This is a genomic window from Lacticaseibacillus chiayiensis (assembly GCF_004123795.1).
Lineage (GTDB): Bacteria > Bacillota > Bacilli > Lactobacillales > Lactobacillaceae > Lacticaseibacillus > Lacticaseibacillus chiayiensis.
On the sequence record NZ_MSSM01000031.1, the window covers coordinates 1 to 57,671 of the forward strand.

Below are 57,671 nucleotides of genomic sequence, written 5' to 3' on the forward strand. Positions count from 1 at the left end.
CTGAGCTTGCTGCATTGGAATAACTGCTTGCTGCACTATCGTCACCGGACTGGGCAGCACTAGATGCAGCACTGGCGGCACTGCTTGCGATACTTGCAGCACTGCTTGCCATTGAGGCAGCGCTAGAAGCGATGCTTGCTTGATGGTTTGCATCACTTGCAGCAGACGAAGCAATCGACGACTCACTTCTTGCCTGACTCGCCGCACTGCTTGCGACACTTGCGGCACTAGATGCCGTACTTGCATCAGACTGGATCCCACTATCATTTGGATACTCGGAAGCAGCTGATGACGCGTTGCTAGCTTGACTTGCGGCGTTACTTGCCTGACTCGTTGCATCACTGGCGCTGGAACTTGCTTGTGACGCATAAGAGTCAGCCTCGCTGGCGCTGGAACTTGCATTGCTTGCGTAGTCTGAAGCTGTCGACGATGCATGACTCGCCTGACTAGCACTAGAACTAGCACCGCTGGCACTAGAACTAGCGCCACTAGCATCGGACTTCGCTGCTGCCGCACTTGACGCTGCACTTGCTGCACTGCTTGCAGCAACAGTGGCATCACTGGCAGCTTGATCATAACCGGCTGCAGCCTTAGCAGCATCTGATGCAATAGCGGCATCTGATGCGGCAGCACTTGCGGCTGCCTTAGCTTGGCTTTCAGCCTGCTTGGCGCTGCTTGCCGCTGCACTAGCAGCATTGGAGTAACTTGCAGCTGCCTGACTGTCACCAGCCTTGGCAGCACTCATGGCTTCATCGGCACTACTGTTGGCAGCCTTGGCGGCAGCACTGGCTACGGCATCCGCTTGATCGGCTGTCTTAGCCTGCTCGCTGGCATCACTCGCAGCAGCCGCACCCGAAAGGGCGGCACTATGTGCCATGCTTGCATTACTATCTGCCTTCGCAGCTTCACTGGCAGCTGCACTTGCATATGACTGGATTGCGCTATCGCTTGGATACTCGGTGGCAGCTGATGCAGCTGTGCTTGCATAATGATGAGCCGTGCTTGCTTGACCGGCAGCGTCACTGGCGCTGGAACTTGCCTGTGATGCAAACTCACCGGCTTCACTAGCACTCGAATTTGCGGCACTCGCATAGTTCGAAGTAGCAGTCGAAGCAATATCAGCCTCGCTCGCACTAGAACTAGCGCCACTACCATCACTATTGACTGCCGCCTTAATCTTATTCAAATCAACAAGTGCCTGACTGCTTGCAGCTGATGCAACAGCCGCTTGTGTTGTAGCTTCACTCTGAGCTGCAGTAGCAGCAACAGCTGCACTACTTGCAACTGCCGCATCGCTTACGGCTACTTTTGCAGCTGTTTGAGCATCCGACAACGAATTGTTCATCTGACTAGCAGCAGATGCAGCAGCGGATGAAGCCGTTGCATAACCTGCCGAATCATTAACGGCAGAAGCAGCATTTGCTTCTGCTGAATATGAATCATACGCGGCGGCAGCAGAACTTGCTAAGGCATCATCACTAGCCACAGCAGCAGCCGCAGACGATGCTTCACTGGCGGCGCTGGCTGCAGCACTAGCAGCGGCAGCGGCTGCGGTCGAATTTTTACCTGCAGCAACTTCAGCGTCAGATGCTAAGCTCGCCTGCTTCTGGGCGTCACTTGCCAGCGACTGAATCGTTGCATTGGAAGCTTGGCTCTTGGCAATCTCAGCCGCCTCACTCGCATAACTTGCTGCAGCACTTGCGGCACTACTGGTCGCAGTCTCCTGCGAACTGGTGCCAGCAGCGGCATTGTTCGTGACCTTTGAACTATCAGCAGCACTCGCAGCTTGCTTTGGCGTTTCAGCATCATTGACAATCACTGTCGCGCTCTTGATGATAAACGCGTCGCTAGAAACAACCTTAAATGAAGTGTTCGGACTTAAGGTGACACCAGCAGGCAACTTGTAGCTCCAGTTGCCATTAGCATCTGCTTGAACAAGATACTTAGTCGTATCATACGGATCTGCAGTCAATGTGCCTTCAGGGATTCCCTTAATCCCGACAATAGTGACATAACCACCTGCACCGGTTTTACCTGAAATGACTGTGCTTTCGTTAGTCACTGGGTCAACAGTTACAAAATTATCCGATGCTGTGACAAATTGTAAGCTGCTATCTGTCTCGAAGTCATTAGCAAGAGCCTCACCTGAACTCTCAGCTGCTGCTGTCAATCCCTGAACAACCGCAGTCTTTGATGAGGAACCTTGTCCCCTTAGTTGATAGGAAACGGACTTATATGGTCCAAATGGTTCCTTACCATCATTGGGAATAATCTTGACATATTGAGCCGTTAATGTGCCGCTTCCGGTAACATCAAACAAGCTGGAAGCAGCATTCGTGTTATTGGTAATCTGGAAAAGAACAGACTTCGGCATATAAATGTTGATGTTTGAATTGTTGCCAATATCCAATATATGCGCGATGCCCGTGCCACCGTCAATTGATAAATTGACCGTTGCGTCCTGTGCAAAGCTCAACTGGGCACTATTCAGTGTGTGAATAGCATCAGTCGAAGTTGCACCAGCATCTGTTATCTTAACGGTCAGTGTACTACCGCTTGCAACATAAAAACCCGCGTTGTCAGAAATATAGATGACACCATAACCAGGCATTGGTCGCCCCGTTTGGTTAATGGTCATGGATGAGCCTTCATTGAGGTTAACGTGACTATTGCCGACAATTCTAACGGGAATGTTACCAGCAGCACCGGTTATATTAACAACTGCATCTTTATCAACTGTCAAACTACCGTTGTTGATATAAATCGGTGAGAATAAATCTTTTTGAAGGCCATTACTATTAAGAGTAACCTTTGACCCCTGCTTAAATTCGACAGAACCACCGTCTGTATAAATCAATGCGTTGAATCCGTCTTCATCGCCGCCAACTGCCTGAGTTCTCGTCAGATCGACAGTCGCACCCTTGTCAACAATAAACGAGCCGCCAAAGTGAACCTGAACGGGCGTCCCGGTATAAGTAGTGCCCTTGTATGTGGCGCCTTCCTCAACTTCCATGTAGCTAACTTCAAAGTTTTGCTGGTTACCACCAGCTTGTGTTTGTTGAGTGGTATTGTCAAACGGCGAAATATAGCTTTGCACCGAGTTAACGGTTGTGTTCCCCTTGATGTAAACCTTCGTCGTTCTACCATACATTAACTGGGCACCAGTATAAGTTACATGGTTGAAGGTCACCGAATGATCAAAACCGGAGCTAGGTAAAACTCCCATGATCGTAATCGGACCCCAATAACTGTAACCGTACATGGTCAAATCATTGATTGTAAGGCTTTCGTTTTGGTTGGCATTGGCATCCTCCTCATACCAGTGCCTTCGAAAATCGATTACATGATTGTTGCCGTTAATCACTAGGTTCGGGCGATAAGCATATGTTTGTCGATAGCCTGGTAAATCATCAACGAAATTAGCCTGAACATTAATCTCGCTGATAGCTGAGTTCGCCATGGCCGCACTAAATTCAGAAGCTGTGCTGACATCGGCACTGCTACTCGTATCGGTAGCCTTGGCAGCCATCAGTGCACGCCGTTGAGCGTTTGTCGCATTGGCGTTGCTTGTGCTGGCACTTGAGGCACTGGCTGCGCTACTTGCAGCACTGGCACTTGAGGCGCTAGCGATGCTTTTCGATGCGTTCTCGCTTGAGACATTAGCAACACTCTTGGTCGCGCTGGTGCTTGAGGCATTAGCAGCATTCTTAGCTGCGCTTGCTAAACTAACACTGCTACTATTTTGATTGACACTGTCCTTGTTATCACTGAGAGCACTACTGCCTTGGCTCGTGCTTGCTACGCTACCACTGGCTTGGCTCGTATTAGTATCACTCTTGCTGGCCTGACTGGCGCTAGAGGTACCATTGCTGTTCTTGTTGGCAACAGCACCGCTCACCTTACTTTGGCCGGCGTCGGTTGTCTTACTTTGTGTCTCTGTGGCAGCGCTTGATTGATTCAGGCCGCTTGCGCTATTTTGGCCGCTACTGGCCCCCGATGAAGGTGCTTTGGTATACATAGGATTACTGGTTGTTTCAGTGTCAGCTTTTACTTCATTGGTTTCGAAGACTGTTCCTAATCCGATGCCAACGAAGAACAGTGGCGCGACCAACCACTTTTTCTTCGACTTGAACATCTTGAATCGTTTCTTCTCCATCAAAACATTCGTTCTCTTTACTTTTTTCATACTCAAAATCCTCTCCAAAAAATGAGCAACAGGACAAAAAAACTAAGCCTGTTCAGTTTTTTGCTCATACACACTCCTCAAAGCATTCCCCAAGTGGCATCATCTCCCTTCCTGGAGGAGTTGACTGCAACTGTCTTAGCATTAGCCGAAAGCTCGAACGCTCACAAAATACACGCAAAAAAAGCGATTATAATCACCCCTTTTAAAGGCAGTCAAAATTCTATATACTAGCAAGTCAACACTCCAAGCGACTGCTTCTGTATAAATATTTTAATACAATAACATTAATCTCATTTGTACATTACCATTATCAGCAAAAATATTAAAATCGCAATGTCAGGAAAGCGGTTCCATTATTTTGCTTTTTAAATTGTCATGGAGATTTTCCGTTGTTATTCAACAGTACGCAACGTATGTTCACAAACAAAGACGCCATTGCAATAAAATCACAATGGCGTCTTCTGTCAATATAAAAAAGTTTCTTCGTTCAATCTGGCACGGCAGCAATGACTATCCAGCACACACTTGAACCCCGTCACTGGCGCAGTGCCCGCGTAACAGTTTGTTCATTAACAAACGTAAATAGTCCTAAGTCGCCAAGCTCCCGGCCGTAACCGGAATTCTTGACGCCGCCAAATGGCAATTCGGCATTGTAACTCTGACTTTGGTTAGCGCCGACCATCCCTGTTTCAATCTGCGCGGCAACATCTGCGGCGTGATTGGTATCGCCGGCAAAGACTGCACCACCAAGCCCATAAGGCACATCATTGGCAAGCTCAATGGCTTCCTTTTCAGAGTGTACCTTGTAGACACACGCTACTGGTCCAAATAATTCGGTCCGGTAAGCAGGGTTTCCCTTGTCAATGTCCGTCAAAATTGTCGGCTGGAAGAATGCGCCTGGCAAATCAACTGGCGTATTGCCATAAACAACCTTGGCTCCGTGTTCGATCGCTGTATCAACCTGACCTTGAAGCTTTTCCTTGGCCTTCTGACTGTTCAATGGACCAACATCAACGGATGGATCGCTTGGATCGCCGATTTTGACATTTTCAAAACCTTTCTTCAAGCCGGCAACAAAGTCGTCATAGTACTTATCCAGCACAATAAACCGCTTGGAGCTGGTGCAAACCTGCCCACAGTTCATCAGACGGCTCTTGACTGCTTCTGGAATAACGCTGTTCAAATCCGCGCCGTCCAAAACCAGAAAGGCATCCATGCCGCCTAATTCCATCAACGATTTCTTTAAGTACTTACCTGCTAATGCCGCAACGTGCGAACCCGCGCCCTCAGAACCCGTCAGACAAACGCCGGCAACCCGGGGATCCTTGATAAAGGTTTCGGTATCATCATGACCGATTAAGGCAATCTGGAAAGCACCTTTGTCCGCACCGCCTGCCAGCACGGCCTTTTCAAATTCGAGGCCGCTGGCTGGCACGTTGCTGGCCGGTTTGATGATGACGGCATTGCCAACCATGAAGTTTGGCGCAAAAACGCGCATCAACTGATAGTACGGAAAATTCCATGGTTCAACACCAAACACAATGCCAGTAGCAACGTGATTCGTCACTGCAGCGCCAGCCGTGCTGTCAATCGGCTGCGGCTTCAACAGTGCCGGTGCCCGATCAGCATACATGTCCGCAATTTCAGCACAAAGTTCGACTTCGCCTAAAGCCTCTTCCGTGCGTTTGCCCATTTCTTTTGTGATAATCGCAGCCATCTCATCTGCATTATCCCGGAAATAAGCGGCAACCGCGTGTAGCGTTGCGGCGCGCGTTGCCGGATCAAGATTACGTTGTTCTTTGTAAAACGCATGCCCGGTTGTCAACATTTCGCCGATTTGCGCAGGTGTTGTGTTCGCATAAGTCTTTTCTAAAGTGTTAGTATTCGGATCAACGGTTTGATAAGCCATTTTTGTAAACGCTCCCTTCGTGTCCTTACTTAATCATAGCGTATTCTCCCGATAGATGCCAACTATGCACCGTTCGCGCAGACGGCAAAATTGGCAAATTTCCTGCAGCTCAGTGGCCTGCGCTGACTTTAATTTAACGCAAAAGAAAAAGACCCGCCAGTTTCAGCGAGTCTCAAAACAATCATTACTTTAGAAGTCAGTTGGGTTAACCTTGATACCAGGCGCCATGGTGGACGTCAGCGTCAGGCTCTTGATGTAAACACCCTTCGTACTTGCTGGGCGTGCCTTCAAAACGATATCGTTCATGGCTTTGAAGTTTTCAAGCAACTTGTCAGCATCGAAGCTCTTCTTGCCGATTGGGGCATGGATGATGCCAGCCTTGTCAACACGATAAGCAACCTGGCCGGCTTTGATATCATTGACAGCTTTGGCGGTGTCCATGGTAACGGTGCCGGTTTTCGGGTTAGGCATCAAGCCTTTCGGGCCAAGAACACGGCCCAAACGACCAACCTGAGCCATCATCGGTGGTGTTGCAACCGCAACATCAAAATCCAACCAGCCGTCTTGAATCTTTTGCACCAAATCTTCGGCGCCAACAATGTCAGCACCGGCATCTTCGGCAGCCTTGGCTTGGTCGCCTTGGGCAAAAACGATGACCTTCGACGTCTTACCGGTTCCGTTTGGCAGCACAACGGCGCCACGGATCTGTTGGTCGGCCTGCTTTGGGTCAACGTTTAAACGATAGGCAACTTCAACGGTTTCGTCGAACTTGGCATAGTCGATTTTCTTCAGCAGATTAACCGCTTCTTCAGGGGTGTACTGCTTGTTTGAATCAACCGCTTTAGCAGCCTCTAAATACTTTTTACCTTTTTTAGCCATTCTGGGTTTTCCTCCTTGCAAATGTGGTCACTGGGAGATCAGTTTTCTCCCTTCCACCTGATTACCTCAGTTTTCACTGAGAATCCGAACAGTGCGTCTTAGCCTTCGACTTCGAAGCCCATCGAACGTGCCGTTCCTTCAACCATGCGCATAGCCGCTTCAACATCGGCAGCGTTAAGGTCTTGCATCTTTGTTTCGGCGATTTCCTTGACCTGAGCCTTGGTTACTTTAGCAACCTTCTTGGTATTCGGTTCGCCGGAACCATGTTCAACACCAGCAGCTTTCTTCAAAAGAACGGCAGCCGGCGGGGTCTTGGTTACGAAATCGAATGAACGATCTTCATAAACCGTAATCACAACCGGGATAATCATGCCGGCCTGATCAGCCGTACGTGCATTGAAATCCTTGGTGAACCCCATAATGTTGATACCGGCTTGCCCAAGTGCAGGGCCAACCGGAGGAGCTGGGGTTGCTTTCCCAGCAGGAATTTGGAGTTTGACAATGTTTGCTACTTTTTTAGCCACGAGACATACCTCCTTAAGTCCGTGATGTGGTTATGATGGCCAGAAGTTTTGGCCTCCCACGCGTATGCAGAAAACATACCTAGATAGCGTAGCACGCTGTTGCGCAAAAGGCAAGAGCGTGAGCTGGCGCGGTTAGAAGTCGGAGTGTAAGTGGCCTCAGGCGTGATGGCTCGGGTTTGGCCATTGCGCCTGAGGTCCTTACACGCAGGCTTCTGCGCCAGGGAACGCGTTTCAGAAAAAGTTTCACACTACGTCTTGAACTCATTCCGACAAGCAACACCATGTTCACAACCACGGCCAGCCACTTTTTAAATACATCCGCTTAACGCACTCAACAACCACCAGGTAAGCCAACACGATACACGCTGCCCCCGGCCAATAGCTAAGCGGCAAAACAGCAAAGTCAAACGCGCGATGCAGCGGCGACAGGATGAGAAACAAACCGATCAAAAGCGCCAACATCCTCGACAGAATGACCACCGCTGATGCCGGAGCCTGCCAAAACGGTGTCACACGCGTCCGCAAAACGTGAACGACTAATGATTGGGTGAACAAGCCGACAACAAACCAACCCGCCTGAAAAACATGCTGGGCCGGCAAGCTGGCCGCATGCGCGCCGATCCCAAGCCCAAACCACAAGAATAAGAAGGTTGTGATGTCAAAAAGCGAACTTAACGGCCCAAATGTCAACGTATACCGCAACAATCCCTTGGCGCGCCACGGGGTCGGCTTAGCCAGTGTTGCGTCATCCACATTGTCCCAGGGAATGGTCATTTGCGACGTATCATAAATCAGATTTTGAACCAGCAGCTGAATCGCCAGCATGGGCAGGAACGGTAGAAAAATGCTTGCAACCAAAACCGAAAAAGCATTCCCAAAGTTCGAGGCGATCGTCATTTTAATATACTTCATGGCGTTGGCATAAACGCGCCGGCCTTCTAAAATGCCATCTTCAAGCACCAGCAGACTTTTTTCTAGCAAAATAATGCCGCTTGCATCTTTCGTCACATCAGCAGCCGTATCCACACTGATGCTGACGTCGGCCTCGCGAAGTGCGGCTGTGTCGTTGATGCCATCACCCATGTACCCAACCGTATGTCCGGCAGCCCGCATGGTTCTAATAATCCGCGCTTTTTGCAGCGGGCTGAGCTTCACGAACAGATCAGTCGACTCAACGGCCTGCTGTAATGCCTGGTCGTCCATGGCTTCGACATCGTTTCCTGTCACAACGAGTTGATTGGCAATGCCCACTTCTTCGGCAACATGTTGCGTAATAATGGCGTTATCGCCGGTCAAAACTTTCACACGGACGCCGTGGTTCCGCAGTAAACCAATTGCTTCTTTGGCATCCGGTTTGGCTGGATCCAGAAAGCCTAGAAAACCGGCGATCACCATGTGCTGTTCGTCAGCGGTCGTATAAATTTCTTGTTGATGCACATCCTGCCGGTAAGCCACCACAATCATCCGCATCCCCTGACCGCTCATGGCCGCATTTGTACGTTGAAGTTGCTTGAGCCGCTCCGGGGTAATCGGCAGCACCTTGCCATGCAGCTCGACCCGATCACACACCGCCAGCATTTCCTCGAACGCCCCTTTGGTAATCATCCACTGATGGTCCTCATTGGCAACAACCACCGTCAGTCGCCGGCGCTCAAAATCAAACGGAATTTCATCGATTTTGTTTAATCCCGCGGGCAAGTCCGCCAAAATTGCCTCGTGCTCATGCGCGTAATTCACCACAGCCGTATCCATCAGGTTATGCCATCCGGTTTGATAATTGGCATTCATATACGCCATCCGCAACACCGCCGGATCAGTGGTTCCAGTTGCGTCAACATACCGCATCACGACCACGCGATCTTCGGTAATCGTCCCAGTTTTGTCAGTAAAAAGCGTATCGATGGCACCCAGATTTTGGATCGCATGTAGCCGTTTCACAATTACCTTGTGCTTCGACATGGCGAGTGCACCTTTTGCCAGATTGCTGTTGACAATCATCGGCAGCATTTCCGGGGTCAACCCCACCGCGACCGCAATCGCAAAAAAGAATGCCTGTGACCAGTCATGCTTGGTGATGCCATTGATCACGAACACCACCGGCACCAACACCAGCATCATGCTGATCAACACCCGGCTAATGGCCCGCATCCCTTGTTCAAAACTTGTCAGCGCGGCTTTATGGTTGATTTGATTAGCCATATCGCCAAAATAAGTGGCATCCCCGGTTTTTAAAATGACCGCGGTACCAGAACCGGAAATCACGTCAGTTCCCATAAAGACTAAATTCGGCGCATCAAAAAGCGTCTGCCCGGTTTCTAAAGTTGTCTTACCCGCTGTCTTTTCCACCGGCATCGCTTCACCGGTAAAGGACGACTGGTTGACGAACAAATCGTGCGTCGCAATCAAATAGGCGTCGGCCGGAATCATATCACCAGTCGCCAATTGGACAATATCGCCGGGTACGACTTCATCCATCGGCCGCTCCTGTGTCTGTCCATCACGCGTCACCGCGGTTGTATTGGCAATCAAGGCAGCCAGCGCGTGGCTTTCTTTTTGCGACCGATACTCCTGCCAAAAGTGAATCGAAACAGAGAGCGTGATCATCAGCCCCATCATTCTGGCACCGTCATAGTCCGCCGTCATGATAGAGACAATGCATAATAAAAGCAGCACCCAGACAAATGGCTCATTAAATGCTGCAAACAAAATTAAATACCACGGCCGCGGATGTTGGGTCACGACGGTGTTGAATCCCGTTTCTTCTAGGCGCTGGGCTGCCTCGGGAGACGTCAACCCTGATTCACGAGTCTTCAGTGCCGCTAGTGCCTCCTCTGGCTGCTGCTGGCTATAATGCATCAACGCCGCCGTTTTTTCTTGGGTGGAAGCACTATGTCTTGTTATGGTTTTCTTGAACATCATCTCTTGTTATATAAAATGTGGAAGCATGCCGCCTTGGCATCAATAAACGTTTATATGTTTCCTTTCTTGACTGAGTGGCTGCCTTCATTAAGCCTCGTGATGACGCAAGGCCGGCCAGCGGACAGATGGTTTCCAAGAAACATTTGTCCGCTTGTCATGACTACATTTTGCTATTTTCACGATGTTAACCACATGAGCACCTTCCACTTAATTATTGCGTTCATGTCTTCGTGGATGCTTCATCACTATTAGCTTGTTCCATAAGCCGCTTGTTCTCACTGCTTTCTGTATGCCTGGCAAAAAATCATGAATCATTGTAGGCAATTAGCTTTACCCAAAGAATAACTTGACAGTAAGATGGTTGTCAAAGATAACTAAAGTAGCAATGTTGTCAGGAAGACCTTATTGGAGGAAAAATTAATGATTTCTTCAGCATTAGCCCAAGCTGCCGCTATTCGTGCCGGTGCCATTACCAGCGCCGACTTAATCGATGCGGCGGCCGATAAAATTGCCAGGCTCAATCCCAAGCTGAATGCCATCACATGGACAAGGTTTGCAGCTGCCAAACACGAAGCGGCTCAGCTGAAAGATACCGGCCAACCATTCTTTGGGGTGCCATTGGTCTTGAAGGGCCTAGGTCAAAACTTTGCCGGCGCCCCTGCCACAGCCGGCAGTCAGCTATTCAAAAATGCCAAAGCACGCAGCACCAACAACTTTGTCAAGGCCTTACAGTCGCTGGGTTTTGTGATCATCGGCCAAAGTAATGTGCCAGAATTCGGCTTTAAAAATATCACCGATGCTGCCATTTATGGTCCGGCTCGGAATCCGTGGAATCCGGACTATTCGCCAGGCGGCTCTTCCGGCGGCGCGGCGGCGTTGGTCGCTGCTGGCATCAGCCTGCTTGCTGCTGGATCTGACGGTGGCGGTTCGATTCGGATTCCCGCTTCTTTTTCCGGCTTAATCGGCTTAAAACCTACCCGTGGTCGTGTGCCGACCGGGCCGGGTGAGTGGCGCGGGTGGCAAGGCGCTTCCATTAACTTCGCCTTGACCCGCACCATGGCTGACACCGAAGCTTTGTTACGTGGACTCGCAACGACTCAATTAGCCGCACCGTTTATCGCCCCGCCGCTGCATCTCGAAAATGTTAATGGAACGCGGCCGTTGAAAATCGCCTACACCACGCAATCGCCTGTTGGTACACCGGTTAGCGCCACAGCAGTCAAGGCAGTCGCGTTAGCCGTGGATGCTTTACGCGCGGCTGGCCACACTGTTGTTGAAGCTCAGCCGGATGTTGATGGTACGGCGCTGATGCAGGCCTATTATTTGATGAACGGCGGCGAAACCGCGGCCATGTTCCAAGCTTATACCGAACAAACCGGTCACGCCGTCACTTCCGAAGACGTCGAACTCGTCACGTGGGCCATTTATCAAGCCGGATTGCACACCACAGCCGCTGACTATAGCCGTTCGTTGGGTGTCTGGGATCGGGCCGCTGAAGCTTACAGTCATTTCCACAACAGCTATGATCTGCTGCTAACGCCAACGACAGCCAAAACGGCGCCGCGCATTGATGCCGAGTTACAATCGCCTGCCATCGTCGACAAAATGCAACATGCTGCTGAGCTAGCGCCGAATGAGCAAAAACAGCTCGTCTGGGACTTGTTTGAGCCTAGCCTCGCATACTCGCCCTTCACCCAACAAGCCAACTTAACCGGTGCCCCAGCCATTAGCCTACCCACTGCTATATCACCGGACGGTCTACCACTGGGCATTCAGTTCGTGGCTGCTAAGGGTCGCGAGGACCAGTTACTGCGGCTTGGCTATTGGTTCGAGCAGCATCATTTGCTGCAAATGTATCCGTTAAGCGAATCAGAAGACAGTGCACCCGCTGAATAAGTCGCTTTCAGTCACAGGGATGCCCAAATGAAACGAATGCGATCAGAACATAATTTCCAAACGTAAGAAAAAAGTGAGCAATATTCCGGAAGTGTGGGAATGTTGCTCACTTTTGTTTCGTCATGGATAATTTATCAAAATTCTTAAAACTGTAGTGCCAAGGCGAAGCAATCGGAGGCCGGAGGAGGCTCAGCCGTGCAAACAACACAGCGACCGTTTTTTGTCGCTGATGTTGTTAGGCGACTTTGAGACAGCGGTTTTCTGGCTCAAAGCGCCGTCTCCGCTCTAGCTTCGCGTCGCCAGCCCCCTCTGGCCGGAGATTGCGGGGTTTGGCACGACAAGGAAGGAAACAGTTTCACTTACTTTTAACCTCATCAACCCCAGCCTTAAAGTTCACATAACGAGCCAGCGCAAAAAGGTAATCGGACAACCGATTGCTGTACTGCAAAACCACATCGGAGACAGATTTGTCGTCCACCGCCAGCTGATCCAACGACCGCTCCGCCCGCCGTGCCACCGCACGCCCGTACTGCAACGCTGCCGCCAGCGGATGGCCGCCGGGTAACACAAAAGCGGTGATGCGCGGCACTTGCACCATCATGTCATCAATCGCATCTTCCAATGTCTTGACATGTGCTTCGGTAATGGTGTGATGTCGCGGCACCGCAACGTCGGCCAGTAACTCATAAAGTTCCCGCTGCCGATCTTCCAGTGCCTGCGCAAGCCAAGTAAAGCCCGGTGTGGCATTTGCTTGCGAAGCGACGTAGCCAAGCCATGAATCAAGCTCGTCCAAATCACCCAGCGCGATAATCTGCGGATCATATTTCGGCACTTTCTTACCATTAATCTGTTTCGTGGCACCATGATCGCCGACTTTTGTGTAAAGCTTCATGACTAGTCCTCTTTTCCGTAAGCGGGTTACCCGTGATTAAACCGCTGCAACCCTTGCTGCAACACCAGCAATACAATCGGGTAAAAGACCAGATTACCCAGCGCGTGATAAGTATCAAACAACAAACCACTGATATAATACGCCCAAAAGCCCAGTCCATTCAAACTGCCGATGATGGCCATACCCAGACTGACGACGAACCCGTAAAGGTAGCCAAGCAACCCAGCCAAGCCCATTTGCAGCCAAAGGACACGGCGAACCATCGGCAACACCAACACAACCATTTGCAATACCAATAGGCACACCATATAGGCAGCAATCTGCGGCAAGGTCCATAAACCGAATCCTAAAACAAGGTTAGAGACCACCAACGTGCTGACGGTCAAACTCAAACCCCAGCGCATACCAAGCAGCAAGGTGACTACCATCAAAATATCCGTTACCGGCTGGACGTTGGGAATCGGCACCTTCACGATCCGCAACACTGTACACAACGCCGTCAATAGACCAAGCAAAGCCACCGCCCGAACAGGCGATGGCTTTTTGGTTGACGCTGGCAACTTCATTTGGTCACACTCAAGTCAAAAACAACTTTATCATGGTTTTTAACCGGTTGCGTTGTCGCGCCCTTCTTCGCCATCTTACCGTTAATGGTGTATAGCCAGTACGTTTTCTTCGCAACATTTTGCTTCTTGCCGGCAATCTCAGTGATGAACCCTTTCGAAGCCTTAACCGACCAACCTTTTTTCAGACCGGTCATCACCACGGATTTTTTCGGCTGGGTAATCTTCTTTTTAGCAAAAGCTTTGCCATTTTGCTTCAGCTGATAAGTAACCACAATTTGATTCGGCTTGCTGCTGGATTTGGCAGCGCTACTCGAACTGTTGCTGCATCCAGCTAACACAAACATTGCTGCAAAAAAGACAACTAGTGAACGTAAAGCTTTCTTCAACATAACCTTCAACATCCTCCGCATTTTTTACTTAATCGGGCAAGCGCCGCCAGCACAATCCGTCTGGTCAACCAATTCCAGATCCTTTTGATCATGATTGGCATTTTGGGCGGCAAAAACAGCCGCAACCGATCCGTGAATCTTGTCACACTTTTGCTTATAGGTGTCAGCATCAATCGGCTCTTTTGGCGCCTGCTTGAAGCCTGAGCCAACGTACGGCAACATAGATGTTGACTTAATCACGTGCCGATATTGCGACAACAAGCCCGCAATCTGGTCAGCTTCTTCCGGTTGGAAAGTGACTGTGCAGCTGACTGCATTATCCGACCAGTACGTCTGCAAAAATGCCTGTGTTGCAATCTGTTCGGCAATCGAAACCGTTCCAGCTGAAGCAAACGCCGGATCATCGGCATGGGCCGCGCGAATCGGAAACTCGACGACCATCGTGTTCTTGGTGTAAACATCCGGTTCAATATGATAACCGCACGCTTTCAGGGCAGGCAGTAACGGGTCGTTCGCCTGGAAACGAATGCGCTGAATCAGATAGCCGGCATAATGGAAATGCATGCCTTCTGAAACACCTGCCAACTTAGCGACCGTTCCGGATGGCTTAACAGTAGTGTGTTTGCGGGAAGGCTCACAACCCAATGCATTGGAATAAGCTTGATCTGCATCGACAACCGCGTGATACAGGCCGTCCACCGCTTGCTTGATTTCAGGATTATAAATCGGTTTCTCCAGCATTTTGCCGGTGTGCGGATCCACAACCGGTTCAAATCCGGAAACGACGCGATGACCGAAATCATCCAGGAACCAATCCTGAATCCCGGACATCGAAATGCCGATGCGGCGATTCTTGCTAATAATATCACGCGAAACCTGCCAGTCATAATTGCTGAAGGTTACTCGCTTAGCATAGCGCGTTGCCAGTGTAAAGGCCTGCTTTAACTTCCAGCCTTGTTGCACGGCAACGACAGGGAAAAGTTCAAACAAGTTGCACGGTTCGCCATTTGCCAGAGAAATTTCGCCACACGGATTCGTGCCTTCAACATCCGGATCGTTGGCGGCATTTTCACCATCGGCAATTCGGCCAAATCGCCGCGACAAGTCGAGGTTCACAATGCCAGGTTCGCCGTTTTTGGCAATAGCCGTGGCAATCGGCGCATAAGCTTCAAATTGCGTATCAATGGCCACACTGTTATTAGAAGCCCAGCGGTGATGGTAAAGCTGCTTTTGATCCTGCTTCATCGTGATGAACGCGTCATCATCGGACGAGCCTAACGACATTTCCGCAGAACGACGCACGTTACCGGCTACCACGGTCTTGCCGATCAAGTTGCCGATATCAGTGGCATCGACCGCGGTCAAGCGCTGGCCAACCCGAGCATTCAACACCTTGTTGATATCCAGCAACATCTCGACTAATGGCATTGGACCGGAAGCTGTGCCGCCAAAGCCATGAATCCGGGCGCCTTTTGGCCGGATCCGACTGATATCCAGTACCAGCTTAGTCTGCCCACTGGGATTGGTCGTGGCAAAATGATGATCAATCACCTTGGCATTGGCTAAAACCCAGCCTTCACGGGTATCAGGTAAAACATAGCGGTCATTGTGCTCGGCCGCATGTGCCTGTTCCCAAGCTTCCCGGTCAACTGCACCCATTTTCAGCGACTCCGCATAGCTCGCACTGCTGCGATCAATCACTATGGTCAGATCAACGGCGTGTGCGACCGGCGGCAATTTAGCGATGTTGTCTTTGGTAACCGAAAAACCAACGCCACCGCCTTTCATCAATTCGTCAAACATAAATGAATACGGCATCGAGACAGCAGGCTGGTTAGCCGGAAAATCAGTCGGCACGATATGCGAATCCCCATAAGGCTGCGGACGAATGGCAATAAACCAGCAGTTATTCAAGGCATCGCCATTACGCTTTTGATAATCCGTGCCGGAAATCCACAGATTGCGGCCAGATGGCGTGCCGGCCAGTCCGTAAATAAGCTTGAAAAGATTCCGTGCCTCTTTTTGCAGCTCGTCCACAACTTCTGGATCGGGATTGGCTGTATGTAACCGCGGATCAAGGTTAATATTCCCCTCAACCACTCGTTTAACGGTTTCGTCCCAATTCTCGGTACGTTGTTGATCCGGCAACCACCGGGCATAGGTCCGCTTATAGGTGACCCACCCCAGTTCACCCCAGTGTGGTTTAATTTCTTTCTTGACCTCGGCAATAAAATCAGGTGCCAAGGTGATCGGTTTCATCATAACTTGCATAGCTGTCCCTCCCGTATACAAGATATGGTATAGCCAAACGAATCGAATATCAAGATATAGATCAATCAATAACAAATTGTTAATGTTGGCAACTACCCGTTCGACGCGGCATGCCCGGCCTTAAAAAATTAATGGCCGAATTAAAAATCGCCAGCGCAGGAAACCGCTGGCGATATCTATTCTATTTGAGAATTAAAAGACCGGTCCGACATACGGGCGCACTAACACATGGTCCAAATCAAGACTTTTAAGCTCGGTCAAATCGTTAACAAAGCAGGTAATCGACCCTGCCAGCATCAAATTCATTTTCATTTTGCCAAGCTGAAGCGCCACGATTGGTATGTGGTGAGCATAGGCATACCCGATCTCAAAAGCCGTTCCCGGATCGGGGTTCTCACCGACATAATCCAGAATAGCAACCAAAACTGTTGACCGATGTAACCCCTGAATATCTTCACCAAACACCTGCCGTTGCCAGCCTGACGAGTTCGGCGTTAACCCGGCCTTGTTCGTGTCATCGCGCGGTGAAAAAATAGCGGTGACTGATTCATTTGCATGCAAAGCTGTCAAGACTTGATCGAGCCGTTCAATCTGAGCAGAATCAAAAAACGGTGCAGCCAAATAAACTTCTGCCATAATAATTCCTCCTGTGAGCATTCATCGGCGCGTTATGGTGAAGCAGCTTCTATATACAAGGCTTCAACTCAGCAACACCTAAAAGTCGCGTTGACGCTGCCATAAATACTCGGCAATGTCATGATCCACCAACCGATTCTCGTGCAGTAAACTATGGGCTGCCCGCGGTCCACGAATCACAACCTCGGTATAATCTTTGATGCGATCCTTCACCAAATAACGCACAGCAAAACTGCTGCTAACAGCGACTTCACCATCATGACGGCCGCCAAGCATCAAATCACCGGCAATGTTCAACCACCGCAAATCAGACGGCAAGTTGGCAATCGAACGTTGAAGATATTGATAAATCGGCGCTGTATGCTCTGGTCCTTGGCGAGTCAACGGCCAGTTAAGAATCGGTGAACGCCGCGCAATTTCCACATCATTCATCGGTGCGGCAATCGTCACCAGATTAGCCACGGGAACAGCAGGTTGGCTCACTAAATACAGTGCCGCCGTCACCCCGCCCATCGAATGCGCAACCAGATTAACATGGGTAAACGACTGTTGCTCCTGCAAAGCGGCGATGACATGTTGCAAACCTCGCAACTGGGCAGCGGGCCGCACCGTTTTGTCCGTATACAAGACCTGAACAGCAGCGTGGTGGTTTAGATTCAACTGTCCGCGCAAATGAACACTGCTATCCGGCGCGACAATGGCCACGACATCTTTGCTCAAGCCATAACGCCGCTGCATCCGCCATAACATATGGCCAAAAGAGTACCGTGTACCCAGATGCCCCGGAATAAACAGCGTTGGCGTCGGATCCATCACGAGCGGCACCGGCGCATAGCCAGTCCGAGCCAATAGAAAATAGTCCGTCATTACGCCCACAACGACCATCACGCCCAGCGTCACGAAAATCCAGAACCAGCCGCTCATAAGCGTTACCTACAGTTTGTCGACTTGATCAAAGTCCAATTCCGCAGTGACTTCACGATCGAACATTTCTGTCACAACCTTCAACTTCATCTTATCTTTATCAACCGCAGTCACCTTACCATGCATCCCGGTAAAAGCACCGTCGATAATCGTCACTGGCTCGCCCACATCAAACTCAACATTTTGATGGCGCGTGCTCATCCCCATCGAATGCAAGACACTGGCTACTTCTTCAGGCAGCAATGGCGCTGGTTTTGAACCGGCACCATGAGAACCGACAAACCCTGTAACGCCAGGCGTATTCCGGACCACAAACCAAGACTGATCCGTCATCACCATTTCAACCAACACATAGCCAGGAAAAGTTTTCTTCATCTCGACTTTGTCCTTGCCATTCTTTTTTTCGTGTTCCTCTTCTTCAGGAACGACCACCCGAAAAATGTAATCATCCATATTCATACTGGTCGTTCGCTGTTCAAGGTTCGTCTTCACCTTATTTTCATAACCGGAATAAGTGTGCAACACGTACCAATGTTTCTCTGCTGACGTTACTGTTTCAGCCATAACGAGTCTCCTTTTAGTGTTTTGAGTCAAAATAAAAAACCGTCATCGAAGGCGGTTTTGCGCTGCTCATAGTATAGCAAAGATAAAGCGGTTTGTCAGGCCTTAATACAAGAACGCCTGAAAAATCATGTTAATGACCCAATCAACCACCGCAAAATAAATGGCAAAGATAATGGAGGTCATGATGACGGTAAACGTATCACGGCGTGTCTGTTTCGCAGTCGGCCACGTAACAGCCTTCATTTCCGTAAAAACACTTTTGATAAATTTCATCAGCCCACTCCTTCCATTATTACTTCGTTTCTTGATGAACCGTTACCCGGCCACAATGCTTACAAAATTTTCTTAAAGTCAACCGTTCCGTTCGCTTCGGGTTCTCGGGAACAAAATAATTCCGTTGCCCGCAAACCGAACAAGCCAAAGCAACTTTCTTTACTGACATCTTGTTCCCTCCAGTCACGTCCAATATGTTACCAAGATTGTCCATGAATAGCAAGCGTCAGAAAACAAAGGTAAACATTGTCACCTTAAGTGTCATTAATATTTAGTTACTTAAGCATCTGAAAGCTTTTTAAAAAAGTATTCCCAACCACAACGTCACCAACAATGCTCCACCAAAGCTTAAAAGCGAACGAATGGTGTAGATAAAAGTTTTGTCCTTACTAGGCGAAGCAGTAAAGGTCCGTGTGTTGTTAAGCACCAGCGGCCATGTCGCTAGTACCAACAAACTCCAAATCGGCAAGAGTTTGGTGACGATGCCGAGTAATAAGCCGACAAAGGTGGCAAACGGAATTAGCCGGTACCAACGCAAGGCGCGCTGTTTCCCAAGGTAATAGGGCAATGTGTAGCGCTCGTTTTTCACGTCTTGTTCCAGATCGGCGATGTTGTCAGCAAACATAACTGCCGCGTTCAGGATGACAATCGGGAGAACGGCGATGAATAGCTGCAACAACCAGCCTAAGTTCAGTGAAAACGCAAACGTGCGGCGGCCCAAGACGAGATCTAAGGGTTGCGGTACCTGCATGTTGATCAATACGGCAATCGTGAATGTACCGAAGCCCTCGACTATTCCGGCCAGCAATTCGCCAAGTGGGAGCCGGGATAATGGAATCGGGCCAAACGTATATAGAATGGCGATTCCAACGCCAATTGCACCGATGACCAAAAGGCTGAGATTCGTGCGCATCACAAGAATCAGGCCAAGAACGACACTCACTAATAGCATCAGAATCGTCAACGACAACATCCCCAAAGGAGAAAGATGCTCTCGACCGATAATATTTTGTTGTTGCTGATAACTATGGTCCTTGGCTTTGAAGTAGTCTTGCACATTGTTAAAACCGGTGACAAACAAAGCGATGGCGAGCTGGGCCAAGCCATAAAGCAGGCTGTTGACCCAGGAGAATTGTTGAAAAGCCCATGCAGCGTAACTAATGCCTAGCGCATACGGGAGCATGCTCGCTGCTTTTGCCGGTAAACGAATAAATTCAAGAAAAAGCGGCCATGTTAGGTGTTTATAAGGTTGCGTCATAACAAGACCCCCATTCCCAAGCCGAGGGTTAATAAACCATTTTCCAAAACCAGGTTCACAACAGCAGTGTGGAACGTTCGTGGCTTGCTTGGGTCGCGAATAAAGCGATGGACGTTGCGAATAACCAGCGGCCACGCTAACTCAATCAGCAATGCCCAGCTCGGCAAGGCGCCAAACACAACTGCTAACAATACCGCGATGAAACCGATATAGGCTAACAAAGCGTAAACCCGCGGTGCCCACCAGTGACCTAGGTACATTGGCAATGTATGCCGGTGATTCCGCTCATCTTCCTCCAAGTCAGCCATGTTGTTGGCTAGCATGACGTTAGCAATGGTGGCCATTGGCGTGATGCAAGTCAAGCCTAAAGCAATGATGGCAATAAAATCCCCGTGTAAGACAATCGTCGGCCATCCCCACTCCAAAGCGATCAATTTCCCGGGGACAATATTAATATAAGTAGCAATCACCGGAATGCCCAATCCCATTACGACACCGGAAAAAATTTCCCCCAATGGCAACCGCGACAATGGCAACGGTCCCCAAGTATATAAGATGCCGATTGCAAAACAGGCCATTCCCATCAGCAACACAAGCCAGTCAGTTCGCATAACCAAAATAATCCCAAGCAGTGAGGCGCCTGCCAACATGCCGAAAATGATTCGGCTGACTAACTTCGGATTTAACTGTTTCCGGCCAATCACATTAACGGCTTGCTGATAATGTTCATCTTTGGCTTTGCGATAATCCATTAAGTTGTTCAGCGCGGTGGTCATCATGTCAAAAAGTAACATCGCCACCAGGAATATACCCGTGTTCACAGCATTAAAGCCGTGAAAGTAACTCACCGCAAATAACGTACCAATCGCAAACGGCAAAATACTTGCCAGCTTCGTGCGAATTTCCACCAATTCCAAGAAAATCGGCAGCGTCATCGACTTCCCCCTTTAAACGCGTTCGCCAGCCCAGAAACCGGCTGATTCACGCTCTTATTTTTTAGCCACGTTTGCCAGCGTGTATCCGGAATGCTTGAACAGTTTAAAGCTGTCTTTCAATCCCGAGCTGACGTAAACCCTTTTGTCTTTGGTAACAAAAATGGCATCGGCATATTTCAGCTTTTCGATGTATGTCATCCCATCAACTAGCCCCTTGTCAAATGTCGCAGTTGACAAGGCATCGCCGTCAACACTTTTGTTGGTAACGATTGAAACACCCATTAGTTCATTGTCAAATGGGTAACCGGTTTTGGGATTCATAAGGTGCATATAAACTTTACCATTAACTTTGAGGTAACGCTCGTAGATTCCGGAAGTTACAACTGTTCTGTTACTGGCAGGCAAGGTACCAATGGCCGTTCCCCGAGGCTTTTTCGGATCCTGAATGCCGACATTCCAATCTTTTTTTGCATCTTTAGGGCTCTTACCCATAACAAAGATATTGCCGCCTAAATCGATAATCGCCGTGGTGACATGTTGTTTCTTCAATGTCTTAACGACTTCATCGGTAATGAACCCCTTTGCGATACCGCCGAGATCAATGGCCATGCCTTTTTTCTTCAGGTAAACAGTCTGTTGCTTCTTATTAAGAACAACATCTCGATAATGTACTAGCGGCAGCTTGGCATCAATTTCGCTTTGGGCCGGTTTGCGGGCATCGGCAAAACCAATATGCCACAGACTGGTGATTGGCCCAATCGCCAAATCAAACGAGCCATTAGAATTCTCGCTGTAATGCTTGGCCGCCGCAATCACACGATAAACACTCGGCGTCACGTGAACCGGCTTAATCCCGGCATTTTGGTTAATCTTATCAACTTCCGACCCTTTTTGATTAACCGTCAGCTGATCGGCTAGCTGTTGAACCCGGGAAAAAGCAGCATCTAACGCCCCTTGCTTGCCCTTGTCGTAAATCTTAACCGTGACAACCGTTCCCATCAGAAACTGAGTATCCGAATAAGGGTCGCCTTCGACCAACGTGCGCTTTGCTGCAGGCTTGCCGGAACAAGCAGTCGTTACCAATGCCAGCAGCATCAGCAAAACGACGACAACTCTTTTCTTCATTTATGCTCCTCCAAAAGTGAGCGTTCACCGGCGCGACGAGGAATCGGCGAACACGTTATGTTGATCGTAAACCAACGCAATCAACCACAGCGTCATTATACGGAGTTTTGTAGGCATAAGAAAAGAACCTGCTCAGAAAAGGTGTTCCGAACAAGTCCTTACTTAAGCTACTAGACTGACCATCAGTCCAACCGCTTCGATCGTGAAACCAACAAATTAGTTGTTGTAAACAATGTTGTCAACTTCGATCTTGTTCGTGTTGCCATTTTGTGCAGCATTGACCAGTTGATCAGCATATAAGATGAAGGTATCGGAACTGTGGGTCGCACCAGAAACTACATCAACCTTGGCTGGTGACTGTTTGGCAACCAACGACTTATTCAGTTCCGGAATGTATTCCTTCGGGCCGACTTTATTGACTTTCTTCATATTAGCTTCGTACTTGGTGTCAAGTGTCTTGGACTTGCCATCTTTATTGATGTTGTCATAGTTACTCTGCGTAATCTTGCCGTCCTTGACGGTGATGGAGAAGACAACCCGATAACCATTGAAGTAATTCTTTTCTTCAAGTGTATAGGTACCATCTTTCATCTTGCCAGTATTATTCACTTCAATCGGCTTGGTGTCACCAGCTTGGGCAGCCTGAATCAATTGTTGTGCATAGTTCTTGAAGGTCAGGCTGGAATCAGTCGCACCTGAGATTACATCAATTGCCCCAACGTTTGTCCCGTTTTTCTGGAACGACTTGTTCAACTCAGGAATATACTCTTTTGGCCCAACCTTGACCTTGGCCTTCATTGCTTTTTCATAGGCAGCGTCCTTAGTCTTGGATTTGCCATTCTTGTCAACGTAGTCATACTTAGTAGAAGTAATCTTTCCGTCTTTGACTGTCATGGCCATTTCAACTTTATAGCCATGATCATAGCCGGTTTCATTCAGCTTGTAAGTACCATCCTTTAGCGGACCGCCGGCAACTTGCTTTTGGGCTGATGACTTCTTCACTACTTTGCTGCTGGAGGCCTTACTGCTGGACGAATTTTTGCTGCTTGAACTACTGCTGCATGCACTTAAGACCAAAGTGGACAGTGCAACAACGGCTGCCCCCGTCACAACTTTATTTAACTTCATGACATTTACCCCTTTTGCAGTTCATTACTGCGATATTGTGTTCTCGATCACATATTTAGTTTAGCCAGTCAAATCGAAAAAATCAACCAAACCAGGGCATTATAAGCGCTTTCTCATTTTCCAAGGAGTGTCATTAAAACGTATTTTTGTGTCTTTTTACACAAAAACGTCCGGATTTGGAAAAAGAGAGCGCTAACGTTAGACATTAAGCGAAATTAAAGGCTATAATGACTTGGATACATACTTCACAAAAGTATGGATATTGCAAATGGTAAGGAGTGTTATGCATGGCGAAAACCAATATCGTCGTGGTTGGCGCGGGGTTTGCCGGGGTTTATGCGACAAAGCACCTGGCCAAGCATTACAAACGCAACAAAGACGTGACGATCACGCTGATCGATCGCCACTCGTACTTCACTTATGTCACCGAACTGCACGAAATCGCAGCGGATCGTGTTCCGGAAGATGCGATTCAATACGATTTGCAGCGGCTATTCAATCGACGTAAGAACGTCAAAATTGTCACCGATAACGTGACAGGGATTGACCGCGATAAGAAGGAAGTGGTTACGGAAAACGGCCGCTTCCCTTACGATTACGTGATCTTGGGGATCGGATCACAACCAAATGATTTCGGAACACCAGGCGTTGCCGAACATGGTTTCACTTTGGGTAAGTGGGAAGACGCGATTCGGCTAAAGCGCCACATTGAAGACGTTGTGCGGCGTGGTTCCGAAGAACACGATCCGGCTAAACGCAAGGCTCTTTTGTCAATTGTCATTGTTGGTTCCGGTTTTACCGGTACCGAAACGATCGGCGAGCTGCGCGACTGGCGCGATACCCTCGCCAAACAGTACAAGCTAGATCCGAACGAAATCCAGTTTAGCTTGATGGAAATGGCACCGACGATCATGAATATGCTGGATCGTTCAGACGCGAACAAAGCCGAACGTTACATGGAAAAACGCGGCATCAAGGTTATGAAGAACACCGGGGTTGTCGGTGTTCATGAAGACCATGTCGATCTGAAAGACGGTTCCACTTTTCCAACCTGCACGCTGGTTTGGACAGCCGGTGTCAAAGCAACGGATCAAGCGAAAGATTTCGGCTTGAAACAGGGACGTGCTGGCCGTATCTTGGTTAAGAACAATATGGAATCGCAAGACGATCCAAGTATTTACGTCGTTGGTGATGTGTCACTAGTGGATGAAGACGGCACTGGCCGCGGTCAACCGCAAATCGTTCAAGGCGCCGAAGCAACCGCGCATACTGCCTTGACGAATATTGAAGCCAAGCTGGAAAACAAGGAACAAATTGAATATAAAGCCAACTATTCCGGCTTCATGGTCAGCTTGGGTTCCAAATATGGTGTTGCCAACATTATGGGCTGGCTGCATCTTTCCGGTTTCTTTGCGATGTTGATGAAACATTTAGTCAACATGCTCTACTTTATCCAGATCTATTCCGGTTATTATTTATTCGAATACTTCATGCACGAATTCTTCCGGACCCGCAACGAGCGCAATATGTTCCGCGGCCATCTTTCCCGTCAAGGCAACGTACTATGGACAGTGCCCGCCCGCCTCACATTAGGCGCGATGTGGCTGATTGATTGCTGGCCAAAGATTCAAGGCAAGGAGTCATGGTTCATTGATAAGCTGCGCCTGCCATTTAGTTGGCTGCAGCCAGCTGCGACCAGTGGTGCTTCTGCCGCCGGTGCCGATGCTACAAGTGCTGCTTCCGGTGCTGCAGCCGGTGCAGCGAAGGCTACCAAGACGGTCTTTTCACTTTCCTATCAGTATGGGAATGATCCGATGATGGTCTTTGACAAGATGCCGAACTGGTATTACAGCATTACCAAGACGTTGATCCCTAACCAGCAGGTGGCGTTCTTCATGCAAAAAGCGATGACGATCATGGAAATTCTGATCGGCCTTGCCTTGGTCGCAGGCCTCTTCACTTGGTTAACTTCCGCAGCAACGATTGCCTTTGTCGGTGTGTTCTGCCTAAGTGGCATGTTCTACTGGGTCAACATTTGGATGATTCCGATGGCCTTTGCCTGCATGAACGGCTCCGGCCGCGCGTTCGGGCTTGATAAATGGGTTGTCCCTTATCTCCAGAAAGTCTTTGGCAAATGGCGTTATGGAACACCGCGATCACTTTACGGCACCGATGCACTCAAATAATTGTCACGATAACGCGTTTAACGACGCAGGAGACTCTGGGTGGATTTTGCCTAGAGTCTTTTTTCAAGAGCGGGAAGTTGCTGCGACCATGTTCTGTGGCGTGCAGTGCTCCCCGTCCTTCACGTTCACGTCTATCTTTTAATGGATGGACGCGAACACATGATTTTTGTTAGATTGGAGCTTGACCATGAAACCGCCGAATACTTTTAAACGCTATCTTAAAATGATTCGCCCTTTTGACTGGATCATTGTCGGCGGTCTGTTTCTTGCGGCCTTCATCCCCTACCTGATCTTTGGTATCCAGGAAAATCAGCAGCAACAAGATGCCTCGCAGCGCGTTTTAACGGCCGTGGTGACCCATGATGGCCACGAGGTTTATCGGAAAAGGCTGACCGGCCACACTGGCACCAGCCAGTTCACTTATCGGGCAAAAGATGGCGACTGGAACAAAATCGAAGTTCAAGGCGCCGGCGTTGCGATTACCGAAGCTAACTGCCAGGATCAGGTTTGCGTTCGCCGTGGCCGAATTACCAAACCCGGACAAACCATTGTCTGCCTGCCGCACAAGTTGTTGATTGAAATCAAATCCAACAAAGGCGGCACTAACAACACGGGAGGCATGGTGACCGAATGAGCATTTATAAAGCCGACCGCACCCGCCAATATATTTATATTGCGTTACTCTGTGCCCAAGGCGTCATCATCGGGCTGCTTGAACGCATGATTCCCTTCCCGTTTGCGTTTGCGCCCGGTGCCAAACTAGGCTTAGCCAACCTTATCACCATCATCTCACTGTTCACAATGTCCATTTCAGATAGCTTCGTCTTGCTGTGGCTGCGGCTTTTGCTCACCACCTTGCTGGGCGGCACCCTGTCCACGTTTCTATACAGCGGAGCAGGCGCGCTTTTGTCGTGGTTGGGGATGCTGCTCATCAAACAACTAGGTGAGAAACGCGTCAGCATGATCGGGATCTCGGCTGCTGGCGGCATTTTGCACAATGTCGGCCAGTTACTGGTCGCATCGTTGATCGCCCAAAGCTGGACCGTGATGCTCTACCTGCCGATCCTGGCGTTTATGGGCATTCTCGCCGGCATCGCAGTCGGCATTGCGGCTAATTTCCTTTTTGAACACATTGATATCTTACGTCGCCTGCGCTACGACCGAAGCAAGCGACGTAAAAAAGGAGGATGTTAACAGCACTCAAATATGACGAACCATATGGAATTAGGCGGTACAACATGGACAGAATAATTAAGTGGAAGCTGTCCGTGTGTTCAAACCAAGTTAACTAGCGAAATGTATTGACAAGAGCCTGAATCGGTACTGTATGATGGTTCTTACCAAAGTTCCGCTAGCTAGCCTTGGGTTGAATGGCTTACTCTGAGCTTCCTCTCAAGTGGCGTTTAACCAGCTAATTGAGAGGAGGTGACAACTTTTGATTAAAATGCATAAGATTAAACTCTATCCCAATGCAACCATGCGGCGTGAACTGGAGCGGTTGTTTAACTATCGCCGGTTTTGCTGGAATCAAGCCCTCGAAACTTGGAATGCCATGTACGATGCGTCCCTAGTGATGGCCGATAAAACGTTGCGTCCTAATGAACGCAAGTGCGGGACGAACTGGTCTGGAACAAAGCCGATTGGCAGTACGAACAGTCAGCCCGAGTTTTGCAGCTTGCTGTAAAGGATCTAGGTAAGGCATGGAAGAACTACTTCAATCCAAAGATGCCAGATCACGATAAGCCCAACTGGAAATCTAAGAAACGATCCCGCAAAACTTTCAAGACGGATCGGGCACAACTTGTGAATGGCAAGTTACGTTTAGATAAACCTCATGGTGCTGGTGCCTGGTATGACATCAAACTGGCTGAGCAACCGCGCTGGCAAGGTCAGCTTAAACAGGTATGTGTCGTTCAAGACGCTGACGGTTACTATGCCTCCTTTTCAATTGAGGTTCAGGCTTCCGTTGAAAAGCGACCAGTTCTAACTGTCACTGGGGTTGATGCCAATATCGGCAAGTTTGACTATCAAACGTCAACCGGCTATGCCACTCAACCCACCTTGCCTGAACGTCTGCCACCACTTTACGCCCGCATTGCTCATTATCAGCGCCAATTAGCCCGCAAACGGAAAGTAAATCCCAAGCATTTTAACTCCGCGGCTTATCGCACAACGAGAACCAAGTTGAAGCGTCAATACCAACGAGTTGAACGGATTCAAACGGATTTGCTGCAAAAGTTTACGACGATGCTCGTCACTGATTATGACCTAATTGGGATTGAGGATCTGGATAATCGCCACATGCGCATGAATAAACGTCTCGCCAAGAACCTGCATCGATCACTGTTTGGCAAGTTTAAAGTGATCATGCAGTACAAGGCTGACTGGTATGGGAATACGTTAGTGCTGGCGGATCGGTTTTACCCTAGTACTCAGCGTTGTTCACGATGCGGTTATGTGAAAACCGCGGATGAACGCATCACGCTGAGTGGCAACTTGAAACATCGTACGGGTCACGATGACTATCATTGTTATCAATGTGGCGTGAAGTTGCGGCGAGACGAAAATGCCGTTGAAAATCTTGTGGCTTATGCGAAATCGAAGGTTACGGGGTAGGCTATACCCTTAAAGTTCAGGAGGCGGTCACTGTCATGCTGAATTATTTCAGAGTGGGAATACCGTTGTTGACGGGACTAAATGAAATGTAAGATTGTCAATCAAGAAAGGAAATATATAAAACCTTTATTGGTGTCAAAGAGACATTCTTCCACGTTTTATATAGCAGCGACACCATGAAAATTCATCCCATGTGGCATGAATACCCGACGTTGGCGCCTGAACTATCTTCAGCACTAACGTTAATTGAAAAACAGATTACCACCAACAATACGCCCGTGGCTGAAGCTATCCTGGAGATGATCAACGGCGGCGGCAAACTGTTGCGCCCCGCCTACTGTCTGCTCTTTTCGCGTTTTCAGGACACGGATCGGGAAAAAATGATCGCCTTGGCAGCTGCCATTGAGACTCTGCACACGGCGACACTCATTCACGATGACATCATCGACAAGTCCCCCACCCGCCGCAATCAAGTCACGATTCAAAAGCAATTTGGTCCGGACACCGCGGTTTATGCCGGCGACTATCTCTTTGTCGTCTGCTTCAAACTGCTGGCACATTACGCCTCCAGCCTCCGCAGTATTCAACAGGATAGCGGCAGCATGGAGAAAATCCTCAAAGGCGAACTGGATCAAATGGCCACCCGCTACCAAACTGACATCACCATCGACGATTACCTCAAACAGGTATCCGGCAAAACCGGCCAGCTTTTCGCTTTAAGCTGCTTCGTCGGTGCTTACGAAAGCGGCAGCAGCACCAACTTCGCCAAAACCGCTGAAAAAATCGGCATGGACATCGGCATTGCCTTTCAATTGCTCGATGACATCCTCGACTACACGAGCAGTGGCGACACCCTTGGTAAACCAGTCTGCGAGGACGTCCGCAGCGGTGTCTATTCCGCTCCGTTGATTCTAGCTATGCAGCGCGATCGCCAAGCCTTTTTGCCGTTGCTTGCAAAAAAAGAGCAAATCACCGATGCGGAAATGGACAAGCTCCGTGAGTTGGTGATCCAACACGAAGGCGTCAAGCAAGCCTATGCCATGGCGCGGCAACATACCGATCAGGCCATCGCCGGTTTAAAGAAGTTGCCTGCTGGGTCGGCGCGGGATGATTTGATTCGGTTGACGGGGAGTTTGTTGATGCGGAAGGCTTAGGCATGTTTAACTAAATGTAAGAACAGAAGACCCACAGCGCTTGCTCGCCCGCCAATTGGCAGACGAGGAAACGCTGTGGGTTTTGGTTTGAAGCTTTGATCAACCTACTAGTAACGATTGTAACCTGATAGAACGATAGTCAATTGGTAACGCAAAGGCAGGCTATCAGATGGGATTTCGTTCAGCTAGCTAAGCTTAAGCGACTAACAGCTTTTTTCATGGGACCATATAAGGCCACAGACCTAAGATTTGACCGATGCCGGTTATGATACAAAGGATTGCAAGGCAAATAAGATTGAGCCTTCGTTGTTTGATCATCCCCGGACGCCCGCGGTGCTTTAACCACGCTGCGTCAACCATTCCGAGAATTGTAAACACGACCACCATAATTAAGGTGAAAAGTACAATTCTAGCGGGTAAGGGTAAACTCACTAGCCTGCAACCGCATCAGACACAGCTTGCTTCACTAAACATCCCAAGCCGCCCATAACTGCACCGCCACCAGTCCACCACGTTATGAGACCACATCCTACTCCTGCCGCAGCAGCTTTGCCCCAATCAATTCCCTTACCACCCGTAATCTTTGATAAGCTTTCATTCGAGCACTTTTCAAATGTTTTCATACTTTTCTCCTTTCCTAGTGGCCTAGTGAAAGTCCAACTAAACATGCAATGCCCCCGGCAGTAATACCTAAAGTACCGCCCGCAACACCCCCGGCAAGGGCACCAACCCCCGCAAAGGGACCTGTTACAACGGTTGCTGATCCACCAGCAGCAGCTCCAGTCTGTGCGCCAGAGATAGTAGTGCCTGCGATCGTTGCAAGACAATCTCCGGTACCATATCCGCCTTGGACTTGTGACATTTCTTGCTTCTTAAGATTTTGTAAATTATCCATAAGATTTTCTTCTTTTCGACTGACAAAGTATAACAAAACAAGAAACTGTAGATCAAAGTTCTCTTTAATCAGGATGCTAGCTTCCCTGTAATTAAAATACTACGAAAAATCCTGAAACGAACAAACAAAAGATTAACGTTGTATATTCGCTGTAAAACGCACGTTATTCAATTGTGGGGCTTATTTTTATGCCAATGTAATGATGAAAGAATCGAAGTCCTAGTACTTGTGAGCACATCTTAGCATATATCATCAAAGCCGTTTGCGCTTACAGCATAAAGGAGTTGACCATCATAGACATTTAAAAAAGTATGAACTTATATAATTAAGGCAATTCTAAATATGCCACGTATAAGTCGGCTGTCTTATTACGATAGCAGGTAAATACTATTAAAAAAATAATAAGTTCTTTCCCATCAGCACAAAAGTCCTCGGCCATGCCACCTTCACTCTTATTTTGGCATCAGTGTTGGCCTTTCTATACCTGGTCGTTTATTTACCATGTTTTTTACCAACGATGAAATCAACCTCAACCGAGTCGTTTCAAATCTTATCATTATCAACAGAGCTTAACATCACACAATCTGACTTAGCAAATATACTGTTTGCCTTTACTGCTCCGATTCTCGAGTGAGAACCTTGGGAACTAATTTGGATAGCCATTTCAAGCGTTTTAAAGACACACGTACCACTCTGATTACTCAGAATAAACGACGAAAACTTCAATACAACACAACTTTAAAAAAGGCAATAACAGTGAAACTTAGGGGACATGGTTAACAGTCAGGCAAGTCTTATTGGACATGTCTTGTTTAGATCAATGCTCTAGTGGCACCTTTTATCAAACCTATATCACAAATGATGATTATCTCGAACAAGTTCCTGAAAAAACAGTCATCTTTTCACTTTGAACTGCTTTGCTGTTGCGTGCTCATGAGTCGATCCCACGATGATGATCAAAATCATAGTGGTTCGCATGCATCAGTATCCCCACCAACTCTTAAATTCAGTTTGAGCTCGTCGCATCTAAAATAGTCACAATCACCTTGTCTTTTTGTATTCGAAGTAGCACAGTTATGACAAGGCTTTTGAACTTCACGATAAGACGGGAATGTGATCATAATGACTAAAATTGCTGTTTTCTCAGATATTCACGGTAATTTAAATGCGCTACAAGCCGCTTATGCAGATGCTAATTCACTTGGAGCAGAACACTATTGGTTTCTGGGCGATCTTCTTGGCCCCGGTCCAGACGTTCAATCTGTTTGGGAAAAGTTGGCAGCGATCAATCCTAGCATAAGAATCAGGGGCAATTGGGAAGATTTCTTGATCCAAGCATTGGTAGGAGAAGGGCATTTATCACCAGCGCAGCAAGCAGTTGAAAAGTATGTCTTAGATGGCCTTGATAATCCGCAACAAGTTTGCGAAATATTTTCCAAATGGCCGCTTCACCAAGAGGTAACCATCAATGGGGTACATATCGGTCTTTCTCATCATCTCGTTAATAACAACAACGGTGATACATTATCGGTACGCGCAGACAATACCGCTTTAAGCACACTGTTCACTGGTTCGCGACAACAACTTGATGTGGCTGTTTATGCACATATTCACCATCCCTTGCTGCGCTACGTTGATTTGAGCATGCCTCTTCAAACTGATAAATTGTTCGACTATCAAAAGGCTGATGAACGGCTAGTCCTAAACCCTGCTTCAATCGGACTTCCATTTGACAAACCGACACGTCGATACAAAGAAAAACGCGCTGAATATCTTTTACTTGAGATAACTGACGCTGGCACCATCAATCCAGTGTTCAGAAGAGTTCCCTACAACCTCTCTCAAGAATTTCAACGTACATGTGAATGGCATCTTCGCAGAGCGCCAATTACATCAATGGATTCAGTGCCTAGCATTGGCACACCGGCTGCTCCAGTACTTTTTTGGGTTTAATACCTATCAAACCAAGATGCCATTCGAGCCGTTTATGTTAGCGTCCAAAACAATCGCAATCAAGCGGTTGCTTTTTTGTTTGTTAAAGCAATAAACAATGTCGTATTTTTAATTAAATTAACCATAAAGGTTAAATTACTTAAGTTTATTTTCGATTTTTCGCGATAAATTTTTGAACAATATAGTTGACGCTCCGTTGAAACCGCTTTACCATAAACTCACGAATTCGAATTCTAGATGTCTGTCACCTAGTTTTTAATGTGGAAGATAAGCACAATGCCAAAAAATAAAGAGCATTTAACGATCGGCAAAAAAATTGTCAATTACGTTATTTTCCCTCTTACGTTGGCAATTGCTGTCGGTCTAACAACACCTGGGTCATTTATCTTTCAGGCCTTCAACAACGAAGCGTCTGATACTGTCCAAGCTGCATCATACCCTACACCGGCTAAACGAGACATCACCCCATACGGTTTGGGTAACGATACCGTTTACGTTTATTACTCGGCCGCTCAAATGGGTGCTGTCAAAGCCGCATCAAACACACAGGCAAATGCCCGCACCGCTTTTGCCACAGTATTTGGAGCGCTTAATAAATACGCTGGTGTTTTGGCAGCCACGGCATTGATCAAAACAAACACACAGTTTAGTAACTTTCGCGATGCCATTAACGCTGCCATCTCTCGGAAAAAAGGACTGCAAATTCAATACAACACGACTTTTGACAATGGTAACAACAGTGCCACGTGGGGTGAAAAATTTACAGTTCAATAGTCCTCTGTTCAGAGTATCCCAATATTCTCTCTAGAAGCCACTTCTTTCGCAAGTAGCGATGTGAGTTGAATTGCCGAATTAGCGAGTACTTGCAGATTCAACCTAAGACAACCGGCCAAGAAAACTGGTTGTCTTTTTGAGTTGGCGGTAATGCTACACAGACACCCTATTTTTTGCTTGCTATCTAAAACTGCACAAATCAAGTGAACACACTATACCCGTATACTGATGCGTTTGTAAATTAGACTCATTGATTGTTCGAGCGACTAACGATGGAAAGTCAGCCTGAACTCGTCTGCCAACGAAAGCGGTTCAATTCTGTAAGAAATGTTATTCGCCATAAGCTCCAAAACAAATGACCGTTGCGCTGCATCATCCATCTTTTTGAGATCAATTAGAGCCTGACCCTGAAAAACATCTAAAACAGCATCCGCATGAAGCTTTGATAGTAGACTTGGTGCTGCATGCATTTTTAAAAAGTTATCCCGGCGCTCATGCATATTTAAATCCTGGGCAATCTTCCCTTCTCGGAGAAAAAGTACACGATCGGCGAGACTCTGCAAGTTATCGAGTAAATGCGAAACCATGATCACTAGTTTGCCGCTGTCTCGCAGTTCCTGAATTTGACCAGATATCAGGGCAACGTTTTCCGGGTCGAGGCCGTTCATGGCTTCATCAAGCAACATGATTGGTGTATCCGAAGCAACCACCATAGCAAAGCACAGTCGTTGTTCCATGCCAAGCGAATAAGTATCGACTCTTTGCGAAATATAGGTGCCCATCTTTAAGATATTGACCAGCTTGGTAATCTCAACCTGGCTTTGCCACATGTTTTTGTACAACTTCAAATGCTCATATCCGCTTAGTTCGCCAAAAAGCTCATTTTCAAGCGGAAACGCACAGATTCTTTGATGGATTTCTTTTATTCTGCGATTGCTTTCATACCGGAGCCCATCGATTTCCACAAAGCCATGATCAGGTTTTAGATTGTTCATGATCACATTTAGAAGCGTGGTTTTCCCAGTCCCATTAGGTGCAACAAGCCCAACGACTTCTTTTTGATCTAAATCGAGGCTCACGTCATTTAAGACATGCTTCTTATTTGGAAAAGACAATTCAACATCTTTTAGCTTAATCATGATATGACAACTCCATCTTTCTTCTACCGTGTTGATGTGCCAGACAGTATATGGCAATTTCGACTGTCATTAAAAGAACCGCAAACAGCATGAGTCCGAGCCCAAAAGTCATTTTCGTCGTCTCATACCTGAAATTCTGAAAACCAACAATAAGCTGCCCGATATTGAAGTAACTTGGCAGTAAGTATAGTGTCCAACTCTTTATCGACACCAGCCCGGGTAAGAAGTAAAAGCGTTCGCTAACAAGTAAAAACATCATTATGGCAAGGCTGGCAAATTCGCTTTTTAAAAGCATCTGCAATAGAATCTGAAGACGAATAATGACCCACATGGCTAACAGCGTAAGAGCAAAGGCTTCCAACAAAAACTGTCCAAGTGAAACAGTTGTAAAAGAAATGCCTTCGTATACGGCTATGGGTAATGCGAAACTCCCTAAGCCGAATCTCAAAATGTTAAACGGTAGCAAAATCACTAAAAACAAGAACAATAATCCCCCACTCATTAGTAAAGCTGACAAGGATTTAACATTAATCTTTTCCCATGAAGTAAGGGGCAGGTTTTTTAATACGGACTGCTTTTGCCTATCTCTTGTTACCAGGTCAGTGCTAATGATCGCAGTCACAATCAGCAATGCCATTGCCAAACCATAAAAGAAGGCACGCTCAAGCTTTTGTAAGGCTGTTTGTTGATTAATAACCGCGGCACTTATTTTGCTGTTCGCCATGTGCGTATATTTGCTCAACTGGGTTCGCGCCTCTAAATTCCAGTAATGGCCGTTTCGATTTTGATTACCTGATCCCGCATCTCGCATTACATTTGGATCACTGTAATACTGTAAGGGATAACTAATCCACGGCTGGCCTTGAAGAGCCAGACGATCGGTTAGCAAGAGTTCGCTATTCATAGACTCCGCAACTTGCTTATATCTTCCTTTCTTAGCAGCCGTTAGTTGCGCACGCTCACTTGCGATGAACTGGGGAACGTATTTGCCTGCATTAGCAATTGTCGGGTAGTTAGGAAATGCTGGTTTAAATGTCTTCATGAACTTTTCGTTTTTTAACAGTTTGTCGGTTGTTTCCTGTCTTGAAAAGTTTTCTAAAGGCCCATGTGTCGGCAGGTATTGATAGCAAAACCAAAAACTCCAAACCAAAAAGATTAAACAAACGCCCCAATTCTTCTTGCCAAGGAAGTTCTGTTTGAGTTGAAAAGCTAAGTATGACTTATTCCTACTCATTTCTCGCACTCCCTTGCCTTGAAAGTATCAACCAAATTGCCAACGTCCAGATCAGTAACACACCGATGCCTGTCAGCCATCCAATAGGCAAATGGTTGTTCAGCAAAAATCGTCCTGAATAGATATTCATCACATTTAGATAAGGTATTGGCGTCAAATAAAGGAAAGACGGAAGACTACGACTAAACGTTACCAAAACCAATATCGTTGCGATAGAAAGAACCGTCGCATAAAAGTTGCCAGTAAGCTTATTTAACCAAATCGCGACAAGTGAAAAAAAGATCGTCAGCGTCAAGCAATACACTACAATTAACAACGCAGCCAGCCAAAACGGAACAGTAGTGATCTTATTCATCAAATTAAAAGCCGTTGGATAACTCCAATTCCCGAACCCTACCACTAATCCCAGTAACAGCAATGCCATTGCAGGCAAGCCAAGAAACAAACAGCCGGCTAACTGAAATGATGCTTTTACATGCGCCACGAGCTTGTCAAAAAAGCTGACAGGCATATTCTTTAAAACACTTGTATGTTCAAGTTCTATCAACCACGAGTCCCCTACCAAGTAAATGATTAGAAAAGGTGCACAAATTGCTATTACCTGAAATAATATTGTCCCGTAATCCGCGGCAGTTTTTATGCTGATTCTGGGAGAACCATTGTCTGTTTGTAATTTCCGCGCAACAGCAAGATTGCCGATCACCGATTCTTTCGTCGGTATTAAAAGTCCATGAGCGCCAGCAAAGTTCAGTGCGTAGCTTTTTAACTGTGCTTGTGCAAGTTCAACTTGACCATTGAGAATTGTTGGATCATCCTGCAACAACAATCCACTATTGATTTTCCCCGTCCCCGAAAGCTGCCGATTCAATGCTTGCAGCATTTTCCCTTCGCTGCTTGTTTTTGAATAGGTGCGAGCATCGTAACGTAAATAACTTGATTGAACCGACTGTTGAATCCTAAACGTCTCAACCTTTAAATCAGCAATCTTTTGAATCTTGATCACAAAGAACGAGCCAACGACGAGAAGGGCCATAAAAATTTCGGCAACTATATTTTTTTGATTAAACGCGACTTGCCGTTGAAAAAATGTATTGAGTTGTCTCATTTTGGAATTCTCCTTTGCTTACTCTTTGTGTCTATGAAAAGGTTGAACTTGCCGATCCCTGAACAAGAAACTATGATGAGAAAAATATTACACCGAAATGAGACGTTTCTCAATGTGGATAACAAAAAAACAAGGCACCGCGCCCTCCAAGAAGACCGCAACGCCTTGCCTTTTATTCAAAAATCGCTGTCACGCTTTACCGACTGTGAACCTTCGCCGCAATCTGCCTGCCAAACTCGGTCCGATCGAAGTGATCGATGACGTCCTTTAGCTCAGCATAACGTAAACTTGCACCAAATAGCGGACTTCCCGGTTCAGTCATGATGCCGTCTGCCAGGTTGTGATGCACAACTGTGTCAAAGCCCATGCTATTGACAAAGTTTGCCACTGTCTCAACCGCCGCAGAATCGTTGCCGGTGACGAAGAGTGCCTTCCGCTTCGAGTCACCTTTTCGCCGTGCCTCTTCTTGCAAGTTGTGATAGCCCATGTGATTGAAGGTTTTGACGATTTTGGCGTCTTTGAAATAGGCCTGTACCTGCTCGCTGGAAGTCGTGTCGGGGTCTAAGACTTCTTCGCGAATGCCATCTGTTTCCCACCAGTAGTTCATGGCATCAATAACCAACTTGCCTTTGAGCAGGTTGGCATCAATGTTTTTGTACCGACTAAGCGGAATGGCCAGTATGATGAGATCACTGTTGGCCGCAACATCCGCATTTTCGGATGCAATCGTGCCTGGCACCATGGTTTTGATGGTTAGCGCGATTTTTTGGACGGAACCTGAGCCGGAAATCCGGACTGTGTAGCCAGCGTCCAACGCTAGACCGGCAAGGACAATGCCGACTTTGCCCGCACCAAGAATACCCACTCGCTGAATGGCCATTATTTCACCGCCGCCTTTTCTGCCAGAATTTCTTTGACACGCGGAATGACTTTGGTGCCATATAGCTCAATCATATGCTCGCGCTGAGCCGCAGTTTGGTTGCCGGCACCGTAAACAAGGTCGAAGCGGCCGAGATCAAGTAAATCAATCGTTTCCGCCATGCGCCGCGCCACGGTTTCGGGATTGCCGACGTAAAACGATCCGACCTTGGTTTCGCCGTCAAACTGTTCACGGCTCATCGGCGCCCAGCCACGGGTCAAACCGATGCGATCAAAATTGGCTTTAATATTTTTAAAGGCAACTTCAATGGCTTCGTTTTCGTCATCGGCAATGAACCCATGAGAGTGCACGGCAATCGGGAATTCCGGTTTGCCGAGCTCTTTAGCCGCAGCATGATACAACTCAATAAACGGCTTAAATCGGCTGGCTTGCCCACCGATGATCGCGATGATGACTTTGTAACCGACATTGACAGCGCGAATCACTGATTCCGGCGAGCCGCCGATGCCGATATAGGTCTCAAGCTTCCCGTTTTCGGTCTTCGGATAGACTTCCTGATTTTTCAAAGCCGCACGGAACTTGCCGGACCAAGTCACTGCCTTTTCATTGCGCAGAGCATCGTACAGGCCGAGTTTCTCATTGAATAAGTCGTCATAATCGGTCAGGTCATAGCCGAATAAGGGAAAAGATTCGGTGAACGATCCGCGACCCAACATGACCTGCGCCCGCCCATGAGACAGCGCATCAAGGGTGGCAAAACGCTCATAAACCCGCACAGGATCATCAGAACTAAGCACCGTGACCGCCGTTGCCAATTTAATCTGCTTAGTCACCGTCGAAATCGCCGCCAAAACCGTTTCCGGACTCGAAACACTATAGTCCGGCCGGTGATGTTCGCCAACACCAAAGACATCAAGCCCAGTTCATCGGCCAACTGTCCTTCGCGCACAATCTGCCGAATCGATGCAGCGGCGGTTTTCAAGCTGCCGTCTTCATTTGCCACGATGTCACCAAAAGTTTCAAGTCCGAATTGTAAATGTTTAATGTCTACCATCGAGAATGCCTCCTATGCGATGTTGCTTACTTTTTGTAAGTTAATGACATTAATATAGACTTTTTTGGCCTGAATGGCAAACTTTTGCGCTTTTATTAAAATGGCTACTTGGGAAATTAAATCTGAGGTCTTACATTTTTCTTACAATATGTTAAGCTTTCTAGTGTAAGGAATAAGTAAGGAGGACATTAAGATGCGAGCATCAAAACGTGAATCGGTTCGCGCGACCGTCTCTAGCAAGGGACAGGTCACCATCCCCTCAGAGATACGTCGACGTAGTGGCATCAAGAAAAATACCCAGCTAGAATTCAGTATGCAACCGGATGGCGATTTAACCGTGCATATCATTCATGAAAAGGACGATGCAAGCGAAGAAAAGTTGATCAAGACGATTCGCCGCCTGCAGAAGCAATACAAGATCGGCCTAGATTACTTGAAGGACAAGTAATATGGAATATTTAACGCAGGACGAAATGATTTCAATCAATGCAATTACCCAAATTGACCAGCATCAACAACCTAGTGTGAGAGATGCAGAAGCTTTAGACTATATCGTAAAGTCAGCAAAGCAAGAAGTCTTTGGAAGTGTGCTTTACGACACGGCGGAAAAGCTTACCGCCTTCTATTTTATAAAGTTAATCAAAAAGCATGTATTCAATGATGCAAACAAGCGCACTGCTTATACGGCAGCTTTCCTGTTTTTGGACAAAAACAATTGCCACCTACCTTCTAGCAAGGAATTCCAACTACAATTTGCCCAATTAGCCATTGAGATCGCAAAAACAGAGGGCGAGTCAAAAGCTTTGTGGGAAAAAGTGACAAACTTTTTTGATAAGCATATCAGTTCGGCACCACGCCCATCCGCTTAGCTATTTCAACGGCTAGTCATAATTAAACCGATGTGTCGGCAACAAGCCTTCATTTTACTGATTTCAAAGAACTAATCTTAGATTGTTTTACTTTTCAGTTGTTGGTTCCGGCACAACTTCCTTGTCCGACTGGTGACGAAGCTTGTTAGTCAACAAGAAAGCTGGAATAATCACGATTGCGGTGCAGGCCACCACCCAGATAAATCCCCGCTGGTAGGCGTGCGCCACAGCTGTCAAATGATTAGTCATCAGTTCATGCTTGTGGTTAGTGAGGTACGCCGACGCAACCGTTGCCATCAATGCTGAACCAAACGCACCACCGATATTTTGTGTAATCCGCCCCGCAATTGAAATTTGACCGGACCACTTGGGGTCTTGGCCGACAAACGAATCGGTCATGAGCGGACTGATAATGGCCCCGGCTCCGATTCCCCGGACAAATAAAACGCCCATCAGCAACCAGAAGTTAGTGTGCTGATCAAAGGACACGAACGGCACGGTTCCGATTAGGGTCACTAACAAGCCAACAATCAGAACCCATCGCGCCCCAATTCGATCAACAAAGCGGCCAATGATTGGCCGGGCGATCAGCATCCCGATTCCTTGTGGAATAAGGGATAACCCTGCTTCAGCAACACTTTGACCACGTAGATTTTGGAAAAACAGTGGCAGTAATAGCATTGGTCCGTTATTCACAATCCCTGCCAATACTAGTCCGATCATTGAACCAGTAAAGTTGCGCCGTTTAAACAGAAATAACGGTACCACTGCCCGACTCTTACGGAAAATGGCGTAAATCGCATAAACAACCAGCAAGGCAATTCCCACGCCAACATAGCCTAAAGTCGTACTATTGTTAAAACTGGCTTTCGAACTAGCTTTAACAATGCCGTAGACAATTGCCGCTGAACCTCCAGCCAGTAAACCCACGCCTGTCCAGTCAAACTTGGCTGTCGGATTCTTGGGAGCAATTGCTGGTAACTTCACCCAAATGAGAATTGTGGCGATTACAACAACGGGAACATTAACGAAAAAGATCCAGCGCCATGATAGATACTGGACAATTACGCCCCCAATCACAGGGCCAAAGATCGGACCCAGCATGATGGGCAATCCAACAATGGCCATAATCCGTCCCATCGATCCGACCCCCGCCACATCAACTAACAGTGTTGTCAACAACGGTGTAATCAAACCAGCACTAAATCCTTGAACAAACCGAATACTAATCAGCATGGTGACATTGCCAGACATAGCGGCCACCAGTGAAGACAATCCGAACAACACTTCGGCAATCAAGAAAACCTTTTTACCACCAATCTTGTCATTCAGCCAGCCGGTAAAGGGCACTGCCACGACCATCGCCAGTAAGTAGCCTGTGATCACCCATTGAACGGTACTTAAGGATTCATTGAAATCTGAAGATAATTTATTGAGGGCAATGTTGACCATTGTTGAATCCAGCATGGGTGCAATCGCGCCCAGAACGATGATCCATGCCTGATTAACGATCGCCCGTGGTAGCGCGCTCTCTTTTTTGTTAGTTGCCATTGTAACGCCTCCAATGATAAGTTAGACTTTTAAGGTACTTTAGTCTCTAATATTAGGTACTCAAGTACTTTATATCCTTTGACGCGGACTGTCAACTGTCCCTTTAAAAAAAATTCATGTTATGCTGCTTAGTAGCAACAACTTCGTCCGAAAGGAAGTCATCTCATGGCAAACACCTCTCATAATCAGCAGAGTGCATCAAAAGCGTCTACCACCCAGCACCGCCGGCGGGGAAAAGAACTGGAAGCTGATATTCTTGCCTCAACCCTTAATTTAATCGAACAAACAAAATATGAGGAAATCACAATGGATATGATCGCTAAGCGCGCCCATACAAACAAAAGCGTTCTTTACCGGCGTTGGGACTCGAAGGCCGATATTGTGCTGGCCGCTTTGCGCACCCAAACTACTGACCTAGCCATGAAAATGAGACAAACTCCGAATACCGGCTCTCTGGAAGGCGATCTACGAACCTTGTTCGATTGGATTTGCACGCTACTAACTAGCATGCACTACGCCAATATCATCGGGCTCATGCGTGAACGGTTGGGTGGAATCTCGATGCGTGATTATTTCGATAAATTTGCGCGTAAGAACTTTCTCAGTCAAATGGTGCGGACATTTTTCGAACATGCCTCTGAGCGAGGTGAAGTCGATCTCACGCACTTTGACGAGGTCCTTTACGACCTCCCGGCATTGGTCCTAATGGATGCCTTCTATGCAACGGACGATACAACGATAGATCGTCCGCGCCTCGACCACATTCTATCTGACATCTTGATGCCAGTGTATCGGCCATTTTTAAAGGCTGAGGATAGAGAAGCTAGATAAATACATTTAATTTGATGCCACACAAAAGCAAAATTGTCTGCAAGTAACTCTTCTTTTAGTCCATTTAATTAGTGGCTGCTGAACTAGCTGGCCATCTTTGACTCGGATCCCATCATTTAGTACGAAATAAAGATGATTTGGCGACCATAACGAATACCGATTAAAATTGGTACACCAAGAAGATCCAGTAGTAGATCAAGATTGGCATCACTAAAGCAAAATCGATGGTAACGGCAATGCATTCAGTGCGTTTTACCTTCACCAAACTAAGCCCGTGGTGGCGCGACTTTCAACTGTTTTCGCATATCATCAATCATGGCTTCAAGATTGAGCTGGCTTTGATTGAGCAGATGAGTGTCTTGCGGAAGCTTAATGTTAACTGGAACCGCGGTTGCATCAATGATTAACAAGCTGACATCAACACCATGGGCCACCAACCGTTCGCGGATATGATCGGTGGTAATTTGCCGAAACAGTTCCGAAATCGGTGCGATTCGCTTGCGGAACTTGGTTAACGTCGATGGCTCAAACGGCAGCTTAGCTTGATAGGTATCAACCCCGACAAAGTGCTAGAGCGCTGGCGTACCGCTAATCATTTCAACCAGTTGGACATCTGACCAGCCGCACTTTTGTTTGATCAGCTGTGTGCCGTATAAAAAGCTTGGCAGCGCGGCCCAACTTGGAAACGAAGAATGACTGGTACACCGCTTCTATTTCTGTCTATGGAATTGTTGCCACTAAGCTAACCCAGCGATCGTCGGGGTTGAGAGGCCTCCCTAGTGCCTCTCCTAGCGATGCAAATAAACGTTGAACGGTCTTTTTTGCGATAAACCATGTGACCTCTCCTGTCGTTATTGGCTAAACTGCATCATCTATATAACCTTATTCGCTTATTTTGAGCGCAAAAAAGCCTGCCCAGCACTCAATCAGGGCTGGCAGGCTTGTTAGCAAAAGAGAAAACCTTTCGGACGTCAACCTAGACTGCCCTCAAATTTCCTCATGCTTTTATATAAATTGCTCACTCCAAAATAGATCTACAAAATAGACTACTCCTTCGGCTTTGGCCGCCGCTCCAAATGTCGCCGCATTTTATCTAACAAAAATAACTGGTCATTATTCCATGGACTGTTGCGGCGGGCAAGATGCGAAGCATAGTTAGCCGTGTCGTGGTTGAATTCACGGTCGGAGCGCTGGACCTCTTTGAGAAAATCGCGTGAACTGAGGCGGAGCGCGCCGCGGGAGAACACAGTCCACTGTTCTGCCTGATCGCTGGTGACGACCACGAGCTGTACGAGCGGTGAGTTCATTTCCTGCGCTAAACGTTCAATGTAACTATCTGCCGTTTCGTCTTCCTTTGTGAAAATCACTTGTAGATCCCACTTGGCATAGCTTTTGCCGATACCAGGCACATACATGGCATCGAAAACAACAATGATTTTGGCATTTTCGTGGCTGCGGTATTCTGCCAGGATATCTAAAAGCCGATCGCGGGCAACATCGAAATGATCTTCCGCTTTTAACTTGGCTAATTCCGGCCAGTTGCCAATGACGTTATATCCGTCAATAATCATAATGTGTTCGCGCATGATTATTTGCCCTCATGGCGGCTTGCAAAAGCTTGATACATCAAAATGCCGGCTGCGACACTGGCGTTGAGGCTCTGCACGTGACCGACCATGGGAATGGCGATCGTGGCGTCCATGAGTTTGGCGATGCCAGGCGAAATGCCTTTGCCTTCATTACCAATCACAAGTGCCGTGCTGCCTTTTGCATCCCATTGGCGATAATCCTGCCCATCCATCGCCGTGCCGAAGACCCACATACCGCGGTCTTTTAGCTGTTTGATCGTTTGCGCCAAATTCGTGACCCGCGCCACCGGAACGTATTCGATTGCCCCAGTGCTGACTTTGGCCACAGCGCTCGTGAGACCCACGGCGCGATGCTTGGGAATGATAATCCCATGCACGCCACTAGCATCAGCAGTTCGCAGAATCGAGCCAAGATTGTGCGGATCTTCTAAGTTGTCCAACAACAAGAAGAAAGGATCTTCGCCTTTATTTGCTGCATGTTGAAAAAGATCATCCACACTTGCGTAGGCATAGGGCGTCATTGCCAGCAAAACGCCTTGGTGATTACCATGGTCACTCATCAGATCGAGTTTTTGCTTGGGGGCGGTGGCGACCAAAATTTTCTTTTTTTGCGCCATGCCGACTAAGTGTTGAATCGGCTCGCTTTTTAGATCGGTTTGAACAAAAAGTTTGTTAATGGTGGCGGCGGTGCCGGCTTTAAGTGCAGCTTCAACGGCATGGCGGCCGAAGACAAACTCATCTGGATCGTGTTCATTTGGTGCTGTTTGCGGCTGTTTTGCCATGGCCTGTCTTCCCTTCTTCAACGTACTGGATGCACCATGCCGCTAATTCGGCAACCCGCTTATCCTGCTTTTCAAGATGCAGGTAGCCAAACAAGGCTTCAAATCCGGTCGAAATGCGATACGTGACCACGTCGGTATTCTTGGCATGCGTGTAGCTTTTGGCATTGCGGCCACGTTTGAAAACATCGACCTCCTCGTCATTGAGCAAGTGTTCATCTTCCATCCCTGCGATCAACGCTGCCTGCGCTTTGGCGGAAACGAAATCTTTGGCGGCTCGCTGCAAGGAAGCCGGTCGCACCAAGCCGCGTTTAAGCAAGTGTTCGCGAACGTAAACTTCATAAACCGCATCGCCCATATAAGCTAATGCGATGCCGTTCAGTTGTTTTGGATCAAATGTCATTTTCTGCGCCACCGTGTCCCTTGAGGAGTGTCTTCCAAAATAATGCCTTGTGCTGCGAGCTGATCCCGAATCTTGTCGCTCTTAGCAAAGTCCTTTGCCGCCCGAGCTGCATCGCGCGCCTTCACCAACGCATCAATATCAGCATCAAGATTGGTTTGATCGGCAAACACCACTCCAAAAATCTGCAGCCAAGCATCATAAAGATTTAACAGGTCGTCAAGGCTTTCGCGCTTCACCGTATCTTCATTGGCATATTCATTCAGCGACTTGGCAAGATCAAAAAGCACCGTTAACCCATTTTGTACGTTCACATCGTCATCCATGGCAGTGATAAAGCGATCTTTTAGGGTTTTCAGCTGTTCGGTAATCTTAGGGTCAACGCCGGCTGCTGCGTTTTCGCGGCGATAAACCAGATTTTCGCGCGCAATTTTTAAACGATTGAGGCTGTTTTCAGCATTCTTGAGGTTGGCTTCGGAATAACGGATTGGCATCCGGTACTGGGTGCCTGCCATGAAGAATCGCAAAACTTGCGGGTCGACGGTTTTCAAAATGTCATGCACCGTGATGAAGTTGCCAAGCGATTTGCTCATTTTTTCATCATCTTCGCCAATGGTCACAAAGCCATTGTGCATCCAGTAACGGACAAACTGTTTGCCTGTTTTGGCTTCACTTTGGGCGATTTCATTTTCATGATGCGGAAATTCAAGGTCTTGGCCGCCACCATGGATGTCAAACGTATCGCCGAGAAGTTGGGTGCTCATGACGGAGCATTCAATGTGCCATCCCGGTCGACCTTTGCCCCAAGGAGAATCCCAACTGATCTCGCCGGGTTTCGCCGCTTTCCACAAGGCGAAATCGATTGGGTCTTCTTTTTTCGCAAGTTCTTCCTGCGTGATGTGCTGACTGGCGCCTTCTTCGAGTTCGTCGACATTTTGGTGGGATAATTCACCGTAATGCTTGAACTTGCGCGCTCGATAGTAGACATCCCCATCGACGGCGTAAGCATAGCCTTTTGCAATCAGATCCTGAACAAAGTCGATGATATCCGGGATCATCTGACTCGCGCGCGGATGAGCCGTGGCCGGTTCGATCCCCAGCGCCGTGGTGTCTTCCATGAAGGCATCGATAAACCGCTGCGCCAGATCAAGCGGTGCCTCACCGGTTTCATGGGCGGCATTGATAATTTTATCGTCAACATCGGTGAAATTCGAGACGTAGGTGACGTGATAACCGCGGTATTCAAAATAGCGGCGAATCGTATCAAACGCGATCGCACTGCGCGCATTACCGATGTGGATGTAATTATAGACAGTCGGGCCGCAGACATACATCCGAATCTCTCCAGGGTGCAGTGGCACAAACGGCTCCTTTTGCCGGGACATCGTATTGTATAACGTTAACATCGGCTCATTTCCTTCCTGTAGCGTCTTACCTGCATTCTACAGGAAAATGGGAGGATTATAAAGGATAGAGCGTGAGCAGGCCCGGTTAGAAACCGGAGCATAAGTGGCCTCAGGCGTGATGGCCCGGGCTTGGCCATTGCGCCTGGGGTCCTTACACGTAGATTTCTGCGACTGCGAACGCGTTTTGGAATCGGATTGCCTTACAAACTTTATCCCCGCAGGTCATTTAAGCTTGAGGCCCTTATGTGTAGGTTTCTGGGCCTGCGAACGCGTTTAAGCCAGAGCGTGAGCAGGAGCGCTTAGAAATCGGAGTGTAAGTGGCCTTGAAGTCTAAATGGCTGGGCTTTGACCATTTAGACTTCAAGGTCCTTACACGTAGATTTCTGCGACTGCGAACGCGTTTCGGAACCGGATTGCCCCCCAATCTTTACTACTTCAACTTCGCAAATACCCGGCTTTGGCCATCACGCCAAGATTTTTCCTCGCGACTCCTGGCTCAGTGTACTCGCTGCATAGAACCAAAAAAGCCTCCTTACATACCAGCAAGGAAGCCCAAAATTTCCACCCGTTGTTAACGCGTCACGATCGATAGACGAATTTCTTTTCCTAGTCCCTTAGCATACCGTGACAATGTCGTTAGCGACGGAACAGAATCCAACCGCTCAATCTTTGCAAGTTGCGGCTGCTTCATGCCAATTGTTTCTGCGAATTGCTTTTGTGAGATTCCGCGACGAATCCGTTCCGCTTCAAGTTCGGTTAGTGCATCGATGATGGTTAATGCTTCGTCAGGAATAGAATCAATTTTACCCTTAACTTCATCCCAAGTAGACACAGAATTGCCCCCTTCCTTTTACCCAATCATCGCAAGTTTTTAGCCTTTAATCAATCTTCCGCTTCGGGTTCAAAATATTCAGCGGATCAAACAAGTCTTTAATCTGATGCTGAATCTCGTCAACGTCAAAGCCCAGCTCCTCATTGTTCCATTGATTCTTGCTCATTCCCACAGCATGCTCGCCGGAAATGGTTCCGCCTAATGCCAACGCTTTGCGAAACAGCATGCGGATGGCTTTCAGCGCTTCTTTTGGCGGCTCTGGCTGATCAGCTGGCCAGATAACCGTTGGGTGCACGTTGCCATCACCGGCATGACCGGCCGTGTAAATTTCAACATTCAAGTCTTTGGCAACCTCGGCAATATAGTCCATCATCTCAGGCAACTTAGATAACGGCACCGCCATATCTTCCATAATATGCTGGCCGTTTGCAAAGACTGCCGGCAACATATCCTGCCGCAACTTGATAATAGCAGCCGCTTCATTAGGATCGCTTGTCACCTTGATGTTCTTAGCATGATCGGCCGTCAAAATTTTTTCCGCTATTTTCAGACTCGTTTCGCCACCAGCGTCTAACCGGAAAATCAGCATGGCTTCGGCGCCTTCTGCATAGTGGGTGCCTTCATAACGATCCAACGCCGCTACCGTCAAGCCGTCCAATGCCTCAAGCGTCACTGGATAAATGCCTGACAGTCGTAAATCTTCAACACCTTTTGCCAAAGCCGTCATGTTGTCAAAATAAGCAACGCCAACCACGGGTGTCCCGATCGGAATCGGATTCAGCTTGACCGTAATTTCCGTAATGATGCCTAACGTTCCTTCCGACCCAACAAACAAATGAGTTAAATCGTAGCTAAAGGCATGTTTATAAGTGCGCCCGCCAAGCTTGATTTCGCGACCATCTGCGAGCACGACTTTCAGACCAAGCACATTGTCCGTTGTCGCGCCGTACTTGACCGTACTCATCCCACCGGCATTCGTCGCTGCGTTACCGCCAATACTGGAAATCGGCTTAGAACCCGGATCAGGTGCATAAAACAGGCCTTGCTTACGGGCTTCCTTATCCAAATCACCATTAATCACGCCTGGCTCTACAACCGCCAACAAGTCGCCTTTACTGATTTCCTTAATCCGATTCATCCGCACCGTTGAAAGGATAATGCCGCCATTCAAACCATCTGCCCCGATGACGGTACTGGTATCCGCACCTTGAGGAACCACCGGAATGTGATATTGCCGCGCCACTCTCAAAACGCCCTGAATATCCGCAACATCGCCAACTGCCACGTAGGCTAAAATTCTGCCGTTGATTTCCATTTGGGCATTGCCATTGGCGCTATGTTCCCGCGCCACCTGATCATCCGTATGAATCTCCGCATGCGGTGCAGCCGCCTGCAAAGCTTCAAGTATCTCCGCGTTGTCATAAGCCGTAAAAATTGCCATTGTCCAGACCCCCATTGTTTCAATGATCATCACGTGCATCATAAAAATCCTTATCTTCATTATGAACCTATTTTCAAGAGACAGGGGTGATTTAGTCTGGAAAACGATCGCTGGCCGCGGGTAATGTATCGCGATACAAAAAATCCGCGCCATTGCGCGGATTTTTACTACTATATTAAAGTTGCGATGTCACCAAACTAACATTCTTCAACACCTGATCGCGACCCATGAGCTCAATGGTCTCAGCGAGTTGCGGTCCATGCATCCGTAATGTTGCGGCAATGCGGATTGGCATGTAAAGCTTGCGACCCTTGACTTGGGTTTCCTGCTTGACCTCGTTAACAATGCGGCCAACAGAATACGCATCAAAGGTGTCTAGTGCCCGGATCTTCTTGGCAAATGCCTCGATGACGGGCTTAGCGTTGTCGTCAGCAAGCTCCTTGCGTTCGTCGTCCGTTAAGTCAGTTGCCTTGTCGAAGAAAATATCGGCAAGTTTGCTAATCTGTGCGGTATAACTCATCTGATCCGTGTACAGGCTAATCAGCTGACGGGCCCACTCAATGGTCTTCGGATCCGGATCGCTATGAATCAGGCCATCCTCAATCAGGTTTGCCAGCGACATGCTCATTAGCTCGTTCGGGTTCGTCTTTTGCTTCGCCTTAATGTACTGGTTGTTGACCCATTCCAGTTTCTTCTGATCAAAGCGTGCCGGACTCTTGGATAGGCGCTTCGGATCGAACTGCTTGATGAATTCCTTTTTGGTGAAAATCTCATCTTCGCCAACCGGAGACCAGCCTAACAGTGTGATGAAGTTGAACATTGCTTCCGGCAGATAGCCTAACTCACGATATTGTTCAATGAACTGTAGGACGGTTTCATCACGTTTGGACAGCTTTTTGCCAGTTGCGCCGTTGATAATCAAGGTCATGTGACCAAAAATCGGTGGCTCCCAGCCAAAAGCGTCATAAATTGCCAGTTGCTTGGGCGTGTTGGCGATGTGGTCATCACCACGCAGCACGTGGCTGATTTGCATGAGGTGGTCATCAACGACTACCGCAAAGTTGTACGTCGGCATGCCGTCACGCTTTTGAATGACAAAATCGCCGCCAAGCGTGTTGGCATCGATTGAAATCTTGCCTTTAACGATATCGTCCCATTCATAGGTCTTGTCAGTTGGAATGTGGAATCGGATGACCGGCTGTAACCCCTTGGCTTTTGCTGCGGCGATGGCATCAGCTTTTTCAGCATCGCTCATGCCTTCATATTCGTATTCATAATGTGGCATTTCGTGGCGGGCTTTTTGGGCTTCGCGATCGGCTTTCAGTTCCTCTTCGGTCCGATAAGATTCATAGGCAAAGCCTTTTTCAACAAGTTGCTTGATCAGCTTGTCATAAATATCTTTACGTTCAGACTGGCGGTAAGGGCCAAAGTCGCCACCCTTGTCAGGACCTTCATCCCAATCAATCCCGAGCCAATGGAGATTCTCCATCTGACTCTTTTCACCATCTGCAACGTTCCGCTTTGTATCCGTATCCTCAATCCGCAGCACCAACGTTCCCTTGTTGTGCCGTGCGAACAAATAATTGAACAGTGCCGTCCGTGCATTGCCAATGTGCAAATGCCCGGTCGGACTTGGTGCATAACGCACCCGAATTGGTCGATCTGCCAATGTCTTAGCCTCCATTTTCTGTAAACATGCAATGTTAGTGTACCACAGAAGGGCAAACGATGGGCGGCAACGCCTCAAGGTCATCAGGTTTTTCCTTTCTGCTTGAAAAATATCATCTTTTTAATGAAGCAATCTGTTTATTGAAACATTATGCGCTGACAGTGCTGCTCGGCTTTTCTCGGCGCCAGAGCCAGTAAACAAACGCCACAACGATTACCGTTTGTACGACCAACAGCAATTCCGTCACGGTGACGCTCAGAGCCCCCGTTTGACTCAACGCGGCCGGGAAATCAATAAAAGCATGCAGCCCAACTGGCATCAGCATCCAGAACCACTGCTTGCGGTTGACCACAATCAACCAAACAACGAGCGAAAGAGCAATCTGAATGGTCAAGGCTAACAGTCGTTCAAGCAAACTTAGCGAAACTGTCCAGCCGCTCATTCCAGTCAACTGCTTAACTGCGGTTACAATGCCAGCACGCGCGCTCGTCGGGGTTTTAGTCATTAATTTAGCCAACGCGCCACTGTTGATGGTCATTGCAAAAAGTACATTGCTGAACATTGCCAAGCCACCACCCAGCATCATTTCAATGCCGCCATGGCCTAAACCATACAAAAACGGGGTCTCCGGCGTCTTGGCTTTTTGTGGAATCCGCCGCTGAATCCATTTGAACCCGAACCACCGTCCGACTTCTTCAAAAACACCAGCCAGCAATGCGCCATAAAGTGCATACAGCCAAGGCGTGTGCTGGAATTGTCGGGCAATGCCGCGAAACGGATCCTCCAGAATACCAGCAAAAAGAACGAAAATGGCCATACCAATGAAAAATACCGGTGTGGAGCCTTTTTTCGGATAACTTCGCCGCTTGATGATCCATACCGCCAAGGCAATCGGCAAAAATAAGCAGATGATAATTTCAATCACCATCATTACGATGGTTGATTGACTGACCGTGCTATTCAGAATTTTTGACATAGAATCGACCTCACCTTCACTTGTCCGGATAACAATCCGTTACAATCATTATCGAATTTCTGGAGCATGCCACTCAGCATTCATTCATCAAAAATTTTTAAGTATGAAATTCCGTTATGCATAAAAAGAGCATCATTCAAAAAATGATGCTCTTTTCCATGCTGATTTTCAATAAACAAAATGCTTTTGGTTACATTTCAACGTTTAGTTTTTCGTTCGCCAGTACCGACGAATGCCCAAGAAACCTACCACAGCTAGAAGGAAAACGCCGAGGACCGTCAAGCCAATCTGTTGTTCTTCATGTGTCCGCGGCAATGTGTGCTTAGCTTTATTAGTTGGCATTATGATCGTTATTGTCGCGCCATTGTTACCATCAGTTGACGGCAAAACGTTGCTTGGCGGATTTGGTGTGAATGGATTTATCGGCGTACTTATTGTGACTGGCGTACTTGGCTTAACTGGCGTGCTTGTCTTCGCATAAACAAAGGTGATATTTAACGTTCCATTGGTAAATGTGCCTGAATCGGCCGCGCTGTTAGAGGCCAAGCGCAAGTAATGATAACCGGTGATAGTAGCGGGGCTTGTGGTATAAGGCATCCCAGCTTTTCCAGTCATGACATTGTCCGGTGCCAGCTGATTTCCATTTTCGTCGACATAGTGAACGTTAACGGATCCTTGGGCGACCGGTGTTTTGTTGTAAACCAATGTCACAGTCAAAGTGCCGGTACTAAAGGTTCCATTTTCCGGAGCGCTATCTTGCGCAAGGCTTGTGAATTGGTAATTCGCAATGTCGATCGGCCGCGCTTCATAGGGATCACCGGGCTGCCCATTGAGCACTTTATCGGGGGCAAGCGGATTGCCCGCGTCATCGACATATTTCACATTGACAGTGCCTTCAGGGATTGGCGTCTTGGCGTATACAAGCGTAACGGTCAGGGTGCCATTGGTGTATGTGCCGGTTGCCGGGGCACTGCCGCTTGCCAAATGCGCGTACTGATAATCTTTGATGCTGATGGGCGTCACCGTATAAGTGTCGCCGACTTTGCCACTTATCGTCTGATCAGGTGCCAGCTGACGACCTTGGTCATTGACAAATTTCATATCAACGGTTCCCTGCGTCACTGGGGCCTTCGTGTAAAGGGAGGTGTCGGGGAGCGATTGCTTTTGTTGATGGCCAATCGCAGATGACGTGTTGCCTGGCGCTGTTAGTTCATAAGTTTTGCTTAAAGCTGATGATTGCCCGGTCAGTACAGAAGGTGTCGCTGACTTAGCCGCAACTTGATGCGTTGGCGTCGCGCCACCCACAAAAAATAAACCGATCAGCATAACCACGCACAACTTACCATCCTTATACAGCCTGTTATGCACTTTTTCTTCTCCAATTGGTCTCACTGCCATTGCTCCCTTCAGAAACCAAGCCAAAAGCCCTTCAACCAAACCTGCTAATATGAATACTTTAATTTACAAACAAATTATAACACGTGGTATGGTAAGAAAAATTTGTAGGCGGGTTTTTCATGAACAAAGAACGCTTTTCAGTGGGCTTAGATAACTGAATTGGAATGAAAAATCAAGCTTAGCATTGGCTGAAATGTTGAGTCACTTCCACCACGGCCGATTGAATACGACGGCACACCGAAGCCTCACAAACTGGTACCGTTATGGGCTGGTAGTCAAAAAATGCCTGGAGTTTCTCACTCCAGGCCGCTAATTGAGAAGCCCCACTAATCATCGATCTACCGCAAATTGCGTCTGCGGAAGACAACCAGACCAAGGATCAAGAAGATGCTCCCATAAGCAATGTAGCCAATCATTATCTGGTTAATGCCCAGGTGCGTCAGGCTTGAAAGCTTTGGTGAATTTAGTTGCGCGCCGAAGTTCAACATATTCACCGGGTTCCATTTGAGCCAATCGTGTTGATCAATCAGCATAAACATCAGTTGGTTAAAGACTGAGACAACAAAGTAGGCGCTAATGCCGACGATGATTGCAGGCGTTGAGTTATCAAATAAGGTGGCCAGCAGCAACACAAATGCTGCCAGAAAAAGTAGAGTCAAAAATTCGCTCACGGTATTCATCAGCATAGCCTGCCAGATCGGCTGATGGGTACTAACTTGTAAATTTAGACCAAATTTATTTTGGAAAAAGATTACTTTTAAGAGCAAAGTCATCACGAGGCTGCTGCTATACAAGCAAAGTGCACAACCCAGCAAGGTTAACCACTTACTAACCAAAACTTTGCTACTTGAATATTGTCGATACAGCAAGGCTTTCAGCGTACCATATTGATTTTCTGATGACAGCTGAGTACTGCCGACTGCAATAATATAAAAGACAATCACCACTGGCGCATAAAAATCGTTGAGAAACAAGTTCTCAGGCTGAAACGTCTGTGGATAAACCTTTTCGAAAATCGCCATTGCCAATTGAAACACAATGAGAAATAACCAAAATACTATAAAAGATGGGCGTTTCAAAAGTTTGTAAGTTTCCTGTTTTAGCAGTGTGAACAAAATAATGTCCTCCGTATGTGATCGATTACTCGATAATGCCTAAAAGCGAATTTTCTAAGTCATCCTGTTGTTCATGGATGTCGTGAATCGCAATATTCTGATCCAGCACAGCATGTAACAAGGCCGTCATATCTTGAATCGAATCTCTGGCGACCTTGACACTATCTTCTTCAACAGCAACCTGATAGCCTCTTTGCTGTAAAAGTTGGGCAACCTTATTATTTTGGTCGGTTTGCAGCAAGAGATAGCTTTCATTTCTGGCCAACACGGCGCTCATGGTGTTGCTTGTAACAAGATGGCCATGATTGATGATCACAACATCGTCAGCCACTTTTTGCAACTCACTCAAGATATGACTGGAAATTAGGAATGAGGTACCTTCTGCTTTTTTCTGAAGGATCAATTCGCGCAATTCTCTTGTTGCCTTGGGGTCAAGCCCATTCATCGGCTCGTCAAGGATCACCAGACTCGGCTTATTCACCAATGCCAGTGCAATCCCGAGCTTCTGCTTCATTCCTAGCGAATAATGTTTGGCTTTTGCATCCGCATAGGTAGTCAAGTGCATCTCTTCGATCACTTTGTCTACTTTAGCCCGCCGATCGTTGCCTCTAGTAAAAAGGTAAAGCTGTTCTCGACCGGTTAAATAAGGATACAGACCCGGATACTCAATCAAAGCACCTACATCTTTTAAGGCATCGTGGCTGTCGATGGTGATCTTTTGATCGTTTAGCCGGATGTCCCCTGTAAAGCTCGAAATGCCCAAAATAGTTTTCATAATGGTTGTTTTACCTGCGCCATTTGCGCCAATCAGGCCGACAACGCGTCCCGGTTTGATTTCAAATGAGATTTGATGCAAAACCTGTTTCTTTCCGAACCATTTATCGAGGTTATTAACTTTTAGCATTGAACTGGTACCGCAGCTTTCTTGGCGATAGGGACGATTAGCTTGAGTCACTTTTCCATTTAATTTGTATGTCTGATAATATGTATAGACTCATCAATTGTAAAAGAATTAGAAATTTCATCGGATAGCGCTGCTTAATAATTTGACTTAATTGTGCTTATCCATTAGTGGTGCTAATTTACCACATAAAAACCCAATCTCTTAGTTTTTTGACAAAAAAGAATTTTTCAGGGCATAATGAATTGATAGTTGATTTTAGGAAAACGGGAGTCTTAAACCATGAGTTTACGTGATGCTGGGTCTACGTTTAAACAGATTCGTCTGGGACGTGGTTTGCGAATTTCGGATGTGGCAGGTCCATTGAGTGTTAGCACTGTGTCAAAGTTTGAAAATGGCCATACCGACATTTCAGTGGAAAAGTTATACCTTCTTTTGGATCATGTCGGGATGGACGCAACAGAGTTTTTTGAGATTCTCAATCTAAATCAAGCTAGAAATGCTTCTCCGGCAAGCCTTTCACAAAGAGCAATGGACAAGCGAATGTTCAGATACGCACTGGAACAGGACGTCGATGGCCTTAAACAATTTCGTCAGTCGTTCACATCAAAATTCCAAAAGACGCATGCCCGTCTGTATAAGTTAAGGGAGATTATGGTTTCGGCTATCATTCTCGACACCCAAGACGTTCACAGCCTTCTTTCAAAAACAGACTCTAAAATTGTTAATGATTATTTGATGAAACGTAATGTGTGGTATGCCTTGGAGTATGCGCTATATGGTGATTGCGTCCCTTTTTTACAACCTGATGACTTTGACCGGCTATACACAAAATTCATGGCCATCCATTTCGACTTCCACCAGCGTCGGAATTACCTCGATTTGTTTTTCTCGGCATTTTACAATGTGAGTGTTTCCTTGTATTACAGATGCGAGTACGCAAAAGCCTTACAGACGCTCAACAGATTAGAAGAACAAAAGTTGCCCGACAATCTGTTCTTTTTACGTGTTCAGTTGCGTCTCCTCAAGCTTTTGTGCACATATAAGATTACCGGCGACCAAGCGGATATCAACGAACTGAACGCTTTAGTTAAAGTCATCTCCAAAATAAGCCCAGCGTTTGGCCGTAAATGGAAAGTTGATTTTTCCTTCCAGGAACCAATTACAGATAAGCATTAGCCTGACGTGTTTATGTTGGGAACAATTTAAAATTATCGAACATACAAAGGCGCTGCCCCAACATCCGGGACAACGCCTTTTCACATCCATACGATTTACTTTTCCTTATCCCGGATCGCCTTTTGCTGGTGTGCCGGTTTGGCGAAGATCATGCGGCCCGCTGCGGTTTGCAGCGCGCTGGTGACGATGACTTCTAGTGGCTTGTTCATGTAGAACTTGCCGTCTTCGACTACGACCATGGTGCCGTCGTCGAGATATGCGACGCCTTGTTGCCGTTCGGAGCCGGATTTAATGACGGTGACAGTCATGCTTTCGCCGGGAATCACATCTGGCTTCAGCGCATTGGCTAAGGCGTTGATGTTGAGCACAGGGACATTTTGAAATTGTGCGACCTTGTTTAAGTTAAAGTCATTCGTCATGACGATGCCGTCGAGCAATTTCGCGAGCTTGAGCAGCTTGCTGTCGACTTCGGTTAGATCGTCAAAATCACCTTCGTACATCTCAATATGAATGTCTTTATCTTTTTGCATGGCATTCAAAATGTCCAGTCCGCGGCGGCCGCGCATTCTTTTCATGGAATCCGCCGAGTCTGAGATCAGTTGCAATTCGTGTAAAACAAAATTGGGAACCAGCATCGTCCCCTCAATAAAACCGGTTTTGGCAATTGCCTGGACGCGGCCGTCGATGATGACACTGGTGTCGAGGAGCTTATATTTGCGAAAATGGTCGCCGACTTTGCGTTCGAGCACCTGGTCACTTCCTGTATCTGCTGTCCGCCTATTACGGAAATTCAAAAGTCGCCGCCATTCCTCGCTACGTGTCGTACCCACCCGAAAACCCAGATAACCGAATAATAGCATGATAATGAGTGGTAGGAAGATATTCAGCGGCGCAATGAACCGATACAATGGAATTGAACAAATGGCAGCCAAAATTAAACCTATCATGGTCGACAAACTACCAAATAGTAAATAGCTTGGTGATTTGGTATTCAACGTCTTTTCCAGGACCGCTAACCGCTTCAATATCCAATTGACGCTGAAGCTTGCCAATAACAGGAAAATGATGGCGCCGATTACCCCGTTCGTCAGCAGGTTGTTGACCATCAGATGATGCTGCCAACCGATGGCTTCCCAAAGCGATGGTAACGTAGCCATGCCGACGCCGATGCCGATCAAGCCGAAAATCAAATAAACAATTCGTTTCTTCATGGGATGTTGTCCTCCTTTCTCCTTCTAATTAAAAACCTTATGCAACGCTTCGGCAATGCTTGTGACCCCAATCACTTGAATATCTTTGGGAGCATGCCAGCCTTGCAAGTTGTTGCGCGGAACAAAAATCCGCTTAAATCCCAGCTTGGCCGCCTCTTTGACCCGGTCTTCAATGCGGTTGACCCGCCGCACTTCACCGGTTAAGCCGATTTCACCGACAAAACAATCAGTCGGCGGAATTTCTTTATCGCTGTAGGACGAGGCAATCGCAACGGCCATCGCTAAGTCAATTGCCGGCTCATCCAACTTAACGCCACCAGTGGCCTTCAGGTAAGCATCTTGATTCTGCAGCATAAGATTGGCGCGTTTTTCCAGCACCGCCATAATTAAGCTGACCCGATTGTGATCCAGTCCGCTGCTCGTGCGCTTGGCATTGCCATACATGGTAGGACTGATCAACGCCTGAATTTCAACCAAAATCGGCCGCGTGCCTTCCATCGAAACCACCACCGCCGAACCGGTCGCCCCGGCTAGGCGTTCTTCCAAAAAGATTTCAGACGGATTGGCGACCTCCTGCAAACCATTTTGATGCATCTCGAAAATGCCGATTTCATTAGTTGAGCCAAAGCGATTTTTCACTGACCGTAAAATCCGGTATGTGTGGTGCATATCGCCTTCAAAATAAAGCACGGTGTCGACCATATGCTCAAGAATTTTAGGCCCGGCGATCGCGCCTTCCTTGGTCACGTGCCCGACAATGAAAATGGTCACGCCTTTTGACTTGGCAATGCGCATCAATTCAGCGGTAACCTCACGAATCTGGGCAACCGAACCAACTGCAGAGTTCATATCCGGCACATTCATGGTTTGAACCGAGTCGATGACAACATAATCCGGTTGCATCTGATCAATGACGGCTTCGATACTAAGCATGTCGGTTTCCGGATACAGATACATCCCCGAATTAGCAACGCCCAACCGCCCAGCCCGCATTTTGATCTGACTGGCACTTTCTTCGCCAGAAACGTATAATACGGTACCTCCAGTGCTCGCTAGCTGCCCAGACACCTGCAGCAACAAGGTTGATTTGCCAATACCCGGATCGCCGCCAATCAAAACAAGCGACCCCGGCACCACGCCGCCGCCAAGCACCCGGTTTAATTCTGCCAACCCGGTTTTAACCCGCGTTTCCTTGGCAACTGTTACCTCATTCATCCGCATCGGTTTGACTTTACTGCCTGACCGTGTCTGCCGCGGTGC

Annotated in this window: 50 protein-coding genes and 2 pseudogenes (1 of these 52 running past the window's edge); 12 read left to right on the top strand and 40 right to left on the bottom strand. The window is 47.6% G+C overall.

Annotated elements, in window-relative coordinates:
• The 5 genes from BVJ53_RS11395 to mgtA form a co-directional block, all read right to left on the bottom strand.
• Positions 1-4,186, bottom strand: a 4,186-nt coding sequence (locus BVJ53_RS11395; RefSeq protein WP_202865302.1) for a KxYKxGKxW signal peptide domain-containing protein, incomplete at its 3' end; no start/stop codon positions are given.
• A 535-nt stretch (positions 4,187-4,721) separates the two neighbouring features.
• On the bottom strand, positions 4,722-6,095 hold the full coding sequence (locus BVJ53_RS11400) for an NAD-dependent succinate-semialdehyde dehydrogenase (RefSeq protein ID WP_129302502.1): 1,374 nt from the start codon (positions 6,093-6,095) through the stop codon (positions 4,722-4,724).
• A gap of 189 nt (positions 6,096-6,284) precedes the next feature.
• On the bottom strand, positions 6,285-6,974 hold the full coding sequence (gene rplA / locus BVJ53_RS11405) for a 50S ribosomal protein L1 (protein WP_129302503.1): 690 nt from the start codon (positions 6,972-6,974) through the stop codon (positions 6,285-6,287).
• A gap of 98 nt (positions 6,975-7,072) precedes the next feature.
• On the bottom strand, positions 7,073-7,498 hold the full coding sequence (rplK, locus tag BVJ53_RS11410) for a 50S ribosomal protein L11 (protein ID WP_129302504.1): 426 nt from the start codon (positions 7,496-7,498) through the stop codon (positions 7,073-7,075).
• Between the two features lie 285 nt (positions 7,499-7,783).
• Positions 7,784-10,414, bottom strand: coding sequence for a magnesium-translocating P-type ATPase (gene mgtA / locus BVJ53_RS11420; RefSeq protein WP_129302505.1), 2,631 nt, complete (start codon positions 10,412-10,414; stop codon positions 7,784-7,786).
• A gap of 423 nt (positions 10,415-10,837) precedes the next feature.
• Between mgtA and BVJ53_RS11425 the strand changes: the two genes are divergently transcribed.
• Positions 10,838-12,313 (top strand): amidase, encoded by a 1,476-nt coding sequence (locus tag BVJ53_RS11425; RefSeq protein WP_129302506.1) that lies wholly within the window; start codon positions 10,838-10,840, stop codon positions 12,311-12,313.
• A 355-nt stretch (positions 12,314-12,668) separates the two neighbouring features.
• Here the strand turns inward: BVJ53_RS11425 and BVJ53_RS11435 are convergent, their stop codons facing one another.
• The 13 genes from BVJ53_RS11435 to pplA all read right to left on the bottom strand — a co-directional run bounded on the left by BVJ53_RS11435 (position 12,669) and on the right by pplA (position 23,274).
• A complete protein-coding gene (locus BVJ53_RS11435) occupies positions 12,669-13,205 on the bottom strand; it encodes a cob(I)yrinic acid a,c-diamide adenosyltransferase (protein WP_129302507.1) in 537 nt (178 codons plus the stop codon).
• Positions 13,206-13,231: 26 nt separating this feature from the next.
• Positions 13,232-13,771 carry an ECF transporter S component gene (locus tag BVJ53_RS11440; RefSeq protein ID WP_129302508.1) on the bottom strand — a complete coding sequence of 180 codons (540 nt, stop codon included), beginning with the start codon at positions 13,769-13,771 and terminating at the stop codon, positions 13,232-13,234.
• On the bottom strand, positions 13,768-14,157 hold the full coding sequence (locus BVJ53_RS11445) for a DUF4430 domain-containing protein (RefSeq protein WP_025013291.1): 390 nt from the start codon (positions 14,155-14,157) through the stop codon (positions 13,768-13,770). Before BVJ53_RS11445 ends, BVJ53_RS11440 begins: the two co-directional genes overlap by 4 nt.
• 27 nt (positions 14,158-14,184) lie before the next feature.
• Entirely contained in the window at positions 14,185-16,431 is a 2,247-nt protein-coding gene (gene nrdJ, locus BVJ53_RS11450) for a ribonucleoside-triphosphate reductase, adenosylcobalamin-dependent (RefSeq protein ID WP_129302509.1), read from the bottom strand.
• A gap of 192 nt (positions 16,432-16,623) precedes the next feature.
• Positions 16,624-17,067: a nucleoside 2-deoxyribosyltransferase gene (locus tag BVJ53_RS11455; RefSeq protein ID WP_129302510.1), complete on the bottom strand. Its 444-nt coding sequence runs from the start codon at positions 17,065-17,067 to the stop codon at positions 16,624-16,626.
• Between the two features lie 78 nt (positions 17,068-17,145).
• A complete protein-coding gene (locus BVJ53_RS11460; protein ID WP_129302511.1) occupies positions 17,146-17,991 on the bottom strand; it encodes an alpha/beta fold hydrolase in 846 nt (281 codons plus the stop codon).
• 9 nt (positions 17,992-18,000) lie between these two features.
• Complete coding sequence (gene nusG, locus BVJ53_RS11465) at positions 18,001-18,555, bottom strand: transcription termination/antitermination protein NusG (protein WP_129302512.1); 555 nt, start codon at positions 18,553-18,555, stop codon at positions 18,001-18,003.
• A 102-nt stretch (positions 18,556-18,657) separates the two neighbouring features.
• Positions 18,658-18,828, bottom strand: coding sequence for a preprotein translocase subunit SecE (gene secE, locus BVJ53_RS11470; protein WP_129302513.1), 171 nt, complete (start codon positions 18,826-18,828; stop codon positions 18,658-18,660).
• Positions 18,829-18,847: 19 nt separating this feature from the next.
• The gene (rpmG, locus tag BVJ53_RS11475; RefSeq protein WP_075760979.1) at positions 18,848-18,997 is read right to left on the bottom strand and encodes a 50S ribosomal protein L33; all 150 of its coding nucleotides are present in this window, start codon (positions 18,995-18,997) and stop codon (positions 18,848-18,850) included.
• A 129-nt stretch (positions 18,998-19,126) separates the two neighbouring features.
• Positions 19,127-20,086, bottom strand: coding sequence for a UbiA family prenyltransferase (locus tag BVJ53_RS11480; protein WP_129302514.1), 960 nt, complete (start codon positions 20,084-20,086; stop codon positions 19,127-19,129).
• Entirely contained in the window at positions 20,083-21,021 is a 939-nt protein-coding gene (menA, locus tag BVJ53_RS11485) for a 1,4-dihydroxy-2-naphthoate polyprenyltransferase (protein WP_129302515.1), read from the bottom strand. Before menA ends, BVJ53_RS11480 begins: the two co-directional genes overlap by 4 nt.
• Before the next feature lie 54 nt (positions 21,022-21,075).
• A complete protein-coding gene (locus tag BVJ53_RS11490) occupies positions 21,076-22,146 on the bottom strand; it encodes an FAD:protein FMN transferase (protein WP_129302516.1) in 1,071 nt (356 codons plus the stop codon).
• Positions 22,147-22,362: 216 nt separating this feature from the next.
• A complete protein-coding gene (gene pplA, locus BVJ53_RS11495) occupies positions 22,363-23,274 on the bottom strand; it encodes an extracellular electron transfer flavoprotein PplA (RefSeq protein WP_129302517.1) in 912 nt (303 codons plus the stop codon).
• Between the two features lie 287 nt (positions 23,275-23,561).
• Between pplA and BVJ53_RS11500 the strand changes: the two genes are divergently transcribed.
• The 5 genes and pseudogenes from BVJ53_RS11500 to BVJ53_RS11520 all read left to right on the top strand — a co-directional run bounded on the left by BVJ53_RS11500 (position 23,562) and on the right by BVJ53_RS11520 (position 29,230).
• On the top strand, positions 23,562-25,460 hold the full coding sequence (locus BVJ53_RS11500; protein ID WP_129302518.1) for an NAD(P)/FAD-dependent oxidoreductase: 1,899 nt from the start codon (positions 23,562-23,564) through the stop codon (positions 25,458-25,460).
• Positions 25,461-25,647: 187 nt separating this feature from the next.
• Positions 25,648-26,094 (top strand): NusG domain II-containing protein, encoded by a 447-nt coding sequence (locus BVJ53_RS11505; RefSeq protein WP_129302519.1) that lies wholly within the window; start codon positions 25,648-25,650, stop codon positions 26,092-26,094.
• Positions 26,091-26,654, top strand: a complete 564-nt coding sequence (locus BVJ53_RS11510) for a Gx transporter family protein (RefSeq protein ID WP_070650316.1) — start codon at positions 26,091-26,093, stop codon at positions 26,652-26,654. Before BVJ53_RS11505 ends, BVJ53_RS11510 begins: the two co-directional genes overlap by 4 nt.
• A 241-nt stretch (positions 26,655-26,895) precedes the next feature.
• Positions 26,896-28,076: pseudogene (locus BVJ53_RS15355) on the top strand (RNA-guided endonuclease InsQ/TnpB family protein).
• A 176-nt stretch (positions 28,077-28,252) separates the two neighbouring features.
• Complete coding sequence (locus tag BVJ53_RS11520) at positions 28,253-29,230, top strand: polyprenyl synthetase family protein (RefSeq protein ID WP_167470198.1); 978 nt, start codon at positions 28,253-28,255, stop codon at positions 29,228-29,230.
• 431 nt (positions 29,231-29,661) lie between these two features.
• Here the strand turns inward: BVJ53_RS11520 and BVJ53_RS11525 are convergent, their stop codons facing one another.
• Both BVJ53_RS11525 and BVJ53_RS11530 read right to left on the bottom strand, forming a co-directional pair.
• Positions 29,662-29,853: a Blp family class II bacteriocin gene (locus tag BVJ53_RS11525; RefSeq protein ID WP_129302520.1), complete on the bottom strand. Its 192-nt coding sequence runs from the start codon at positions 29,851-29,853 to the stop codon at positions 29,662-29,664.
• Positions 29,854-29,867: 14 nt separating this feature from the next.
• A complete protein-coding gene (locus BVJ53_RS11530) occupies positions 29,868-30,125 on the bottom strand; it encodes a hypothetical protein (protein ID WP_129302521.1) in 258 nt (85 codons plus the stop codon).
• Between the two features lie 1,122 nt (positions 30,126-31,247).
• Between BVJ53_RS11530 and BVJ53_RS11535 the strand changes: the two genes are divergently transcribed.
• Positions 31,248-32,078, top strand: a complete 831-nt coding sequence (locus tag BVJ53_RS11535; RefSeq protein WP_129302522.1) for a metallophosphoesterase family protein — start codon at positions 31,248-31,250, stop codon at positions 32,076-32,078.
• Positions 32,079-32,354: 276 nt separating this feature from the next.
• Positions 32,355-32,852 carry a hypothetical protein gene (locus BVJ53_RS11540; protein WP_129302523.1) on the top strand — a complete coding sequence of 166 codons (498 nt, stop codon included), beginning with the start codon at positions 32,355-32,357 and terminating at the stop codon, positions 32,850-32,852.
• Between the two features lie 266 nt (positions 32,853-33,118).
• Here BVJ53_RS11540 and BVJ53_RS11545 read toward each other — a convergent pair whose 3' ends face one another.
• From BVJ53_RS11545 to BVJ53_RS11565, 5 genes and pseudogenes are all read right to left on the bottom strand, one after another.
• Positions 33,119-33,991 (bottom strand): ATP-binding cassette domain-containing protein, encoded by an 873-nt coding sequence (locus BVJ53_RS11545; RefSeq protein ID WP_129302524.1) that lies wholly within the window; start codon positions 33,989-33,991, stop codon positions 33,119-33,121.
• Positions 33,984-35,225: a hypothetical protein gene (locus tag BVJ53_RS11550; RefSeq protein ID WP_129302525.1), complete on the bottom strand. Its 1,242-nt coding sequence runs from the start codon at positions 35,223-35,225 to the stop codon at positions 33,984-33,986. The genes BVJ53_RS11545 and BVJ53_RS11550 overlap by 8 nt, the downstream gene beginning before the upstream one ends.
• Positions 35,218-36,330 (bottom strand): ABC transporter permease, encoded by a 1,113-nt coding sequence (locus BVJ53_RS11555; protein WP_129302526.1) that lies wholly within the window; start codon positions 36,328-36,330, stop codon positions 35,218-35,220. Before BVJ53_RS11555 ends, BVJ53_RS11550 begins: the two co-directional genes overlap by 8 nt.
• A 196-nt stretch (positions 36,331-36,526) precedes the next feature.
• Positions 36,527-37,213, bottom strand: coding sequence for an NADPH-dependent F420 reductase (locus tag BVJ53_RS11560; RefSeq protein ID WP_129302527.1), 687 nt, complete (start codon positions 37,211-37,213; stop codon positions 36,527-36,529).
• Positions 37,210-38,264: pseudogene (locus BVJ53_RS11565) on the bottom strand (LLM class flavin-dependent oxidoreductase). Before BVJ53_RS11565 ends, BVJ53_RS11560 begins: the two are co-directional and overlap by 4 nt.
• Positions 38,265-38,457: 193 nt before the next feature.
• On the opposite strand from BVJ53_RS11565, the gene BVJ53_RS11570 reads away from it, so the two are divergent.
• Both BVJ53_RS11570 and BVJ53_RS11575 read left to right on the top strand, forming a co-directional pair.
• A complete protein-coding gene (locus BVJ53_RS11570) occupies positions 38,458-38,712 on the top strand; it encodes an AbrB/MazE/SpoVT family DNA-binding domain-containing protein (RefSeq protein ID WP_129302528.1) in 255 nt (84 codons plus the stop codon).
• Between the two features lies 1 nt (position 38,713).
• Entirely contained in the window at positions 38,714-39,133 is a 420-nt protein-coding gene (locus BVJ53_RS11575) for a type II toxin-antitoxin system death-on-curing family toxin (protein WP_129302529.1), read from the top strand.
• A gap of 87 nt (positions 39,134-39,220) precedes the next feature.
• Here the strand turns inward: BVJ53_RS11575 and BVJ53_RS11580 are convergent, their stop codons facing one another.
• Positions 39,221-40,684 (bottom strand): MDR family MFS transporter, encoded by a 1,464-nt coding sequence (locus tag BVJ53_RS11580; RefSeq protein WP_129302530.1) that lies wholly within the window; start codon positions 40,682-40,684, stop codon positions 39,221-39,223.
• 165 nt (positions 40,685-40,849) lie between these two features.
• Here BVJ53_RS11580 and BVJ53_RS11585 point away from each other — a divergent pair, with 165 nt between their 5' ends.
• A complete protein-coding gene (locus tag BVJ53_RS11585; protein ID WP_129302531.1) occupies positions 40,850-41,515 on the top strand; it encodes a TetR/AcrR family transcriptional regulator in 666 nt (221 codons plus the stop codon).
• 266 nt (positions 41,516-41,781) lie between these two features.
• Here BVJ53_RS11585 and BVJ53_RS14990 read toward each other — a convergent pair whose 3' ends face one another.
• The 12 genes from BVJ53_RS14990 to BVJ53_RS11645 all read right to left on the bottom strand — a co-directional run bounded on the left by BVJ53_RS14990 (position 41,782) and on the right by BVJ53_RS11645 (position 54,024).
• Positions 41,782-41,925 (bottom strand): hypothetical protein, encoded by a 144-nt coding sequence (locus BVJ53_RS14990; protein WP_158280581.1) that lies wholly within the window; start codon positions 41,923-41,925, stop codon positions 41,782-41,784.
• Positions 41,926-42,561: 636 nt separating this feature from the next.
• Entirely contained in the window at positions 42,562-43,101 is a 540-nt protein-coding gene (locus BVJ53_RS11590; RefSeq protein ID WP_129302532.1) for an NYN domain-containing protein, read from the bottom strand.
• Positions 43,102-43,103: 2 nt separating this feature from the next.
• Positions 43,104-43,886, bottom strand: a complete 783-nt coding sequence (gene rlmB, locus BVJ53_RS11595; protein WP_129302533.1) for a 23S rRNA (guanosine(2251)-2'-O)-methyltransferase RlmB — start codon at positions 43,884-43,886, stop codon at positions 43,104-43,106.
• Complete coding sequence (locus BVJ53_RS11600) at positions 43,855-44,286, bottom strand: Mini-ribonuclease 3 (RefSeq protein ID WP_129302534.1); 432 nt, start codon at positions 44,284-44,286, stop codon at positions 43,855-43,857. Before BVJ53_RS11600 ends, rlmB begins: the two co-directional genes overlap by 32 nt.
• Positions 44,283-45,689: a cysteine--tRNA ligase gene (gene cysS, locus BVJ53_RS11605; protein ID WP_129302535.1), complete on the bottom strand. Its 1,407-nt coding sequence runs from the start codon at positions 45,687-45,689 to the stop codon at positions 44,283-44,285. Before cysS ends, BVJ53_RS11600 begins: the two co-directional genes overlap by 4 nt.
• A 571-nt stretch (positions 45,690-46,260) precedes the next feature.
• Entirely contained in the window at positions 46,261-46,521 is a 261-nt protein-coding gene (locus BVJ53_RS11615) for a helix-turn-helix domain-containing protein (RefSeq protein ID WP_129302536.1), read from the bottom strand.
• 46 nt (positions 46,522-46,567) lie between these two features.
• Positions 46,568-47,962, bottom strand: a complete 1,395-nt coding sequence (locus BVJ53_RS11620) for an FAD-binding oxidoreductase (protein ID WP_129302537.1) — start codon at positions 47,960-47,962, stop codon at positions 46,568-46,570.
• A gap of 175 nt (positions 47,963-48,137) precedes the next feature.
• Complete coding sequence (gltX, locus tag BVJ53_RS11625) at positions 48,138-49,631, bottom strand: glutamate--tRNA ligase (RefSeq protein ID WP_129302538.1); 1,494 nt, start codon at positions 49,629-49,631, stop codon at positions 48,138-48,140.
• A gap of 148 nt (positions 49,632-49,779) precedes the next feature.
• A complete protein-coding gene (locus BVJ53_RS11630; protein ID WP_129302539.1) occupies positions 49,780-50,607 on the bottom strand; it encodes a YhfC family intramembrane metalloprotease in 828 nt (275 codons plus the stop codon).
• A gap of 204 nt (positions 50,608-50,811) precedes the next feature.
• Complete coding sequence (locus BVJ53_RS11635; protein WP_238150172.1) at positions 50,812-51,999, bottom strand: MucBP domain-containing protein; 1,188 nt, start codon at positions 51,997-51,999, stop codon at positions 50,812-50,814.
• Between the two features lie 344 nt (positions 52,000-52,343).
• Positions 52,344-53,120, bottom strand: a complete 777-nt coding sequence (locus BVJ53_RS11640; RefSeq protein ID WP_129302541.1) for an ABC transporter permease — start codon at positions 53,118-53,120, stop codon at positions 52,344-52,346.
• A gap of 25 nt (positions 53,121-53,145) precedes the next feature.
• On the bottom strand, positions 53,146-54,024 hold the full coding sequence (locus BVJ53_RS11645) for an ATP-binding cassette domain-containing protein (RefSeq protein WP_129302542.1): 879 nt from the start codon (positions 54,022-54,024) through the stop codon (positions 53,146-53,148).
• A gap of 279 nt (positions 54,025-54,303) precedes the next feature.
• Here BVJ53_RS11645 and BVJ53_RS11650 point away from each other — a divergent pair, with 279 nt between their 5' ends.
• Positions 54,304-55,200, top strand: a complete 897-nt coding sequence (locus BVJ53_RS11650; protein WP_129302543.1) for a helix-turn-helix domain-containing protein — start codon at positions 54,304-54,306, stop codon at positions 55,198-55,200.
• Positions 55,201-55,295: 95 nt separating this feature from the next.
• Here BVJ53_RS11650 and BVJ53_RS11655 read toward each other — a convergent pair whose 3' ends face one another.
• Both BVJ53_RS11655 and radA read right to left on the bottom strand, forming a co-directional pair.
• The gene (locus BVJ53_RS11655) at positions 55,296-56,411 is read right to left on the bottom strand and encodes a PIN/TRAM domain-containing protein (RefSeq protein ID WP_129302544.1); all 1,116 of its coding nucleotides are present in this window, start codon (positions 56,409-56,411) and stop codon (positions 55,296-55,298) included.
• A 24-nt stretch (positions 56,412-56,435) separates the two neighbouring features.
• Positions 56,436-57,671 carry the 3' portion of a DNA repair protein RadA gene (radA, locus tag BVJ53_RS11660; protein ID WP_129302545.1) on the bottom strand. Its footprint extends 129 nt past the window's final position, so 1,236 of the gene's 1,365 nt are visible here — the last part of the coding sequence; its start codon lies off the right edge, out of view; the stop codon is at positions 56,436-56,438.

Coding starts and splice junctions, on each gene's coding strand:
- BVJ53_RS11400 (WP_129302502.1), bottom strand. CDS start 6,095: ATGGCTTATCAAACCGTTGATCCGAATACTAACACTTTAGAAAAGACT.
- rplA (WP_129302503.1), bottom strand. CDS start 6,974: ATGGCTAAAAAAGGTAAAAAGTATTTAGAGGCTGCTAAAGCGGTTGAT.
- mgtA (WP_129302505.1), bottom strand. CDS start 10,414: ATGTTCAAGAAAACCATAACAAGACATAGTGCTTCCACCCAAGAAAAA.
- BVJ53_RS11425 (WP_129302506.1), top strand. CDS start 10,838: ATGATTTCTTCAGCATTAGCCCAAGCTGCCGCTATTCGTGCCGGTGCC.
- BVJ53_RS11435 (WP_129302507.1), bottom strand. CDS start 13,205: ATGAAGCTTTACACAAAAGTCGGCGATCATGGTGCCACGAAACAGATT.
- BVJ53_RS11440 (WP_129302508.1), bottom strand. CDS start 13,771: ATGAAGTTGCCAGCGTCAACCAAAAAGCCATCGCCTGTTCGGGCGGTG.
- nrdJ (WP_129302509.1), bottom strand. CDS start 16,431: ATGCAAGTTATGATGAAACCGATCACCTTGGCACCTGATTTTATTGCC.
- BVJ53_RS11455 (WP_129302510.1), bottom strand. CDS start 17,067: ATGGCAGAAGTTTATTTGGCTGCACCGTTTTTTGATTCTGCTCAGATT.
- BVJ53_RS11460 (WP_129302511.1), bottom strand. CDS start 17,991: ATGAGCGGCTGGTTCTGGATTTTCGTGACGCTGGGCGTGATGGTCGTT.
- nusG (WP_129302512.1), bottom strand. CDS start 18,555: ATGGCTGAAACAGTAACGTCAGCAGAGAAACATTGGTACGTGTTGCAC.
- secE (WP_129302513.1), bottom strand. CDS start 18,828: ATGAAATTTATCAAAAGTGTTTTTACGGAAATGAAGGCTGTTACGTGG.
- rpmG (WP_075760979.1), bottom strand. CDS start 18,997: ATGTCAGTAAAGAAAGTTGCTTTGGCTTGTTCGGTTTGCGGGCAACGG.
- BVJ53_RS11480 (WP_129302514.1), bottom strand. CDS start 20,086: ATGACGCAACCTTATAAACACCTAACATGGCCGCTTTTTCTTGAATTT.
- menA (WP_129302515.1), bottom strand. CDS start 21,021: ATGACGCTGCCGATTTTCTTGGAATTGGTGGAAATTCGCACGAAGCTG.
- BVJ53_RS11490 (WP_129302516.1), bottom strand. CDS start 22,146: ATGAAGAAAAGAGTTGTCGTCGTTTTGCTGATGCTGCTGGCATTGGTA.
- pplA (WP_129302517.1), bottom strand. CDS start 23,274: ATGAAGTTAAATAAAGTTGTGACGGGGGCAGCCGTTGTTGCACTGTCC.
- BVJ53_RS11500 (WP_129302518.1), top strand. CDS start 23,562: ATGGCGAAAACCAATATCGTCGTGGTTGGCGCGGGGTTTGCCGGGGTT.
- BVJ53_RS11505 (WP_129302519.1), top strand. CDS start 25,648: ATGAAACCGCCGAATACTTTTAAACGCTATCTTAAAATGATTCGCCCT.
- BVJ53_RS11510 (WP_070650316.1), top strand. CDS start 26,091: ATGAGCATTTATAAAGCCGACCGCACCCGCCAATATATTTATATTGCG.
- BVJ53_RS11520 (WP_167470198.1), top strand. CDS start 28,253: ATGAAAATTCATCCCATGTGGCATGAATACCCGACGTTGGCGCCTGAA.
- BVJ53_RS11525 (WP_129302520.1), bottom strand. CDS start 29,853: ATGAAAACATTTGAAAAGTGCTCGAATGAAAGCTTATCAAAGATTACG.
- BVJ53_RS11530 (WP_129302521.1), bottom strand. CDS start 30,125: ATGGATAATTTACAAAATCTTAAGAAGCAAGAAATGTCACAAGTCCAA.
- BVJ53_RS11535 (WP_129302522.1), top strand. CDS start 31,248: ATGACTAAAATTGCTGTTTTCTCAGATATTCACGGTAATTTAAATGCG.
- BVJ53_RS11540 (WP_129302523.1), top strand. CDS start 32,355: ATGCCAAAAAATAAAGAGCATTTAACGATCGGCAAAAAAATTGTCAAT.
- BVJ53_RS11545 (WP_129302524.1), bottom strand. CDS start 33,991: ATGATTAAGCTAAAAGATGTTGAATTGTCTTTTCCAAATAAGAAGCAT.
- BVJ53_RS11550 (WP_129302525.1), bottom strand. CDS start 35,225: ATGAGTAGGAATAAGTCATACTTAGCTTTTCAACTCAAACAGAACTTC.
- BVJ53_RS11555 (WP_129302526.1), bottom strand. CDS start 36,330: ATGAGACAACTCAATACATTTTTTCAACGGCAAGTCGCGTTTAATCAA.
- BVJ53_RS11570 (WP_129302528.1), top strand. CDS start 38,458: ATGCGAGCATCAAAACGTGAATCGGTTCGCGCGACCGTCTCTAGCAAG.
- BVJ53_RS11575 (WP_129302529.1), top strand. CDS start 38,714: ATGGAATATTTAACGCAGGACGAAATGATTTCAATCAATGCAATTACC.
- BVJ53_RS11580 (WP_129302530.1), bottom strand. CDS start 40,684: ATGGCAACTAACAAAAAAGAGAGCGCGCTACCACGGGCGATCGTTAAT.
- BVJ53_RS11585 (WP_129302531.1), top strand. CDS start 40,850: ATGGCAAACACCTCTCATAATCAGCAGAGTGCATCAAAAGCGTCTACC.
- BVJ53_RS11590 (WP_129302532.1), bottom strand. CDS start 43,101: ATGCGCGAACACATTATGATTATTGACGGATATAACGTCATTGGCAAC.
- rlmB (WP_129302533.1), bottom strand. CDS start 43,886: ATGGCAAAACAGCCGCAAACAGCACCAAATGAACACGATCCAGATGAG.
- BVJ53_RS11600 (WP_129302534.1), bottom strand. CDS start 44,286: ATGACATTTGATCCAAAACAACTGAACGGCATCGCATTAGCTTATATG.
- cysS (WP_129302535.1), bottom strand. CDS start 45,689: ATGTTAACGTTATACAATACGATGTCCCGGCAAAAGGAGCCGTTTGTG.
- BVJ53_RS11620 (WP_129302537.1), bottom strand. CDS start 47,962: ATGGCAATTTTTACGGCTTATGACAACGCGGAGATACTTGAAGCTTTG.
- BVJ53_RS11630 (WP_129302539.1), bottom strand. CDS start 50,607: ATGTCAAAAATTCTGAATAGCACGGTCAGTCAATCAACCATCGTAATG.
- BVJ53_RS11645 (WP_129302542.1), bottom strand. CDS start 54,024: ATGCTAAAAGTTAATAACCTCGATAAATGGTTCGGAAAGAAACAGGTT.
- BVJ53_RS11650 (WP_129302543.1), top strand. CDS start 54,304: ATGAGTTTACGTGATGCTGGGTCTACGTTTAAACAGATTCGTCTGGGA.
- BVJ53_RS11655 (WP_129302544.1), bottom strand. CDS start 56,411: ATGAAGAAACGAATTGTTTATTTGATTTTCGGCTTGATCGGCATCGGC.